Origin of the sequence: Paracoccus acridae (assembly GCF_014642735.1) — a bacterium.
Taxonomy (GTDB): Bacteria; Pseudomonadota; Alphaproteobacteria; order Rhodobacterales; family Rhodobacteraceae; genus Paracoccus; species Paracoccus acridae.
Genome location: NZ_BMIV01000007.1, coordinates 54103 through 109888, shown reverse-complemented (window position 1 = coordinate 109888; position 55786 = coordinate 54103). Strand labels below are relative to the sequence as shown.

The 55786-nt window shown below is 66.4% G+C and carries 53 protein-coding genes, 1 tRNA gene and 1 pseudogene (2 of these 55 running past the window's edge); 26 read left to right on the top strand and 29 right to left on the bottom strand.

The annotated features are described in order from the left end of the window. The 4 genes in view from IEX25_RS11880 to IEX25_RS11865 are tightly spaced (each overlapping or abutting the next) and all read left to right on the top strand, a layout consistent with a single transcriptional unit that may run on beyond the window. A protein-coding gene (locus IEX25_RS11880) for a TonB-dependent receptor plug domain-containing protein (protein ID WP_188715249.1) crosses the window boundary here: on the top strand, nt 1-1495 show its 3' portion. Its footprint begins 365 nt before the window's first position; only the last 1495 of its 1860 coding nucleotides appear in the window; the start codon falls outside the window, past its left edge; it ends in the stop codon at nt 1493-1495. Beyond that, complete coding sequence (locus IEX25_RS11875; RefSeq protein ID WP_229665150.1) at nt 1482-2291, top strand: ABC transporter substrate-binding protein; 810 nt, start codon at nt 1482-1484, stop codon at nt 2289-2291. Before IEX25_RS11880 ends, IEX25_RS11875 begins: the two co-directional genes overlap by 14 nt. Beyond that, nucleotides 2288-3274, top strand: coding sequence for a FecCD family ABC transporter permease (locus IEX25_RS11870; protein ID WP_103172931.1), 987 nt, complete (start codon nt 2288-2290; stop codon nt 3272-3274). The genes IEX25_RS11875 and IEX25_RS11870 overlap by 4 nt, the downstream gene beginning before the upstream one ends. Beyond that, entirely contained in the window at nt 3271-4011 is a 741-nt protein-coding gene (locus IEX25_RS11865) for an ABC transporter ATP-binding protein (RefSeq protein WP_188715310.1), read from the top strand. Before IEX25_RS11870 ends, IEX25_RS11865 begins: the two co-directional genes overlap by 4 nt. On the opposite strand, the gene parA is transcribed toward IEX25_RS11865, so the two are convergent. Together parA and IEX25_RS11855 are read right to left on the bottom strand one after the other, a co-directional pair. Then, nucleotides 4008-4643, bottom strand: a complete 636-nt coding sequence (gene parA, locus IEX25_RS11860) for a ParA family partition ATPase (protein ID WP_103172933.1) — start codon at nt 4641-4643, stop codon at nt 4008-4010. The two genes, IEX25_RS11865 and parA, sit on opposite strands and share 4 nt — an antisense overlap. Before the next feature lie 61 nt (nt 4644-4704). Then, a complete protein-coding gene (locus tag IEX25_RS11855; protein WP_103172934.1) occupies nt 4705-5046 on the bottom strand; it encodes an antibiotic biosynthesis monooxygenase family protein in 342 nt (113 codons plus the stop codon). 122 nt (nt 5047-5168) lie between these two features. Here IEX25_RS11855 and IEX25_RS11850 point away from each other — a divergent pair, with 122 nt between their 5' ends. Further along, nucleotides 5169-6209: a dipeptidase gene (locus IEX25_RS11850; protein ID WP_103172935.1), complete on the top strand. Its 1041-nt coding sequence runs from the start codon at nt 5169-5171 to the stop codon at nt 6207-6209. 76 nt (nt 6210-6285) lie between these two features. Here the strand turns inward: IEX25_RS11850 and IEX25_RS11845 are convergent, their stop codons facing one another. Continuing rightward, the gene (locus IEX25_RS11845; protein ID WP_103172936.1) at nt 6286-7548 is read right to left on the bottom strand and encodes a helix-turn-helix domain-containing protein; all 1263 of its coding nucleotides are present in this window, start codon (nt 7546-7548) and stop codon (nt 6286-6288) included. 113 nt (nt 7549-7661) lie between these two features. Further along, entirely contained in the window at nt 7662-8891 is a 1230-nt protein-coding gene (gene hemA, locus IEX25_RS11840) for a 5-aminolevulinate synthase (protein ID WP_103172937.1), read from the bottom strand. A gap of 167 nt (nt 8892-9058) precedes the next feature. Here hemA and IEX25_RS11835 point away from each other — a divergent pair, with 167 nt between their 5' ends. After that, nucleotides 9059-10444, top strand: a complete 1386-nt coding sequence (locus tag IEX25_RS11835; RefSeq protein ID WP_188715247.1) for a M20/M25/M40 family metallo-hydrolase — start codon at nt 9059-9061, stop codon at nt 10442-10444. Nucleotides 10445-10535: 91 nt separating this feature from the next. On the opposite strand, the gene IEX25_RS11830 is transcribed toward IEX25_RS11835, so the two are convergent. After that, nucleotides 10536-11096: a transglycosylase SLT domain-containing protein gene (locus IEX25_RS11830; protein ID WP_229665149.1), complete on the bottom strand. Its 561-nt coding sequence runs from the start codon at nt 11094-11096 to the stop codon at nt 10536-10538. Here IEX25_RS11830 and IEX25_RS11825 point away from each other — a divergent pair. The 3 genes from IEX25_RS11825 to IEX25_RS11815 all read left to right on the top strand — a co-directional run bounded on the left by IEX25_RS11825 (nt 11095) and on the right by IEX25_RS11815 (nt 13493). Beyond that, a complete protein-coding gene (locus IEX25_RS11825) occupies nt 11095-11412 on the top strand; it encodes a hypothetical protein (RefSeq protein WP_188715316.1) in 318 nt (105 codons plus the stop codon). The genes IEX25_RS11830 and IEX25_RS11825 overlap by 2 nt on opposite strands. A gap of 44 nt (nt 11413-11456) precedes the next feature. After that, nucleotides 11457-12971 (top strand): Asp-tRNA(Asn)/Glu-tRNA(Gln) amidotransferase subunit GatB, encoded by a 1515-nt coding sequence (gene gatB, locus IEX25_RS11820; RefSeq protein ID WP_188715245.1) that lies wholly within the window; start codon nt 11457-11459, stop codon nt 12969-12971. Between the two features lie 84 nt (nt 12972-13055). Further along, nucleotides 13056-13493, top strand: coding sequence for a DUF4177 domain-containing protein (locus IEX25_RS11815; protein WP_103172940.1), 438 nt, complete (start codon nt 13056-13058; stop codon nt 13491-13493). On the opposite strand, the gene IEX25_RS11810 is transcribed toward IEX25_RS11815, so the two are convergent. The 8 genes and pseudogenes from IEX25_RS11810 to IEX25_RS11775 all read right to left on the bottom strand — a co-directional run bounded on the left by IEX25_RS11810 (nt 13494) and on the right by IEX25_RS11775 (nt 23294). Beyond that, nucleotides 13494-14288: a class II glutamine amidotransferase gene (locus tag IEX25_RS11810; RefSeq protein ID WP_103172941.1), complete on the bottom strand. Its 795-nt coding sequence runs from the start codon at nt 14286-14288 to the stop codon at nt 13494-13496. A gap of 64 nt (nt 14289-14352) precedes the next feature. Beyond that, nucleotides 14353-14652 carry a DUF1330 domain-containing protein gene (locus tag IEX25_RS11805; protein ID WP_103172942.1) on the bottom strand — a complete coding sequence of 100 codons (300 nt, stop codon included), beginning with the start codon at nt 14650-14652 and terminating at the stop codon, nt 14353-14355. After that, nucleotides 14649-17306 carry an alanine--tRNA ligase gene (gene alaS / locus IEX25_RS11800; protein WP_103172943.1) on the bottom strand — a complete coding sequence of 886 codons (2658 nt, stop codon included), beginning with the start codon at nt 17304-17306 and terminating at the stop codon, nt 14649-14651. The genes IEX25_RS11805 and alaS overlap by 4 nt, the downstream gene beginning before the upstream one ends. A gap of 176 nt (nt 17307-17482) precedes the next feature. Further along, nucleotides 17483-18492 (bottom strand): annotated as a pseudogene (locus IEX25_RS11795) (recombinase RecA). Nucleotides 18493-18672: 180 nt separating this feature from the next. Beyond that, nucleotides 18673-20757 (bottom strand): hybrid sensor histidine kinase/response regulator, encoded by a 2085-nt coding sequence (locus tag IEX25_RS11790; protein WP_229665148.1) that lies wholly within the window; start codon nt 20755-20757, stop codon nt 18673-18675. An 80-nt stretch (nt 20758-20837) separates the two neighbouring features. Then, nucleotides 20838-21980: an RsmB/NOP family class I SAM-dependent RNA methyltransferase gene (locus IEX25_RS11785; protein WP_188715241.1), complete on the bottom strand. Its 1143-nt coding sequence runs from the start codon at nt 21978-21980 to the stop codon at nt 20838-20840. Continuing rightward, on the bottom strand, nt 21977-23146 hold the full coding sequence (locus tag IEX25_RS11780) for a nucleotide sugar dehydrogenase (protein WP_188715239.1): 1170 nt from the start codon (nt 23144-23146) through the stop codon (nt 21977-21979). Before IEX25_RS11780 ends, IEX25_RS11785 begins: the two co-directional genes overlap by 4 nt. Before the next feature lie 61 nt (nt 23147-23207). Next, nucleotides 23208-23294: transfer RNA gene (locus IEX25_RS11775), tRNA-Leu, on the bottom strand. 102 nt (nt 23295-23396) lie between these two features. Between IEX25_RS11775 and lipB the strand changes: the two genes are divergently transcribed. From lipB to IEX25_RS11750, 5 genes are all read left to right on the top strand, one after another. Next, on the top strand, nt 23397-24068 hold the full coding sequence (gene lipB / locus IEX25_RS11770) for a lipoyl(octanoyl) transferase LipB (RefSeq protein ID WP_103172948.1): 672 nt from the start codon (nt 23397-23399) through the stop codon (nt 24066-24068). Between the two features lie 75 nt (nt 24069-24143). After that, the gene (locus IEX25_RS11765; protein WP_103172949.1) at nt 24144-24572 is read left to right on the top strand and encodes a c-type cytochrome; all 429 of its coding nucleotides are present in this window, start codon (nt 24144-24146) and stop codon (nt 24570-24572) included. Between the two features lie 144 nt (nt 24573-24716). Next, nucleotides 24717-25154 carry a universal stress protein gene (locus tag IEX25_RS11760; RefSeq protein ID WP_103172950.1) on the top strand — a complete coding sequence of 146 codons (438 nt, stop codon included), beginning with the start codon at nt 24717-24719 and terminating at the stop codon, nt 25152-25154. A 141-nt stretch (nt 25155-25295) separates the two neighbouring features. Further along, complete coding sequence (locus tag IEX25_RS11755) at nt 25296-26972, top strand: cytochrome c oxidase subunit I (RefSeq protein WP_103172951.1); 1677 nt, start codon at nt 25296-25298, stop codon at nt 26970-26972. Beyond that, the gene (locus IEX25_RS11750; protein WP_103172952.1) at nt 26972-27466 is read left to right on the top strand and encodes a DUF2244 domain-containing protein; all 495 of its coding nucleotides are present in this window, start codon (nt 26972-26974) and stop codon (nt 27464-27466) included. The genes IEX25_RS11755 and IEX25_RS11750 overlap by 1 nt, the downstream gene beginning before the upstream one ends. 87 nt (nt 27467-27553) lie before the next feature. Here the strand turns inward: IEX25_RS11750 and IEX25_RS11745 are convergent, their stop codons facing one another. Continuing rightward, nucleotides 27554-28015, bottom strand: a complete 462-nt coding sequence (locus IEX25_RS11745; protein ID WP_103172953.1) for a GatB/YqeY domain-containing protein — start codon at nt 28013-28015, stop codon at nt 27554-27556. Between the two features lie 129 nt (nt 28016-28144). On the opposite strand from IEX25_RS11745, the gene carA reads away from it, so the two are divergent. After that, entirely contained in the window at nt 28145-29299 is a 1155-nt protein-coding gene (carA, locus tag IEX25_RS11740) for a glutamine-hydrolyzing carbamoyl-phosphate synthase small subunit (RefSeq protein WP_188715237.1), read from the top strand. A gap of 55 nt (nt 29300-29354) precedes the next feature. Continuing rightward, nucleotides 29355-31406 (top strand): glycosyltransferase, encoded by a 2052-nt coding sequence (locus IEX25_RS11735; RefSeq protein ID WP_188715235.1) that lies wholly within the window; start codon nt 29355-29357, stop codon nt 31404-31406. On the opposite strand, the gene IEX25_RS11730 is transcribed toward IEX25_RS11735, so the two are convergent. After that, on the bottom strand, nt 31403-34207 hold the full coding sequence (locus IEX25_RS11730) for a [protein-PII] uridylyltransferase family protein (RefSeq protein ID WP_188715233.1): 2805 nt from the start codon (nt 34205-34207) through the stop codon (nt 31403-31405). The two genes, IEX25_RS11735 and IEX25_RS11730, sit on opposite strands and share 4 nt — an antisense overlap. Nucleotides 34208-34400: 193 nt before the next feature. Here IEX25_RS11730 and IEX25_RS11725 point away from each other — a divergent pair, with 193 nt between their 5' ends. The 3 genes from IEX25_RS11725 (at nt 34401) to ilvN (ending at nt 37761) form a co-directional block, all read left to right on the top strand. After that, nucleotides 34401-35240: an arginyltransferase gene (locus tag IEX25_RS11725; protein ID WP_103172957.1), complete on the top strand. Its 840-nt coding sequence runs from the start codon at nt 34401-34403 to the stop codon at nt 35238-35240. A 139-nt stretch (nt 35241-35379) separates the two neighbouring features. Beyond that, complete coding sequence (locus tag IEX25_RS11720; RefSeq protein WP_370463861.1) at nt 35380-37134, top strand: acetolactate synthase 3 large subunit; 1755 nt, start codon at nt 35380-35382, stop codon at nt 37132-37134. A 66-nt stretch (nt 37135-37200) separates the two neighbouring features. Beyond that, nucleotides 37201-37761 carry an acetolactate synthase small subunit gene (ilvN, locus tag IEX25_RS11715; RefSeq protein ID WP_103172959.1) on the top strand — a complete coding sequence of 187 codons (561 nt, stop codon included), beginning with the start codon at nt 37201-37203 and terminating at the stop codon, nt 37759-37761. Between the two features lie 7 nt (nt 37762-37768). On the opposite strand, the gene IEX25_RS11710 is transcribed toward ilvN, so the two are convergent. Together IEX25_RS11710 and IEX25_RS11705 are read right to left on the bottom strand one after the other, a co-directional pair. After that, a complete protein-coding gene (locus tag IEX25_RS11710) occupies nt 37769-38119 on the bottom strand; it encodes a hypothetical protein (RefSeq protein WP_188715231.1) in 351 nt (116 codons plus the stop codon). A gap of 294 nt (nt 38120-38413) precedes the next feature. After that, nucleotides 38414-39169 carry a M48 family metallopeptidase gene (locus IEX25_RS11705; RefSeq protein ID WP_188715229.1) on the bottom strand — a complete coding sequence of 252 codons (756 nt, stop codon included), beginning with the start codon at nt 39167-39169 and terminating at the stop codon, nt 38414-38416. 154 nt (nt 39170-39323) lie between these two features. Here IEX25_RS11705 and IEX25_RS11700 point away from each other — a divergent pair, with 154 nt between their 5' ends. From IEX25_RS11700 to IEX25_RS11690, 3 genes are read left to right on the top strand one after another with little or no spacing between them, the layout of a single operon-like run. Then, nucleotides 39324-39563 (top strand): DUF8831 family protein, encoded by a 240-nt coding sequence (locus IEX25_RS11700; protein WP_103172962.1) that lies wholly within the window; start codon nt 39324-39326, stop codon nt 39561-39563. Nucleotides 39564-39613: 50 nt separating this feature from the next. Next, on the top strand, nt 39614-40186 hold the full coding sequence (locus IEX25_RS11695) for a nitroreductase family protein (RefSeq protein WP_188715227.1): 573 nt from the start codon (nt 39614-39616) through the stop codon (nt 40184-40186). Continuing rightward, on the top strand, nt 40183-40899 hold the full coding sequence (locus tag IEX25_RS11690; RefSeq protein WP_188715225.1) for an EI24 domain-containing protein: 717 nt from the start codon (nt 40183-40185) through the stop codon (nt 40897-40899). Before IEX25_RS11695 ends, IEX25_RS11690 begins: the two co-directional genes overlap by 4 nt. On the opposite strand, the gene IEX25_RS11685 is transcribed toward IEX25_RS11690, so the two are convergent. Together IEX25_RS11685 and mce are read right to left on the bottom strand one after the other, a co-directional pair. Beyond that, a complete protein-coding gene (locus IEX25_RS11685) occupies nt 40856-41125 on the bottom strand; it encodes a DUF1467 family protein (RefSeq protein WP_103172965.1) in 270 nt (89 codons plus the stop codon). The two genes, IEX25_RS11690 and IEX25_RS11685, sit on opposite strands and share 44 nt — an antisense overlap. Further along, a complete protein-coding gene (gene mce, locus IEX25_RS11680; RefSeq protein ID WP_188715223.1) occupies nt 41125-41529 on the bottom strand; it encodes a methylmalonyl-CoA epimerase in 405 nt (134 codons plus the stop codon). The genes IEX25_RS11685 and mce overlap by 1 nt, the downstream gene beginning before the upstream one ends. A 126-nt stretch (nt 41530-41655) precedes the next feature. Between mce and IEX25_RS11675 the strand changes: the two genes are divergently transcribed. Next, nucleotides 41656-42390: a response regulator gene (locus IEX25_RS11675; protein ID WP_370463860.1), complete on the top strand. Its 735-nt coding sequence runs from the start codon at nt 41656-41658 to the stop codon at nt 42388-42390. A 105-nt stretch (nt 42391-42495) separates the two neighbouring features. Here the strand turns inward: IEX25_RS11675 and IEX25_RS11670 are convergent, their stop codons facing one another. The 7 genes from IEX25_RS11670 to IEX25_RS11640 all read right to left on the bottom strand — a co-directional run bounded on the left by IEX25_RS11670 (nt 42496) and on the right by IEX25_RS11640 (nt 50219). Continuing rightward, the gene (locus IEX25_RS11670; RefSeq protein ID WP_188715221.1) at nt 42496-43674 is read right to left on the bottom strand and encodes a DUF1501 domain-containing protein; all 1179 of its coding nucleotides are present in this window, start codon (nt 43672-43674) and stop codon (nt 42496-42498) included. A gap of 4 nt (nt 43675-43678) precedes the next feature. Beyond that, the gene (locus IEX25_RS11665) at nt 43679-45028 is read right to left on the bottom strand and encodes a DUF1800 domain-containing protein (RefSeq protein WP_188715219.1); all 1350 of its coding nucleotides are present in this window, start codon (nt 45026-45028) and stop codon (nt 43679-43681) included. A 69-nt stretch (nt 45029-45097) separates the two neighbouring features. Further along, entirely contained in the window at nt 45098-46873 is a 1776-nt protein-coding gene (aspS, locus tag IEX25_RS11660) for an aspartate--tRNA ligase (protein WP_188715217.1), read from the bottom strand. A gap of 59 nt (nt 46874-46932) precedes the next feature. Next, a complete protein-coding gene (locus IEX25_RS11655) occupies nt 46933-47595 on the bottom strand; it encodes a CPBP family intramembrane glutamic endopeptidase (RefSeq protein ID WP_188715215.1) in 663 nt (220 codons plus the stop codon). Then, nucleotides 47568-48359 (bottom strand): glycoside hydrolase family 25 protein, encoded by a 792-nt coding sequence (locus IEX25_RS11650; protein ID WP_103172971.1) that lies wholly within the window; start codon nt 48357-48359, stop codon nt 47568-47570. Before IEX25_RS11650 ends, IEX25_RS11655 begins: the two co-directional genes overlap by 28 nt. Nucleotides 48360-48464: 105 nt before the next feature. Continuing rightward, a complete protein-coding gene (locus IEX25_RS11645) occupies nt 48465-48794 on the bottom strand; it encodes a hypothetical protein (RefSeq protein WP_188715214.1) in 330 nt (109 codons plus the stop codon). Between the two features lie 45 nt (nt 48795-48839). Continuing rightward, nucleotides 48840-50219, bottom strand: a complete 1380-nt coding sequence (locus IEX25_RS11640; RefSeq protein WP_188715212.1) for an FAD-binding oxidoreductase — start codon at nt 50217-50219, stop codon at nt 48840-48842. 147 nt (nt 50220-50366) lie between these two features. On the opposite strand from IEX25_RS11640, the gene IEX25_RS11635 reads away from it, so the two are divergent. Further along, entirely contained in the window at nt 50367-51260 is an 894-nt protein-coding gene (locus IEX25_RS11635) for a glycosyltransferase (protein ID WP_146038639.1), read from the top strand. After that, the gene (locus tag IEX25_RS11630) at nt 51260-52063 is read left to right on the top strand and encodes an NAD-dependent epimerase/dehydratase family protein (RefSeq protein WP_188715210.1); all 804 of its coding nucleotides are present in this window, start codon (nt 51260-51262) and stop codon (nt 52061-52063) included. Before IEX25_RS11635 ends, IEX25_RS11630 begins: the two co-directional genes overlap by 1 nt. A gap of 71 nt (nt 52064-52134) precedes the next feature. Here IEX25_RS11630 and cobT read toward each other — a convergent pair whose 3' ends face one another. Further along, complete coding sequence (gene cobT, locus IEX25_RS11625; protein ID WP_188715208.1) at nt 52135-53991, bottom strand: cobaltochelatase subunit CobT; 1857 nt, start codon at nt 53989-53991, stop codon at nt 52135-52137. 153 nt (nt 53992-54144) lie between these two features. Between cobT and IEX25_RS11620 the strand changes: the two genes are divergently transcribed. Continuing rightward, nucleotides 54145-54726 carry an NADPH-dependent FMN reductase gene (locus IEX25_RS11620; protein ID WP_188715206.1) on the top strand — a complete coding sequence of 194 codons (582 nt, stop codon included), beginning with the start codon at nt 54145-54147 and terminating at the stop codon, nt 54724-54726. Between the two features lie 70 nt (nt 54727-54796). Here IEX25_RS11620 and IEX25_RS11615 read toward each other — a convergent pair whose 3' ends face one another. Next, nucleotides 54797-55678 (bottom strand): hypothetical protein, encoded by an 882-nt coding sequence (locus IEX25_RS11615; RefSeq protein WP_188715204.1) that lies wholly within the window; start codon nt 55676-55678, stop codon nt 54797-54799. Between the two features lie 23 nt (nt 55679-55701). Next, a protein-coding gene (locus tag IEX25_RS11610) for a TolC family outer membrane protein (RefSeq protein ID WP_188715202.1) crosses the window boundary here: on the bottom strand, nt 55702-55786 show its final stretch. It continues 1316 nt past the right edge of the window; only the last 85 of its 1401 coding nucleotides appear in the window; the start codon falls outside the window, past its right edge — the gene reads right to left on this strand; the stop codon is at nt 55702-55704.

Below are 55786 nucleotides of genomic sequence, written 5' to 3'. Positions count from 1 at the left end.
CTACTATAATCTTGGAGGCCTGGTCAGCGCCGGCATCGACCGTGCCGAACTGCTGCGCGGAGCGCAGTCAGCGCTTTACGGGACTCGTGCCGTGGCAGGCGTCCTGTCCCTGCAATCGCTGCGCCCGACCGAGGATGGCCTGCGCCACCATTTCGGGATCGAGGCAGGCACCTATGACACGCTGACCGCAAGCTATGGCGCGACGCTGCGCCAGGACGACTTGGACCTTGCATTTCACGTCAGCCATATCCGCACCGACGGCTTTTCGGCCAAGGACGAAAACGAGGGCAACTTCGAGGAGGACGGGTTCGAGGCGACGCGCCTGTCCTTCTATTCCGAACACCGGCTGCAGAACGGGGTGACAATCGGCTTCAACGGGTTCTGGGAAGACAGCACCGCGGATTTCGACGATTTCCAAGGTGACGTGCCAGGCACGCCGGGCAACGACTATACCGAAAGCGAAAGCTATGGCCTGCGCGGTTTTGCCCGATTCACCACCGGCGCGGTCGATCATGACCTTTCCCTGACCCGTTATCGCATCCAGCGGAAATCATATCAGGATTTCGCCGCTCCTACCTTTCTGCCGGACGTCGTGGAAACCAGCGAGTTCGTCGGCACCCGCACCAAGCTGTCCTGGCAGGGCGCAACCGATATCGGCCAGGGCGTCCGCGCCGTCTTCGGTGCGGATACCGAGAAAGAGGAAGTCGCGGACAAGGGCAATGCCCGCATCAACGGGGTCTTCGTGGAAACGACCGCTGCCTTGGGGGACCGCTTCGACATCACCACCTCGCTGCGCCGCGACGACCATTCGCGCTTTGGCGGGTTCACTTCGGGGCGGGTCGCAGCCGTTTATCGCGCCGACAATAACCTGCTGTTCCGTGCGGCCCTTGGCAACGGCTTCCGCGCGCCGTCGCTTTACGAACTGTTCAGCGAATTTGGCGATGCTTCGCTTGAACGCGAAGAAAGCCGCACCTACGAGGTCGGGGTCGAAAAGCAATGGGGCGACAGCCATCTGCGGGCCACGGCTTTCTGGCTCAAGGCAGAGAACCTGATCGGGTTCGATCCTGCCGCGACGGCCTGCGGCCAACCCTTCGGCTGCTATGCCCAGGTGCCCGGCACCACCCGCCGCCGGGGGGTGGAAATCGATGGCCGTTATGCCTTCGGGACGGGCCATGCGCTGACCGCCAGCTATACCTTCATCGACAACCAGGCGAATGTCGAATGGGCCAGCGTGCCCGAACGCGTCCTGAACCTGGGGGCAGAGACGAGTTTCGCGACCGGCACCATGGCCGCGATCGAATTGCAGCATGTCGCCGGGCGGGCGGACGATCTGGACGACTTCACCACTGTCGATCTCAGCGTCAGTCATCCGGTCCGCGACAATGCCACCGCCTATCTGCGCCTGGAAAACGTCTTCGACGAGGAATACCAATGGGTGCGGGGCTATGGCACCTCGGGGCGGGCGGTTTATGCGGGGCTTCGTGCGTCGTTCTAGGACCATTCTGGCGGCGGTCCTGATCGCCGCCGCGGCCCTGCCCGCCGCCTCTGGATCGGCGGAGGCGGCCCCGCAGCGCGTGGTGTCGATGAACCTGTGCATCGACCAGTTGGCGATGATGCTGGCCGCGCCGGGGCAACTGGTCTCGGTCAGCAGTCTGGCGCAGAACCGGCGCTTGTCCCCCATGGCCGAACAGGCCGTCGCCCATGTGCCGAATACCGGGCGGGCCGAGGAGATCTATCTGCTGCGTCCCGACCTGGTGATCGCAGGGACCTATACGCCCCAGGCCACGATCGCGATGCTGCACCGCCTGGGATTGCGGGTCGAGATCCTGCCCCCGGCCGAGGATTTCGACGCCATCCGCGCCCAGATCACCCGGCTGGGCGCCCTGCTGGAAAGGCAGGCCGCCGCACGCGATCTGCTGGCCCGCTTTGACGCGGATCTGGCGGCGGCGCGTGCCCCGTCCGGGCGCGGCCGGGCGGCGCTGTATTATGCCAACGGCTTCACCTCGGGACCCGGCACCTTGGCGGGCTCAATCCTTGGCGCGGCGGGATACGACAATATCGCAGCGGATCACGGCATCTCGGCCACGACCCACCTGCCGATGGAATTGCTGGTGATGGCCCGGCCAGACCGGCTGATCACGGGCGCGACATGGCCGGGCCAGTCGCAGGGCGAGGCGATCCTCGACCATCCCGCGCTTGCCGGTATCGCCCCCACCGAAAGACAGGTCACCGATCGCGACTGGGTCTGCGGCACGCCCTTCGTCACGCGTGCCATCCGGTCGCTGAGATGAGGAAATGGTCCGTCACCCTGTCGGTGCTTGTGGGGGCATTGTTCCTGGCATCCCTGCTGACAGGACCGGCTGGCCTGCCCGCGATGGATTCGCTGCGGGCGCTGGCCTTCGGAGGCGACGGACCGATCCCCATCGTGATGCGGGAAATCCGCCTGCCCCGCGCGATCCTGGGACTGGCTATCGGCGCGGGCCTGGGCCTGACGGGGGCCGCGCTTCAAGGCTATCTGCGCAATCCCTTGGCCGAACCGGGACTGATCGGCATCTCGGGCATGGCGGCCCTGGGCGCCGTGATCGCGATCCAGACCGGGCTGTCGCTGGCCGCGATGTCGGCGCTGCCCCTTGCGGCCATGGCGGGGGCGACGGCGGGGGTGGCCCTGCTGGTGGCCCTGGCGGGTCCGCGCGGCGGGTCCGTGACGCTGATCCTGGCGGGGGTCGCGATCTCGGCCCTGGCGGGCGCGGGCACCGCCCTTGTGCTGAACCTGTCGCCCAATCCCTATGCCGCGAACGAGATCGTCTTCTGGCTGATGGGATCGCTTGCCGACAAGTCCATGCTGCATGTCTGGCTGGCGCTGCCGCCCATGGCACTGGGCGCCGGGCTGATCCTGTCGGTCCGCCGCGCGCTTGACGCGCTGACGCTTGGCGAGGCTGCCGCGCAGACCCTGGGCATATCGGGAACCGGGCTGCGCTGGCGCCTGATCGCGGGGACGGCCCTGGTCGTCGGACCGGCGACGGCCGTGGCGGGCGCCATCGGCTTCGTGGGGCTGGTGATCCCCCACATCCTGCGGCCCCTGGTAGGCGCGCGGCCATCCGCCCTGCTGCCCGCTTCGGCCCTGGGCGGGGCGGCGCTGCTGCTGGCGGCCGATGTCGCAGTGCGGCTGATCGTGCCGGATCGCGACCTGAAGCTGGGCGTGCTGACCGCCATCGTCGGCGCACCTCTGTTCCTGCACCTGATCTGGAAGACCCGCAGCGGGGGGCGCGTCTGATGGTCCTGCGGCTTTCCGGCCTTTCCGTCACCCGCCGCCGCCGTCCGGTGCTGCACGGCGTCAACCTGGCCCTTGGCAGCGGAGAGTTCGTGGGCCTGATCGGACCCAACGGCGCGGGCAAGTCATCCCTGATGGAGGCCGCGCTTGGCCTGATCCCCTTCACCGGCACCTCTAGCCTGGCCGCGATGCCAGCCGACCGGCGTGCGCGCCATGCCACCTATCTTCCGCAGTCGCGCGAGATCGCCTGGCCCGTCAGCGTCGAGGATCTGGTGGCCCTGGGACGCATCCCCTGGCCCGGCGGCGGGCGCAGCGGCGAAGACCGTGCCGCCATCGACGCCGCCATCGCCCGCATGGGGTTGGAGGCGTTTCGCAAGCGCACCGCCCTGCGGCTGTCGGGGGGCGAACAGAACCGCGCCCTGATCGCCCGTGCCCTGGCGCAGGACACGCCCATGCTGATCGCGGACGAACCCATCGCGGGCCTTGACCCGGCGCAGCAACTGGCCTGCCTGCGCCTGTTCCGCGACCTGGCGGCGGAAGGGCGGACCGTGCTTGCCTCGATCCACGACCTGGGGCTGGCGGCGCGGTTCTGCACGCGGCTGGTGCTGCTGTCGGGCGGGCATGTGCTGGCGGACGGTCCCGCCGATGCCGTGTTGGGCGACGACCTGCTGCGCCGCGCCTTCGGCATCACCGTGCGCCGGGTCGAGACCCCGGACGGTCCGGCGATCCTGCCGGTCTAGGCCATGGCGGCCAGAACCTCATCCGTCAGGGCCGCGATCTCGTCCCGCGCGGGGCCGCTGGTGGCACGTTCCAGGGCGGCTGTGCCCTGGCCCAGCGTCTCGGCGTAAAGCACCCGATTGGCGACCTGGGTTCCTGCCACATCGGCGCCCAGGTCGGCGGCCTTCTGCGCGACCTCGGCCGACAGCCGCGTGTTGGGACGCACCCGGTTCATCACCACCAGCACCGGCGCCTTTTCGCGCCGCGCCAGATCCAGCACGCCTTCGGTCGCCCAAAGATCGACATGGCTGGTGGCGACCGGCACCAGTACCAGATCGGCCACCCGCAGCGCCGGGCGCAGGTCGCTGTCGATCTTGGGCGGTGTGTCGATGATCACGAAATCGAACCGCTTCTTCAGCTTCTCGGATTCGTAGCTGGCCCCCCAGGCGGACGAGGTGGAGAAATCCATCGCCTCATCCTCGCCCCGCGTCTGCATCCGTTCGATGAACCAGCGGCCCAGGCTGCCCTGCGGGTCGGTGTCGATCAGGGCCACGGAATGGCCCCGCCCATGCAGGCTGACGGCCAGGTTGACGGCCAGCGTCGTCTTGCCCGATCCACCCTTCTGCTGCGCGACCGTGATGATCCTGCCTGCCATCGCCCTCTCCTGCCCTCGGGGTTGACGGAAGGTTAGCGGTCGGGCGCTGCCATTGCACGGGTTATTTCGCAGGCGCAGCATCCGTGTTGAAGACGGCCTGGACTTCGTACATCACCGGCTCGAAGCTCTTGCACATGCCGTTGATGTCGCGGTTCCGGCGCCGCATTTCGTCGCTGCGCAGCATGGCCTGGTAATCCTTGCGATCGCGCCATTGCGAATAGGTCGCGATGCGGGTCTGCGCATCGTTCAGGTGGATCGCCCCCGACACGAAGCCCGGCTGGCGGCGGATCACCTGGTCCCAGGCCTCGGTCAGCAGATCCAGCACGTCATGGGCGCTGCCGGGCGTCACCTCGAAGGTGGTGATGACGGTCTGTCCATCGAAATCGGGGCGGATGTCGGGCATGGCTGGCGTCTCCTGTCGCTTGCAGGGCCAGCCTAAGGCCGAATCGCGCTGCCCGCCAAGCGCCAGCCATTGCCGCCCGCGCAGGGATGTGCATGGTCGGGCCAGGATTGAAGGAGAAGCGGATGATCCCGGTATTCGACGGCCACAACGATTTCCTGCAACGCGTGGTGACAGGGGGCACCGGGGTCTGGCTGGACGGCGATGGCACGGGCCATCTGGACCTGCCGCGGGCGCGCGCAGGCGGGATGATCGGCGGGTTCTTCGCGATCTGGATCCCCTCGCCCCAGGGGCCGAACGACTCCGCCGCCGTGGCGCTGATGGAAAACCCGCCCTTCGCCATGCCGCTGCCGGAACAGATCCCCTTTGCCCAGGCCCTGCCCCATGCCTTTGCCCAGGCCGCGGCGCTGAAGGCGCTGGAACGGACCGGCACGCTGGACATCGTCACCACCGCGCGCGGCATCCGCGAAACCGTCGCTGCGGGCCGCATCGCCGCGATCATGCATATGGAGGGGGCAGAGGCGATTTCCGACATGGACGCCCTTCACCTGTGGCACGCGGCGGGCCTGCGGTCCCTGGGGCCGGTCTGGTCCCGGCCGACCGCCTATGGCCACGGCGTGCCTTTCGCCTTTCCCTCCTCGCCCGACACCGGGGACGGGCTGACGGATGCGGGCAAGACCTTGGTCCGCGAATGCAACAGCCTGCGGATCATGCTGGATCTGTCGCACCTGAACGAGGCGGGCTTCAACGATGTCGCCGCCCTGTCCGACGCGCCGCTGGTCGCCAGCCACAGCTGCGTCCACAGCGTCAGCGAAAGCAGCCGCAACCTGACCGACCGGCAGTTGCAGGTGATCGCCGACAGCCGCGGCTTGGTCGGGCTGAACTTCGCCTCCAGCTTCCTGCGGGAAGACGGGCGGCGCCTGCCGCTGGAGGGCTTCGACACGATGTTGCGCCACCTGGACCGGATGCTGGCGATGCTGGGCGAGGATGGGGTAGCCCTGGGGTCCGATTTCGACGGCGCCCTGATGCCGCGCGACCTGCCCGATGCCGCCGCCCTTCCCGCCCTTCTGGCCCAAATGGAAGCGCATGGCTATGGCGAGGCCTTGATCCGCAAGATCGCCAGCGAAAACTGGATCAACCTGCTGGAACGCACCTGGGGGGAATAACCCCCTTCATTCATTCTGGGCGAAATATCCTGCAGGGGGTCCGGGGGACGCAAAGTCCCCCGGCTGTCGCGGGACGCTATTCCGTTGTCGTCTGCGCATCCGTGACGGGCGTTGCCTGCGCCACGGCGATCAGCTGCGCCAGTTCGGGATCGGCATTCAGATCGGCAAGGGCAAAGCTGCCCGTCACCTCCTCGGGCGACAGCTTGATGTTCTTGACCACCTGCGGGCCGGGCGCCGCCGGACCAAAGGTCTGGCCGTTGACTGCGAAATAGACGGCCCCGGAATTCCCCGTGCGCAGCAAGGGCGGCTCCTCCAGGGCGGGCAGCGTGAAGCGTTCGCCCGCATCCATGATCTTTTCCAGCAGAACCGTCCCGTCGGCCGACGTCACGCGCACCCAGGCAGGCCGCGCCGCTAGCAGTTCCAGCGCGGGGGCATCGGGCGCGACGGTGATCGCGGCCGCCGCCTCCTCGGGCATGGCCGGGCCGAATTCGACCGCCCCGGCCTCGGCCAGGGCGCGCTGGATGGCGGTCGCGGTCTCGGGAACGGCCTGCGCCTCGCCCGTCGGGGCAGGGACCGACGTCAGGCCAGGGTCGATGGCCGCGATGGGACCGTCGCGCGCGGTCAGGACCGGCGCTTCCAGGATCTGCGGGCGATAAAGCCTGTCCAGCCCTTCGGGCTGCGGCAAAGCCTGCGCCAGATCGGTGGTGTCGGACAGATCCAGGGCGGGTTCGGCCATGCCGGCACCCTCGACCGGATCAAGCGCGGTCACGACGCCCGGCGCATTCTCGCCCGGGGTCAGGGTCACGCGCTGGACCTCTTGCAGGACGGCCCAGCCGCCATAGCCCAGTCCACAGACAAGCGCGATTAGCACCAGCACTGCGCCGACCGCGCGCGGCTCGATGTCGGACCAGAAGCTTTCCTGCTGGGGAATGAACAGCGCCTTGGGATTGGCCAGGGCCTCGACCGGATCCGAGGGCCGCTTCAGCGGCTTGGGGCCCGCCGCCGCCTGGGCCATGCCATGCGTGGGCTGGAAGCCGGATTCCAGGCAGAACCGCCGAAAGGTCCAGTCGGGATCCATCCCCAGATAACGGGCATAGGACCGGACATAGCCCGACACGAAGCTGGGCGCGTCAAAGGCGGTGATGTCGCAATTCTCGATCGCGGCAACGTAAGAGGCACGGATGCGCAGTTCGCGCTGCACATCCAGAAGCGACTTGCCCAAAGTCGCCCGTTCGCCCCGCATGATATCGCCAAGACGCGTATCATCGTCGAGGAAATGATGCACTTCCTCCACCTGCGAAATCTCCTCTGCCGGGTTCTCAGCCCGCAGCCTGCTCATTTTCTGTCTGCCTCATTGCCCGATTAAGGAACACCGCCACGAATCAAACGGTTCCTCGTTTTTCTTATATCGAGCTTATCACGCAGGCGAGAGCAGTTCACTCGTGGAATGCGTTACGCGCTCATTTCCTGTCGGTTGAGCGCGCAATGAGACCACAACCTGTCCATGGCCTTGACCAGATGGTCGATCTGGCGCGGCGCATGAACCGGCGAGGGGGTGAAACGCAGCCGTTCGGTACCGCGCGGAACGGTGGGGAAGTTGATCGGCTGGACATAGATGCCATAGTCGCGCAGCAGCATGTCCGACAGCATCTTGCAATGGACCGGATGGCCGACATGGACCGGAACGATGTGGCTGCCGTGGTCGATGATGGGCATTCCCAGCGACTTCAGCCGCATCTTCAGGATCCGCGCGTGCAACTGCTGCGCATCGCGCAGGTGCTGGCCCTCGGCGCCCTTCAGGAACCGGATCGAGGCCGCGGCACCCGCCGCCACAGCAGGCGGCAAGGACGTGGTGAAGATGAAGCCCGGCGCATAGGACCGGATCGCGTCCACCATCTTGGCGCTTGCCGCGATATAGCCGCCGAAGACCCCGAAGGCCTTGCCCAGCGTGCCGTTGAAGATGTCGATGCGGTCCATCAGCCCGTCGCGTTCGGCCACGCCGCCGCCGCGGGGGCCATACATGCCGACCGCATGCACCTCGTCCAGATAGGTCAGGGCGTTGAATTCGTCCGCCAGATCGCAGATCGCCGCGATGGGACCAAAGTCGCCGTCCATCGAATAGATGGATTCGAACGCGATCAGCTTGGGCAGGGTCGGATCGTCGGCTTCCAGTAACTGCCGCAGATGCGCAAGGTCGTTGTGGCGGAAGATGCGCTTGGCGCCGTCGAACCGCTTGATCCCCTCGATCATGGACGCGTGGTTCAGTTCGTCCGAATAGATGATCAGGCCGGGGAACAGCTTGCGCAGCGTGGAAAGCGTCGCGTCGTTGGCGATATAGGCGCTGGAAAAGACCAGGGCGGCTTCCTTGCCGTGCAGGTCGGCCAACTCGGCCTCGAGCCGCTTGTGATAGATGGTCGTGCCCGAGATGTTGCGCGTGCCGCCCGAACCGGCGCCGACGGCGTCCAAGGCCTCGTGCATCGCCGCCAGCACCACCGGATGCTGGCCCATGCCCAGGTAATCGTTGCCGCACCAGACGGTGATGTCCTGCTTTTCGCCATCGGGGCGCGTCCAGACGGCTTGGGGAAACTGGCCCTTCACCCGCTCGATGTCGATGAAGGTCCGGTAACGGCCTTCCTCGTGCAGCCGACCGATAGCCTGGTCCAGGGCGGCATCATAATTCATTGCGGGCGTTCCCTTGCATAGCTGGCTGGGGGCAATCATTGTCAGATCGCGCGCGGTCTGACGTTGATACATGTCAAATGACGCGAATGACAGGTTAAAATTGTCGCACGTGGACCAAAGGACCATTGTGAATACTTAGAAAACGACTCGGAAAGACAAAGGACGACATGGCACAGGATACCAGATTGGACGCGGTCTTGCACCGGCTGGATGAAGGATTGGATGCGGCCCTGGACCGGCTGGCGGCCTTTCTGCGCATTCCCTCGATCTCGACCGATCCGGCCCATGCGGGCGATGTGCGGGCCGCCGCCGCGTGGTTGCGGGACGAACTGGCCGGGATCGGGTTCCAGGCCGAAATCCGTGACACGCCGGGGCATCCCATGGTGATCGCCCGGTCGCAGCCGGGCGGCGCGCGGCCATTGCTGTTCTATGGCCATTACGACGTGCAGCCGGTCGATCCCCTGTCGCTGTGGGACCACCCGCCCTTCGACCCGGTGATCGAGGACACGCCTGCGGGCCGCGTGATCCGCGCACGGGGTGCGTCGGACGACAAGGGCCAACTGATGACCTTCGTCGAAGCCTTCCGCGCCTGGCGCGAGGTCCATGGCGAATTGCCCAGCGACCTGATCCTGCTGCTGGAGGGAGAGGAGGAATCCGGCTCGCCATCCCTGCGGCCCTTCCTGCACGAGAATGCCGATGAGCTGCGCGCCTCGCTGGCGCTGATCTGCGATACGGAACTGTTCGGCGGAACGCGCCCGGCCATCGTCACGCAGTTGCGCGGACTGGTGGGCGAGGAAGTCGTGATTCGCGGCGCCGACCGCGACTTGCATTCGGGCCTGTTCGGCGGACTTGCGGCGAACCCCATCATGGTGCTGGCCCAGGCGCTTGCGGCGCTGAAGGACGGGGATGGCCGCGTCACCCTGCCCGGCTTCTACGACGGCGCAGATGACCTGACCCCCGAGTTGCGCCGCGACTGGGAGTCGCTTGGCTTCGACGCGGGCGCGATGCTGGGCCGCGTGGGCCTGTCCCATCCCATCGGCGAGGCGGGCCGGATACCGGTCGAGATGGCCTGGAACCGCCCCACGGCGGAAATCAACGGCATCACCGGCGGCTATACCGGCGAAGGCTTCAAGACCGTGCTTCCGGCCGAGGCGCGGGCCAAGGTCAGCTTCCGCCTGACCGGCCGCCAGGATCCCGCCCGCATCCGCGCGGCCTTCCGCGACCATGTCCGCAGCTTCCTGCCCGCCGATTGCACGGTCGAGTTCCACGAACACGGCGGCAGCCCGGCCAGCGTCATGGATACCTCGGATCCGGCTTTCGCGGCGGCACGGGCGGCCTTGGGCGATGAATGGGGGCAAGAGGCCGCCTTTATCGGCAGCGGCGGATCCATTCCCATCGCGGGGGATTTCAAGACCATCCTGGGCATGGATTCCATGCTGATCGGCTTTGCCCGCGACGACGACCGCATCCATTCCCCGAACGAGAAATACGACATCCGCAGCTTCGCCAAGGGCGCCCGGTCCTGGGCACGCATCCTGGCCGCGCTTCGCTAGACACGGCAAAGGGCGGGGAAATCCCCGCCCTCATCTTCTGTGCCCAAATATCCTGGGGTGAGGCTCGGAACGAGCCGAGGGGCGAAGCCCCTTACGCCTTCGGCCGGCAATAGCTCTGGCTGCTGGTCCAGGCCGCGATGTCGGCGCGCTTGGACGCGTTGCGCAGGGGCGCCCAGTCCCGCGCGATGCCGCGCCAGCCGTTGCCGTCATGGGCGACCGCGTTGTCCCGCGCGACCTGGCGCGACATGATCTTGACCGCGCAGGACATGTTGTCGCCGCCGTTCTTGATGTTGCCGTCGCAGCCATAATTGCGCCAGGTCGCGGGCGCGATCTGCATCAGGCCCAGCCATTTCCCGCCGCCGCCGCTGGCCTGCGGGTTGTAGGTACTTTCATGCTTGGCCACCGCCGACAGCAGGCCCGCCCAGAAAGCTTTGCGACCCGTGGTGTTCAGTTGTTCATAGTTCGGGCAGAAGCTGTCGATGTCGCCCGGCACGCGCGACAGGATCGTGACCCCTTCGCGGTCCAGGGCCGCCAGCGTCGCCTGCGTCCACTGCTCGGACCCGGTTGCCTGACCCCACCGCATCGGCGGCTTGACGGCAAGCTGCATCTGCTGCGCTTCTGCCTCGGCCTTGGATTGGGACTGCGGGGTCATGGTCGACTGGCACGCAGCCAGGAAAGCCAGGGCGGCGAGTGGAAGGAGCGCAGCGCGCATCAGGGCCTCGGGGGTTGTTTCGTTGAACAACCCCATATCCCGGTTGGAAAATCTGGCAAGACGGCAGCAAAATCATCGGCGGCAACACGCCAAGCTGCAGAATTCCGATGATCGGAAATCCGCCGACGGTCTGTTTTCAAAGCCGTTTGTTAACCATTTACGTCATTTTCGCGGCCGGATCGGCAACTTGTCGCTGACGATCACGACAGGATTTTTGGCGTTGCCGCCCCGTGACATCACCCGCGTGCTGACCTAAAAGGCTGCATCTGAAATACGCGCCAGACCTATCCGAGGTTCCCGATGCTTGACCATCTTTCCTTCACCGCACCCCAGCCCAAGACCATCGCGGGGGCAAAGGGCGACTGGGAACTGGTCATCGGGCTCGAGGTTCATGCCCAGGTCGCGTCCAAGGCCAAGCTGTTCTCGGGCGCCTCGACCGCCTTCGGTTCGGAACCCAACAGCAACGTGGCCTTCGTCGATGCGGCAATGCCCGGCATGCTGCCGGTCATCAACGAATTCTGCGTGGCCCAGGCGGTGCGGACCGGCCTTGGCCTGAAGGCCGCGATCAACCTGCGTTCGGCCTTCGACCGCAAGAACTATTTCTACCCGGACCTGCCGCAGGGCTATCAGATCAGCCAGCTTTACCACCCCATCGTGGGCGAGGGAGAGGTGATCGTGGACATGGGCCCCGGCATCGCGCGCCGTGTCCGCATCGAGCGCATCCACCTGGAACAGGACGCGGGCAAGTCGATCCACGACATGGATCCGAACATGTCCTTCGTGGATCTCAACCGCACCGGCGTGGCCCTGATGGAGATCGTCAGCCGTCCCGACATCCGGGGACCCGAGGAAGCGGCCGCCTATGTCGCCAAGCTGCGCCAGATCATGCGTTACCTGGGCACCTGCGACGGCAACATGCAGAACGGCAACCTGCGCGCCGACGTGAACGTCAGCGTCTGCCCGCCCGGCGCCTATGAACGCTATCAGGAAACCCAGGACTTCAGTCACCTGGGCACCCGCTGCGAGATCAAGAACATGAACTCGCTGCGCTTCATCCAGCAGGCCATCGAATACGAGGCCCGCCGCCAGATCGCCATCATCGAGGACGGCGGCACGGTCGTGCAGGAAACCCGCCTTTACGACCCCGACAAGGGCGAAACCCGGTCGATGCGGTCCAAGGAGGAAGCGCATGACTATCGCTATTTCCCCGATCCCGACCTGCTGCCCCTGGACATCGAACAGGCCTGGGTGGACGACATCGCCGCCGCCATGCCCGAACTGCCGGACGAAAAGAAGGCGCGCTTCGTCAAGGAACTGGGCTTGTCGGAATATGACGCGGGCGTGCTGACCGCCGAGGTCGAGAATGCCGACTTCTTCGAGGCGGTCGCCAAGGGCCGCGACGGCAAGCAGGCCGCGAACTGGGTCATCAACGAATTGTTCGGCCGCCTGAACAAGGAAGGGCTGACCATCGACACCTCGCCCGTGTCGGCCGACCAGCTTGGCGGCGTGATCGACCTGATCGCCAGGGGCGACATCTCGGGCAAGATCGCCAAGGACCTGTTCGAGATCCTGTGGACCGAAGGCGGCGACCCGGCCCAGATCGTCGAGGCACGCGGGATGCGCCAGGTGACCGACCTGGGCGCCATCGAAAAGGCCGTGGACGAGATCATCGCGGCGAACCCAGCCCAGGTCGAAAAGGCCCGCGCCAATCCCAAGCTGGCAGGCTGGTTCGTGGGCCAGGTGCTGAAGGCCACCGGCGGCAAGGCCAATCCTGCGGCGGTGAACGATCTGGTCGCGCAGAAGCTGGGGATGTGACCGGCGCGGTTCCGACGATTGGAACCGCAACCCCTGCATCAGGTTATCGCGGGATGCAGGCCGCGCACGATAGGGAGCATCGCCTTGAGCCAGTTCGAATACAGCGTCATTCCGGCCCCCCTGCGCGGAGAAAAGGCCAAGGACGCCAAGACCCCCTCGGACCGATATTCGGTCGCCCTGACGACCGAGTTGAACCGGATGGCGAAGGACGGCTGGGAATATGTCCGCGCCGACGTGCTGCCGTCCGAGGAACGCAGCGGCCTGACCGGGCGCAGCACCGTGTATCACAACCTGCTGGTCTTCCGCCGGGCGGTGGCCAGCATCGCGTCCGGGCCTGCGACACGCCAGCCGCAGCCGGAATATCCGGCCGCCGCCTCGCCCATGCGCGCGCCCGAACCCGTGCCCGCCCTGCCCCAGGCCGCGTCCCCCGCGACCAGCGACCATTCCGCAGGCGCGACGCCCGAACCGGTTGCCGGAGAGGCAACGCCCCCCGCCCCCCGCACGGCCCCTTCGCAAGGCTGATCAGGCGGCCTGGGCCTGCATCTGCGGGACAAAGGGCTGGACCGCCACGCTGTCCTGGTCGAAGACGCAGAAGCTGCCGGGCGGGATCTCGATCCAGTCGCTTTCCTCGGTTTCCAGCGGCTCGGACACGACGGCGCGGCCGCCCCGGGTCTGCGACCAGCGGTGGTAAAGGCTGGGTGCCTGATCGTCGCTGGCATAGCGTAGCGCGTAAAGCCGTCGCCCATCCGAGAATGCGCAGGCCGCGCGGACAAAGGGCGCGCAGCCCCGCCGCATCGACAGATCGGTCAGCCGCGCCATGGCGCGTTCCATCGCACCCTTGGGATCATGGTCCAGACCTTCGCCCAAGGCGATCAGGAACAGCGCCTCGCTGTCGGTGGCGCCCTTTCGGTGCGGATAAAGGTCATCGGGGATCATCACGTCGGCATCGCGGCGGAAGGCGTCATAGCCGCCGAACTGGCCGTTATGCATGAAGGACCACCGGCCCGACACGAAGGGATGGCAGTTGTTGCGGCTGGTCGCCGTTCCGGTGGAGGCGCGGACATGGGCCATGAACAGTCCGGACCGGACCTGCGCCACAAGGCTGTGCAGGTTCGGATCCGACCAGGCGGGCATCACGTCGCGGTAAAGCCCAGGCTCGGGCCGTTCGCCATACCAGGCCAGCCCGAAGCCGTCGGCATTGACAGGCGTCAGGCATCGCCGCGCGCCCTGGCTTTGCCGGATCAGCGAATGATCCGGGCGGCTGACGATGTCTTCAAGAAAGATCGGTTGGCCCACATAGGCGGCCCAACGGCACATGACCCTGCCCCTTCGCGTTTCTGTTCTTGGCACAGAGATACCACGAAAGGATGATATGCCTAGCCTATTTCGCGGGCGGCGGCGTTTCCTCGACGATCACAAGGTCGCGTTCGGACGCGCCCTTCGCATGGGCAAGCGCCGCCTGGTATTCGCTGCTGTTATAGCAAGCAACGGCGGCGTCAAAGCTGGGAAAGCGGGCGACCACGTTGCGCGGACGCTCGTTCCCCTCCATCTGCTGGTAACGCCCGCCGCGGGCCAGGAAAACCCCGCCATGCGCGGCGATGGCCGGACCCGCCGCCTGCGCGTATTTCGCATAGGCGTCGGCATCCGTGACGGTCACATGGGCGATCCAAAGGGCAGTCATGCCGTTTCCTCCAGCAGTTTCTCGACCTGGGCGATGGCATCGTCGGCCGCCGCGAGGCTGGGCGCGCCGCCCTGCGCGCGGTCGGGCCGCCCGCCGCCGCCCTTGCCCCCCAGCGCGGCGGTGGCAGTCTGCACTAGCGTCACGGCGCTGATCCGGTCCACCAGATCCGGCGTCACGCCCGCCGCGACCGTGGCCTTGCCTTCGGCTTCCGCCAGGACCAGCACCGCGCCGCTGCCAAGCTGCGACTTCATCTCATCGACCAGGGCGCCCAGTTCCTTGCCGCCAACGCCCTCGACCCGGCGGCCGATGAACTTGACGCCGCCGATGTCCTTGGCCGCCTGACCCGCGCCGCCGCCCATGGCAAGCTGGCGCTTGAGTTGCGCGACCTCGTTGGCAAGCGCCTTGCGCTCGTCGGCCAGCGACTTGACGCGGTTGACCACGTCGCCCGCTTGCGCCTTGAGGATGCCCGCGATCTCGGACAGTTGCCGGTCGGAATCGCGCAGATGCGACAAGGCGGCCTGCCCGGTCAGCGCCTCGATCCGGCGGACGCCCGCACTGGAGGCGCTGTCGCCCAACAGCGCGAAGGCGCCGATGTCGCCCGTGCGCACCACATGCGTGCCGCCGCAAAGTTCCAGCGAATAGGTCTGGCCATCCGCGCCCTTGCCACTGTCGGCAAGCTGGCCCATCGACACGACGCGCACCTCCTCGCCGTATTTCTCGCCGAACAGGGCCTGCGCGCCCAGGGCGCGGGCATCGTCGGGGGTCATGATGCGGGTTTCGACCGGGCTGTTCTGGCGGATGAACTCGTTCACCTCGGCCTCGATCCGCGACAGTTCGTCGGGGGAAACGGCACTGTTGTGGCTGAAGTCGAACCGCAACCGGTCCGGCGCGTTCAGGCTACCCCGCTGCGCGACATGGTCGCCAAGCGCGCGGCGCAGCGCCTCGTGCAGAAGATGCGTGGCCGAATGGTTGGCCCGGATCGCGCCGCGACGGTCGTGATCGACCGACAGCGTGGCGCCCTGGCCGCGGCTGATGCTGCCCATCGTCACCTCGGCCATGTGCAGGAAGACGCCCGCGACCTTCTTCGTGTCCGTCACGCGGGCCGCGCCCGTTTCCGTCTTGATCAGCCCGGTATCGCCGACCTGGCCGCCGCTTTCGGCATAGAAGGGCGACTGGTTCACGACGATGGACACGGATTGCCCTTCGGTCGCCTCGCCCACGTCCGCGCCATCGGCCACGACCGCAAGGATCTGGCCCTCGGCTTCCTCGGTGTCATAGCCCAGGAATTCGGTCGCGCCGTGCTTTTCGGCCAGTTCGAACCAGATCGCGGCGTCCGTCGCCTCGCCCGATCCCGCCCAGGCGGCCCGCGCCTTGGCCTTCTGTTCGGCCATGGCGGCATCGAAGCCTGCCGTATCGACCGCCCGGCCCTGCTCGCGCAGCGCGTCCTGGGTCAGGTCCAGCGGGAAGCCATAGGTGTCGTAAAGCTTGAAGGCAGCCTCTCCGGGCAGGTTCGCGCCCTCGGGCAGTCGGGCCAGTTCGTCGTCCAGCAGCCGCAGCCCACGATCCAGCGTCTGGCGGAAGCGGGTTTCCTCGGACCGCAGGGTTTCCTCGATCAGGGCCTGCGCGCGGGTCAGTTCGGGATAGGCCGCGCCCATCTGGCGAACCAGGGCCGGCACCAGCTTGTGCATGACCGGATCCTGCGCGCCCAGCATGTGCGCATGGCGCATCGCGCGGCGCATGATCCGGCGCAGCACATAGCCGCGCCCTTCATTGCTGGGCATCACCCCGTCCGCGATCAGGAAGCTGGTGGAGCGCAGATGGTCCGCGATCACCCGGTGATGGACCTTGCCCGGCCCGTCGGGATCGTTGCTGGTGGCATGGGCCGATGCCTCGATCAACGAGCGCATCAGGTCGGTGTCATAGTTGTCGTGCTTGCCCTGCAAAAGCGCGCCGATCCGTTCCAGCCCCATGCCGGTGTCGATCGACTGCATGTCCAGCGCGCGCATCGAGCCGTCCTCGAACTGCTCGTTCTGCATGAAGACCAGGTTCCAGATCTCGATGAAGCGGTCGCCGTCCTCATCCGCCGAGCCCGGAGGGCCGCCCCAGATATGGTCGCCGTGGTCGAAGAAGATCTCGGTGCAGGGACCGCAGGGGCCGGTCGGGCCCATCCGCCAGAAGTTGTCGTCAGTGGGGATGCGAATGATCCGGTCATCCGTCAGGCCCGCGACCTTCTTCCAGATGTTCGCGGCCTCGTCGTCGGTGTGATAGACGGTGACCAGCAGCTTGTCCTTGGGGATGCCGAAATCCTTGGTCAGCAGTTCCCATGCAAAGGGAATGGCCTGTTCCTTGAAATAATCGCCGAAGCTGAAATTGCCCAGCATCTCGAAGAAGGTGTGGTGGCGCGCGGTATAGCCCACATTGTCCAGGTCGTTGTGCTTGCCGCCCGCGCGGACGCATTTCTGCGCCGTGGTCGCGCGCTTGTAGTCGCGCGTCTCGACCCCGGTGAACAGGTTCTTGAACTGCACCATGCCCGAGTTGGTGAACATCAGCGTCGGGTCGTTGCGCGGCACCAGGGGCGAGCTTTCGACGACCCGGTGGCCGTTGCGCTCGAAAAAGCTCAGGAAGGTAGAGCGGATGTCGTTCAGTGTGGGCATGGTGGGCCTTCGCAATCTGATGGCGCGATCGGACACGCCGGGCTGGCGAATGGTCTATAACCGGCCGTCCGTCCTGTCCAGCAATCGCCGCAGAGTCTTACGTCCCGCAAGATCTGCGGACAAAGAAAAACGCGCGGACAAAGCTGCCCGCGCGTCGGATCTCCAGGGCCTGCCGATCACTCCTCGGTCAGGCTGTCGTCCTCTCCGCCCTCGACGGCGAATTCCAGGCCATGGCTGGCGCGGATCTTGTCCTCGATCGCGTTGGCCTTTTCGGGGTTGTCGCGCAGGAACTGCTTGGCGTTCTCGCGGCCCTGGCCGATGCGTTCGTCGCCATAGGAATACCAGGCGCCCGATTTCTCCACCACGCCGGCCTTCACGCCCAGGTCGATCAACTCGCCGACCTTGCTGATGCCCTCGCCATACATGATGTCGAACTCGACCTGCCGGAACGGCGGCGCGACCTTGTTCTTGACGACCTTCACGCGGGTGGTGTTGCCGATCACCTCGTCGCGGTCCTTGACGGCGCCGGTGCGGCGGATGTCGAGGCGGACCGAGGCATAGAACTTGAGCGCGTTGCCGCCGGTGCCATGCAGTTCGAACGCCCGATGCTGGCGGTCAGCTTGCGCATGGCCTGGCTCATCAGGCGGGCCTGGCTGCCCATCTGCATGTCGCCCATGTCGCCCTCGATCTCGGACTTTGGCGTCAGCGCCGCGACCGAGTCGACCACGACAAGGCTGACCGCGCCGGACCGCACCAGCGTGTCCACGATCTCCAGCGCCTGTTCGCCCGTGTCGGGCTGGGAAATCAGCAGCTCGTCCAGGTTCACGCCCAGCTTCTTGGCGTATTGCGGATCCAGCGCGTGTTCCGCGTCCACGAAGGCGCAGACGCCGCCCTTCTTCTGTTCTTCCGCGACCACATGCAGCGTCAGCGTGGTCTTGCCCGAGCTTTCCGGCCCGAAAATCTCGATGATGCGGCCCTTGGGCAGACCGCCGATTCCCAGCGCGATGTCCAGGCCCAGCGACCCGGTCGAGGTCGCCTCGATTTCCGCCACCGGGCTGTCCTTGCCCAGCTTCATGATCGAGCCCTTGCCGAATTGGCGCTCGATCTGCGCCAGGGCGCTGTCGAGCGCCTTCTGCTTGTCCGCGCTGCGCTTGTCGTTCATGTCGAAGATGCTCGCCTGTGCCATATGGTCCTTACCGTTATTTCACAGCCCGGCCGGCGCGGCAATCTGCCGGCCTTGAGGGGGTTCATGTTCACTTCTTGTTCTTGTGGATAAATGCGCGTTCGGCACGCCTTTTTCAAGGACTATCCTGCCTGGATTCGCATTTCCTTAACCAATCTGGACGATGAATGATTAACAAACCGTTCATGCATCCAGGCGGCGCGGCAGGGACTGCAACTGGCTGGCGACGGTCTGGACAAGTTCGTTCAAGGTGAAGGGCTTGGACAGGAAGGCGGCGTTGGGGATCGGGTCATGGCCTTCGCCGAAGATGTCCTCGGTATAGCCCGACATGAAGATCACCTTGGTCCCCGGCCGGTCCTGCAGGGCGGTGCGAACCCAGCTTGGCCCGTCCATGCCCGGCATGACCACATCGGTGACGAAGATATCCACCCGCAGCGCGTCGTCCAGCAGGCCCAAGGCCTCCTCGGCACTGGCGGCCTCGTGGACCTCATAGCCCTTCAGGCGCAAGGCGCGCGCGGCAAAGGCGCGGACCGGGGCCTCGTCCTCGACCAGAAGGACGCTTGCGCGTTGCGCGGGCTGGGGGATCGCTGCCGGCGAAGGCACCGGCCGGGCCACCTGCTCGACCCCTGTCTGCGCCGGGAAGTAAAGCGAGAAGCAGGTGCCCTTGCCCACATCGCTGTCGCAGAAGATATAGCCGCCGGTCTGCTTGACGATGCCATAGGCGGTGGACAGGCCCAGGCCGGTGCCCTCGCCCACGCGCTTGGTGGTGAAGAACGGCTCGAAGATCTTGTCGCGCAGCGCCGGGTCGATCCCGCAGCCCTCGTCCGTGACGCTGATGCGCAGGTAGTCGCCCTTGGGCAGCGAAACCTTGTCGCGCGACAGATCGCCGTCGATGGTCAGCACGTCGGTCCTGATCTGGATGTTGCCGCCCGCAGGCATGGCGTCGCGGGCGTTCACGACAAGGTTCATGATCACCTGTTCCAACTGCCGCTTGTCGGCGCGAATCGCGCGTTGGGCCGAATCATGGGTGATGGTCAGCGTCACCTTTTCGCCGACCAGCCGGTTGAGCAGATGCGTCAGGTCCGCAAGCACGTCGCGCGGGTCCAGCGTTTCCAGCTTGAGCTGCTGGCGGCGCGAAAAGGCCAGAAGCTGCCCGACCAGGGCCGCGGCGCGGTTGGCGTTCTGGCCGATCTGGTCCAGGTCGGCATAATCGGGGTCGCCCTTGTCGTGGCGCAGCATCAGCAGGTCGCAATGGCCCCGGATGGCGGTCAGAAGATTGTTGAAATCATGCGCGACCCCGCCCGCCAGCTGGCCGATGGCCTGCATCTTCTGGCTTTGGACGAACTGCGCCTCAAGGGTCTTCAGGGCGCTTGCATCATGCAGGACCGCGATCAGGCCGGACTGTTCGACCGGATCGAGGGCCAGCGTGACCTGGAAATGCTGCTCCTTGGCGGCGTCCTCCGGGGCGCGCAGGCGCAGCACCTCGGACCGGGCGTCGTTCCGACGGGCGGCATGGGTTTCGGCGATCCATTCTCCCGCCGGGCGGCCGGGTCCGTCCAGAAGGCTGCCGATATGGACCGGCTCGACCCCTTGGGGCAGGCTGCTTCCCAGCAGGCGGCGGGCCGCCGCATTCGCCCGACGGATATAGCCGTTGGGGGCGATGCGCAGCAGGGCCACGGGAATCGCCTCGAAATCGTCGGGGGCCTCGGCGTCCTCCTCGATCGCGGGGGCGGGGGGCTGCGCCCCGCGCTTGTGATAGGACCAGATTTGCAGGGGCGCGTCCTCGGCCCGGCTGAGCGTCAGCGTATCCCCCGAGGCAAGCGCCAGATCGGCGCAGCCGGCATAGCCCGCGCGACGGACCAGGCCCTTCAGATCGTCGTCCGCATCGGCCCGAAGCTGCGCGATCAGCCGCAGGATGTTCTGCCCCGCGATGTCGCCGAAACCCTGGCGCGAGGTGTCGTTCTGCATCATCACCAGCCCGTCGGAATCGCAGATCCAGACGGGATCGGCGGTATCGCCCACCTCGTGCCGGATGGCCGCCAGGGCACGCCGCGCCGCCAGCCGGTCCAGCACATAGCCCAGCGAGATCACGCCCCCCAGGATATACCAGGCCACCGCGATGGTGCCGATGACAAGCGCCAGCAGGCCATAGCCGCTTTGCGGAAGGGCCAGCGCCGCGACGGCGGCGATGACCACCGGCAGCATCAGGAACGGAAGCGCCACCGCGGCATTGCGCGACACGGCGGTCTGCGTGTCCCCCAGGTTCATCCGTCTAGCCCCCTTCCAAGCCTTCCAGACGCTCGATACCGCCAAACCGCTTAACAAGGCGTTAATGGCGCCTCGCTTCCTCATCCACGCACCATCAGCGCCAGGAAAAAGCCGTCGCCGGCATCAAGCGGGGTCCACAGATGCCGCGCCACCTGTCGGAAGTCCGGGTTGCCGCGCAGGAAGCGGTCGATCTGCGCGCCGTTTTCAGGATCAAGCAGCGAACAGGTCATATAGGCCAGATGCCCGCCCGATCCGACCAGCGGCGCGGCCTTGCGCAGGATCCGCGCCTGCAAGGCGGTCAGGTCGTCCAGGCCAGACCGGGTCAGTCGCCATTTCGAATCGGGCGTGCGCCGCCATGTCCCGGATCCCGAACAGGGAACGTCCGCCATCACCAGATCGAAGCTGCCGGTCGGGCGCTCGGCGATTCGCACCCTGGCCCCTGCCCGGTCCGCGCGCTTCGGCAGATCGCGCATCCGGGCGGGGTCGGCATCATGGGCGACCAGCGTCAGATCCGGCGCCCGCCCCGCGACGGCCAGCGTCTTGCCTCCACCACCTGCGCAATAGTCCAGCACCCGCATCCCCGGCGCCACAGGCAGGGATGCGCAGGCCAGTTGCGGGGACAAATCCTGAAGTTCGACAAGACCGTCCCGATAGGCGCGGCTTTGCGACAGGCGACGTTCATTCGCCGTCACCCGCAGCGCGGTGCCAAGCCGAGGATCGGGCTCTGCCGTGATGTCGTCCTGCCCCAGGGCCGCGACCGCCTGAGCCGCATCGGCCCTGATCGGATTGACCCGCAGCCAGATCGGCGCACGCTGCCGCATCAGCCGGGCCACGTCGTCGGCCCGATCCCGCAAAGAGGCATCCCAGAGCGGGCGAAGCCAATCCGGGATATCCAGGGTCTCCTGGTCCTCGACCGGGTTATCCTGTGGCCCCAAGGGGGCGGGCGCATGGCCCTGGCCGGTAAAGTACTCCGCCGGGTCCCTGCCCGTGGCGCGCAGCCCGCCGATCATCAGCCCCCTGCCCGTCAGCCCGCCGCCCAGGGCCGCGTGGCTGTCGCGGCAGCGCAGCGCGTCGAAGACCAGGTCGCGCACCGCCGCCCGGTCGCCCGACCCCGCGAACCGGCTGGCCCGCGACCACCGCAGCAGCGCCTGTTCGGCGGGCTGTCCCGCAAGGATATGGTCCAGAACCTCGATCGCGGCGGAAATGCGGGCGGCTGGGGTCATATGTCGCGCTGCAGCAGGTCGCGCGTGAACAGCTTGTCGGCCACATCGGCCAGGTCGTCGTGGCGGCGGTTGGCGATGATCAGGTCGGATTTCGCCTTGAACGCCTCCAGGTCGCGCTCGACCGGCGAATGGAAGAAGTGATCGGCCTGCAGCACCGGCTCATAGACAATGCAGGCGATACCCTTGGCCTTGATCCGCTTCATGATCCCCTGGACGGCGCTGTCGCGGAAATTGTCGGAGCCTTCCTTCATCACCAGCCGATAGATGCCCACGGTGCGCGGATTGCGGGCGATGATCTGGTCGGCGATGAAGTCCTTGCGGGTGCGGTTGGCCTCGACGATGGCGGTGATCAGGTTCTGCGGCACGGCCGAATAATTCGCTAGCAATTGCTTGGTATCCTTGGGCAGGCAATAGCCGCCGTATCCGAAGGACGGGTTGTTGTAGTAATCGCCCACCCGCGGATCCAGGCCCACGCCCCGGATGATGGCATGGGAATCCAGGCCATTGGTCAGGGCATAGCTGTCCAGTTCGTTGAAATAGGCCACGCGCATCGCCAGGAACGTGTTGGCGAACAGCTTGATCGCCTCGGCCTCGGTCGAGTTGGTGAGCAGGAGCGGCACGTCCCGGTCGATCGCCCCCTGCGCCAGAAGCGCCGCGAAGCGCCGACCGGCCTCGCCCGTGTCGCCCACCACGATCCGGCTGGGATGGAGGTTGTCGTGAAGCGCCAGCCCCTCGCGCAGGAACTCGGGCGAGAAGATGATGCCGTCGAAACCCGTTGCGGCCCGCATCCTTTGCGTGAAGCCCACGGGCACGGTGGATTTGACGATGACCGGGGCGGTGGGGGCGTGCTGTTGGGCCAGGGCGATCACCGCCTCGACCGACGAGGTGTCGAAGCCGTTCGTCCGGGGGTCATAGTTCGTGGGCGTCGCCACGATCACGAAGTCGGCGCCCGGCAGGGCCTGCCGGGGATCGGTGGTGGCCGTCAGGTCAAGCTCGCGCTCGGCCAGGAAGCGGGTGATGTCGGCATCCTCGATGGGGCTTTGGCGGGCGTTGACGGCGGCGACGCGCCCTGCGTCGATGTCCAGGGCCACGACACTGGAATGCTGGGCCAGCAGGACCGCATTCGACAAACCGACATAACCAAGACCCACCACGGCAATCTTCATCGCATCCCTCATCGCAACGGGCTAACGCCCTGTTTTTCTACGGATGGATGTAAGGGAAAGATGGTGCGGTCGAGAAGACTCGAACTTCCACTCCGGTTAAGGAACAGCGACCTCAACGCTGCGCGTCTACCAATTCCGCCACGACCGCATCCGGGCAGTTCGCGGGTCATAGCCGAGGCGATGCGGATTGAAAAGGGGGATTCTTACGCCCGCGCTTGACGCCGTGCGTGGGCCGGGCCAGACCGGGCCTATGGTGGAATGGATCACGGCAGACGGCTTGACGGATTACGACGACGCAGTCGCCTTCATGGAGGCGCGGGTCGCGGCGATCCATGCGGGACAGGCGGACGAACTGGTCTGGCTGGTCGAACATCCGCCGCTTTATACCGCCGGGACCAGCGCGCGGCAGACCGACCTTTTGGAGGCGCGCTTCCCGGTCCATGCGACCGGGCGGGGCGGGCAATACACCTATCACGGGCCGGGGCAGCGCATCGTCTATGTGATGCTGGACCTAAACCGGCGCGGCCGCGACGTGCGGGCCTTCGTGGCCCGGCTTGAAGCCTGGGTGATCGCCGCGCTGGCGGATTTCGGGGTGACGGGCGCGATCCGCGAAGGGCGCGTGGGCGTCTGGGTGGCCCGGCCCGACAAGGCGCCCCTGCCCGATGGCGGCATCCGCGACGACAAGATCGCGGCCATTGGGGTCAAGCTGCGCCGCTGGGTCAGCTTTCACGGCATCGCTATTAATGTCGAACCCGACCTGTCGCATTATTCCGGCATCGTCCCTTGCGGAATCAGCGGACACGGCGTGACCAGCCTGGTCGATCTGGGCCTGCCGGTGGGCATGGCGGATCTGGATCTGGCCTTGCGCCGGACCTTCGATGCGGTCTTCGGCCAGGATATTTCCCCGGATGCGACCTTCTGACGGCTGGCAAATGAACCGATCGGGCTTAAGAAGGTTGGTTGGGACTTCCAATTTCTTTGGAATAGCGAGGAAAGAATGAGATTTGCGATCATCGGCGCCCTGATGGGTGCGACCCTAGCCATGCCCGCACTGGCACAGGATGCCGGCGATGCCACGGTCGGCGAAAAGGAATTCCGCAAGTGCAAGGCCTGCCACATGATCCAGTCCCCCGAGGGCGAGGACATCGTGAAGGGCGGCGCGACCGGACCGAATCTTTATGGCGTCGTGGGCCGTCCCGCCGCGGCCCAGGAAGGCTACAAGTACTCCGAGGCGCTGATCGCGCTGAAGGACGCGGGCGAGGTCTGGACGGTCGAGGATCTGGCCGCCTATATCACCGACCCGAACAAGTTCGTGCAGGAAAAGACCGGCGACAGCTCGGCCCGCACCAAGATGACCTTCAAGCTGAACAAGAACCAGGCCGACATCGCGGCCTATCTGGCAAGCGCGTCGCCTGCGACACAGTGACGCAACCGCCTGAACCGGCCGGGCCGATCCGTCCCTGGGTCGGCCCGTTTGATTCAGATCATTCTTTCAACGCCTTCTCTGTGGCAGCGTCCGATGCGCAACCCGGTCACGCAGTCGCGTGGTCGCCACCACTGGAGGAGCATCGTGTTCAAGCATATCCTGATCCCGACCGACGGATCCGAACTGGCCACGCTGGCTGTCGACAAGGGCATGGCCCTGGCCGCCAGCATCGGCGCTGCGGTAACGGTGGTCACCGTCACCGAACCCTTCCACGTCTTCAGCCCGGCCTCGGCACAGGTCGAAAGCTCGCGCGCCAGCTATGAGGGGGATGCGCGCGCCTATGCGGAGAAGGTTCTTGCGACAGCGCGCGACAAGGCCGCGGCGGCGGGGGTCAGCGTCGAGACCCATCACAAATGGCACGACAGCCCTTATCAGGCGATCATCGAGACCGCCGTGGACAAGGGCTGCGACCTGATCGCCATGGCATCCCACGGGCGGCGCGGCATGGCGGCCGTGGTGATGGGCAGCCAGGCGACAAAGCTGTTGACGCATTCCAAGATCCCGGTTCTGGTCTATCGCTGAACCGGCCCGGCACCTCTGCGACCAAAAGCTGCCGTCCCGGCGTCCTTAGGGCATTGCCGGGTCGGCACGGCTGGGCTAGAACGACCCCAAGAGAATAGCCGGTCTGCCGGACCGGATCACGATATCTGAGGGAGTTCGGGTATGGCAGACGCAGCCGTTCATGGCCACGACGACCATCACGACACACGCGGGTTCTTCACCCGCTGGTTCATGTCCACCAATCACAAGGACATTGGTATTCTTTACCTGTTCACGTCCGGGATCGTGGGGCTGATCGCGGTCAGCTTCACCGTCTACATGCGGATGGAACTGCAAAACCCCGGCGTGCAGTACATGTGCCTTGAAGGCGCGCGCTTCATCGCCGACGCGACCGCCGAATGCACCCCGAACGGGCATCTGTGGAACGTGATGATCACCTATCACGGCGTCCTGATGATGTTCTTCGTGGTGATTCCGGCGCTGTTCGGCGGCTTCGGCAACTATTTCATGCCGCTGCACATCGGCGCGCCGGACATGAGCTTTCCGCGCCTGAACAACCTGTCCTACTGGATGTATGTGGCGGGCGTCTGCCTGGGCATCGCCTCGCTTCTGGCGCCAGGCGGGTCCGACCAGCTTGGCTCGGGCGTCGGCTGGGTGCTTTACCCGCCGCTGTCCACGACCGAGGCCGGGTATTCGATGGACCTGGCGATCTTCGCGGTCCACGTCTCGGGTGCCTCGTCGATCCTGGGCGCGATCAACATCATCACCACCTTCCTGAACATGCGTGCCCCCGGCATGACGCTGTTCAAGGTGCCGCTGTTCGCCTGGTCGGTCTTCATCACCGCCTGGCTGATCCTGCTGGCCTTGCCGGTGCTGGCCGGCGCCATCACCATGCTGCTGATGGACCGCAACTTCGGCACCAACTTCTTCAACCCGGCCGGCGGCGGCGACCCGGTGCTGTACCAGCACATCCTGTGGTTCTTCGGCCACCCGGAAGTGTACATCATCATCCTGCCGGGCTTCGGCATCATCAGCCACGTCATCGCCACCTTCGCCAAGAAGCCGATCTTCGGCTATCTGCCGATGGTGCTGGCCATGGCCGCGATCGGGGTGCTGGGCTTCGTCGTCTGGGCGCACCACATGTACACGGTCGGCATGTCGCTGACCCAGCAGTCCTACTTCATGCTGGCCACCATGACGATCGCCGTGCCCACGGGCATCAAGGTGTTCTCGTGGATCGCGACGATGTGGGGCGGCTCGATCGAGTTCAAGACCCCGATGCTCTGGGCCTTCGGCTTCCTGTTCCTGTTCACCGTGGGCGGCGTGACGGGCGTCGTGCTGTCCCAGGCGCCGCTGGACCGCGTGTATCACGACACCTATTACGTCGTCGCGCACTTCCACTATGTGATGTCGCTGGGCGCGGTCTTTGCGCTGTTCGCGGGCGTCTATTACTGGATCGGCAAGATGTCGGGCCGCCAGTACCCGGAATGGGCGGGCAAGGTTCACTTCTGGGCGATGTTCATCGGCGCGAACCTGACCTTCTTCCCCCAGCACTTCCTGGGCCGTCAGGGGATGCCGCGCCGCTACATCGACTATCCGGTGGAATACGCTTACTGGAACTACATCAGCTCGCTTGGTGCCTATCTGTCCTTCGCCTCGTTCCTGTTCTTCATCGGCGTCGTGTTCTATACCCTGTTCGCAGGCAAGCGCGTGACCGAGAACAACTACTGGAACGTCCATGCGGACACGCTGGAATGGACCCTGCCCTCGCCCCCGCCGGAGCACACCTTCGAGCAGCTTCCCCGGCGCGAGGATTGGGACCACGCCCATAACCACTGATGCCCTATGAATGGCATGATACGGCCCCGGATCACACCGGGGCCGTTTCGTATCGGCTGAGGGCCTGGCCCTATCAGTCGCTGCCGCGCCGTGGCTTCGTCTGGTTCATCGGCCTGACGGCAGGCTTCATGGCGCTGCCGGTCGTGGCGATGCTGGGAACTTCGGTGCTGTGGGGGCTGCTGCCCTTCGGCCTGATGGCGATCGGCGGCGTCTGGTACGCGATCCAGCACAGCTATCGCCGTGGCGAGATGTCCGAGGAACTGGTCCTTGACCGCCAGGTGGCGCAAGTCACCCGGCACGATCCGGGCGGGGTTTTGCGGGAATGGACCACGAACAGCTATTGGCTGCGGGCCACGCTGCGGCGTGGGCCGGTCGAATCCTATCTGACACTGACCGACGGGCAGCGGGAAATCGAACTGGGCGCGTTCCTGACCCCCGATGAACGCCGCAGCCTTTACGACGACCTGGAAAGGCGGCTGGCCAGCCTGCGTTGATCAGCCGTCCGTGCCGCTTTCTGCTGGGCACTCAGCTTGGCGGGCTTGGGGTTTCCTCCTGCCCGCCGGAACGCCCCGGCGGGGCGTTCAGTTCAGCAGCCGCGCCTTGACCATCGGCCCGACGGCGCCGAAATCCATCTGCCCCGCGTGGCGGTCGCGCAGTTCCGCCATGACCCGGCCCATGTCGCGGATGCCGGTGGCGCCAAGCGCCGCAATGGCCGCGTCGATGGCGGCGTCGGTTTCTGCCCCCGACAACTGTCGCGGCAGGAATTCCTGGATGATGCCGATTTCGGCTTCTTCCTTTTCCGCCAGTTCCAGCCGCCCGCCTTCCTCATAGGCCTTGGCCGATTCCTGGCGCTGCTTGACCATCTTGGACAGGATCGCGATCAGGTCCGCCTCGCTCAGCGTGCCGTCGCCGTCGCCCACGCGGGCCGCGATCTCTCGGTCCTTGATGGCGGCGCCGATCAGGCGCAGCGTGGACAGGCGCGCGCTGTCCTTGGCCTTCATGGCGTCCTTGGTGGCGGCTTGCAGGGTGGCTCGCAGGTCCATTTGCGTCTCCGGGGCACGAAAGCCTGCGATCTAGGCCAGCGGACCCGCCAAATCAAGACGGGCGTTGTTCTTGACCTTGCGCGCCATGCCCCCTATTCACCGGCAGATTTCAGACAGAGGGTGCCTGCCATGGCCAACAAGCCGACCGCCTGCCTTGCGCTTGCCGACGGGACCGTCTTCTACGGCCAGGGCTTCGGCGCCCCCGGAGAGGTCGTGGCCGAACTGGTCTTCAACACCGCGATGACCGGCTATCAGGAGATCATGACCGATCCGTCCTATGCCAGCCAGATCGTCACCTTCACCTTTCCCCATATCGGCAACACCGGCATCACGCCGGAAGACGACGAGGCCCCCGACCCCGTCGCCAGCGGCATTGTCGTCCGCTGGGATCCGACCGATCCGTCGAACTGGCGCGCGGCGGGCGACCTGCCCGGCTGGATGGCCCGGCGCGGCCGCATCGGCATCGGCGGCGTCGATACCCGCCGCCTGACCCGCGCGATCCGCCAGCAGGGCGCGCCGCATGTGGTGCTGGCCCATGACCCCGACGGCAAGTTCGACATCGCCGCCATGGTCGCCAAGGCCCGCAACTGGACCGGCCTTGTTGGCCTGGATCTGGCGCGCGACGTGACCTGCCGGCAAAGCTATCGCTGGGACCAGGGTGCTTGGGAATGGGGCAAGGGCTTCGGAACCTCGCCCGAACAGAAGCCCTTCAAGGTCGTGGCGCTGGATTATGGCGCAAAGCGCAACATCCTGCGGTCGCTGGTGGCCTTCGGGGCCGACGTGACCGTCCTGCCCGCCACCGCCACCGCCGAGGAGGTTCTGGCGCATGAGCCCGAGGGCGTGTTCCTGTCGAACGGTCCCGGAGATCCGGCGGCGACCGGCGAATATGCCGTGCCGATGATCCAAAGCCTGCTGGACCGCGACATGCCGATCTTCGGCATCTGCCTGGGTCACCAGATGCTGGCGCTCGCGCTTGGGGCGAAGACGGTAAAGATGGGCCATGGCCATCACGGGGCCAACCACCCCGTGCGCGACACCGAAACCGGCAAGGTCGAGATCACCTCGATGAACCACGGCTTCGCGGTGGACAGCCAGACCCTGCCCGCCGGCGTGATCGAGACCCATGTCAGCCTGTTCGACGGCAGCAATTGCGGCATCCGGGTTCAGGACAAGCCGGTCTTCTCGGTTCAGTATCACCCCGAAGCCGCGCCGGGTCCGCAGGACAGCCTTTACCTGTTCCAGCGGTTCACCGACGCCATGCGCAACCGTCGGACCGGCGCTTAACGCCTTCTTAACCGCTTTCATGCCACCCATGGGCGATCCGAAAAGAGAAGCGCCCATGGTCAGTCCGCAGTCCGTTGCCTTTGCTCCCGCCGATGCGGCTGCGCCGACCATGGCGCCCAGGCATCAGGCGCCCCTGGGCCAACTGCTTCTGGAAGACGGCGCCGTCGATCCCGGCAACCTGCTGAAGGCAAGCGTCATGCGCGGGCGGCAGGACAGCCGCCTGGGCCAGATCCTTCTGTCGCAAGGCTGGGTCACGCCCGAAGCGCTGTTGCGCGCGCTGTGCCGGCAATGGCGCACGACCGCGCTCGACCCCGCCCGGACGCCCGGCGATCCCCGGCTGATCGACGCCTTGGGGACGGAATTCTGTCTGACCAATGCCATCCTGCCCTGGCGTCGCATCGGCGGCGTGACCTGGATCGCCACGGCCCGGCCGGAAGCCTTCGCGGCGCTGATCCCGTCCTTTCCCGAAAGCTTCGGCCAGGTCCGCATGCTTCTGTGCAGCGAGGATCAGATCCAGGCCGCCATCTTGGCCGTCCGCCGCATCGCCATGATCCGCCAGGCCGAGACGCGCGTTCCCGCAGCCGAATCCTGCCGGTCCCGCAACGAGGCGCGCACCGGGCGGATCGCCATGGGGCTGATGGCGGCCCTGGCCCTTGGGCTTTGCCTCGCCCCGGTGTTCGTCCTGTCGGCCCTCACCCTGTGGGCCACCGCATCGCTGGTCGCGCAAAGCGGGTTGAAGCTTGCGGCGCTGATCGCCAGCCGCCGGACCGAGGCCGAGGGCCGCGCCCTGGCCGAAGATGTGGCTCAAGGTCGGCGTGCCAGGACGGAAATGACCGGCCCGCTGCCCGTGATCTCGGTCATGGTGCCGCTGTTTCGCGAAAGCGATGTCGCGGGCAAGCTGGTGGGCCGCCTGTCGCGGCTGGATTATCCGCGCGAACTGACCGACATCCTGCTGGTGATCGAGGCCAGCGACCAGGTGACCCGCAACGCCATCCAGGGCGCCCGTCTGCCCGGCTGGATCCGCGTGGTCGAGGTGCCGAACGGTCCTGTCCAGACCAAGCCCCGCGCGCTGAACTATGCGCTGAACTTCTGCCGGGGCGCGATCATCGGCGTCTGGGACGCCGAGGACCGGCCCGATTCCGACCAGTTGCACAAGGTCGCACGCCGCTTCCATTTCGCGCCCGACGACGTGGCCTGCCTGCAGGGCGCGCTTGATTACTACAACCCGCGCACCAACTGGCTGGCGCGCTGCTTCACCATCGAATACGCGGCCTGGTTCCGGGTAATCCTGCCCGGCGTCGCGTGGCTTGGCCTGGTTGTGCCCCTGGGCGGCACCACGCTGTTCTTCCGCCGCGACGCGCTGGAACAGGTGGGCGCCTGGGATGCCTGGAACGTGACCGAGGATGCCGACCTGGGCGTGCGCCTGGCCCGCCGCGGCTGGCGGACCGAGATCATCGACACCACCACGGATGAGGAGGCCAACTGCCGCGCCCTGCCCTGGATCAAGCAGCGGTCCCGCTGGCTCAAGGGTTATGCGATGACCTGGGGCGTGCACATGCGCGACCCGCGCGCCTTGTGGCGCGAACTGGGGCCCTGGCGGTTCCTGGGCTTCCAGATCCAGTTCCTGGGCAGCCTGTCGCAATACCTTCTGGCCCCCATCCTGTGGAGCTTCTGGCTGCTGAGCCTGGGCCTGCCGCATCCCCTGCGCGAACCCCTGGCCGGGGTCTGGGGCGGCTATGCGATCCCCGCCCTGTTCGGCACCTTCGTGGCGTCGGAATTGCTGTCCATCGGCGTGGGCATGTGGGCCGTGCGCGCCGACAAGCACCGCCACCTGATGGCCTGGGTGCCCAGCCTGCACCTGTATTTCCCGCTGGGCTGCCTGGCAGGCTGGAAGGCGATCTATGAGGTGGTCGTGAAGCCCTTCTATTGGGACAAGACCGCGCATGGCATCTATGACGCAGCCGATGCTGCGGTCGTGGCGGATGGCACGGTATCGGTGCCCCTGCTGGGCCAGATCGGCGAACGCCGGGATGCCGCCTTGCCGGGGGAACCGGCAATCGCAGCCGCGCTGGAGGCCCCCGCCCTGCCAATGCGCAAAAGCGCCTAGGCCAAGGGCGCGCCCGAAGCCACCGGAAGGGCCGCGTCGATCAGGGCGGCCGCCTGGGCGCAGGAATGGCGCAGGCGGTCCGCCAGTTCGGCGACCGATCCCGCGCCGGCTTCCCGCAACAGGAATTCCTGCCCGCCCAGGCCTATGTCCTCCATGTCCAGCGGCTTGGCCGTCAGCAATCGCCCCGAGGCGTGAAGACGCCACAGGAACCGCCAGATCGATCCCAGCCGGTCGGCATCCGCAGCCGCGATCAGTCCGGCCCGCCGTCCCGCCCGCAACTGCGCCAGCGTTCCCCGTGCCGGATCCCCCGTGCGCAACGCCAGGGATTGCGCCAGCAAGTCGATGTCCTGCAGGCGCCCGGGTCCGGTCTTCGCCTCCCACGCGCCATCCATGGGCTTGGCCGCGAAGATCCGTTCACGCATGTCCGCGAGATCAGGCATGACCCGCAAATCGCTGCCCCGCCGCCGCAGCACCGACAGGCGCAAGGCCTCGACATCATGGGCCAGTTCCTCGGCACCCTTGCCAGCCCAGGCGACGACGCGGGCGCGGGTCAGGGCCAGGTGTTCCCAGGTCCAGGCCTCGGTCATCTGATAGCTTTCGAAGCTCTGGATCGCGGTCGCCACCGGCCCCTGCCGCCCCGAGGGGCGCAGCCGCATGTCCACCTCGTAAAGCCGCCCTTCGGCGGTCGGGGCCGAGGCGGCAGTGATCATGGCCTGCGTCAGCCGCGCGTAATAGGGACGCGCCGCCAGGGGACGCGGCCCCTCCGATGCGTCGGCGCCGTCCGCGTCATAGATCACGATCAGATCCAGGTCGGATCCGGCATTCAGCGTCCGCGCACCCAGCGACCCCATACCCAGCACCACCGCCCCCCGGCCCGGCGGCGCGCCATGCTTGCGGGCGAAATCGGCGGCGGTGACGGGAAACAGCGCGGCGATGCAGGCATCGGCAATGTCGGCGTATTGGCCCGCCGCCTCGTCCGCAGCGACCAGGCCGCGCAGGTGATGGACGCCCACGCGGAAATGCCATTCATGCGCCCATCGGCGGGCACTGTCCAAGGCCGCCTCGTACCCGCCGCCGGGACCGTTCAGCGCCGCCTGCAGCACACGGTCCAGATCGGCGCGCAACCCCTGGGCACCCGGCCAGGCCGAAAAGAAGCTGCCGCCCAGCACCGCATCCAGCACCGCCGAATGGCGCGTCAGATAGGCAGCAAGGCCCGGCGCGCTGCCGCAGATATCGACCAGCAGGTCGATCAGCTGGGGATTGGCCTCGAACAGGGCAAAGATCTGCACCCCGGCGGGCAGGGCCGACAGGAACCCGTCGAACCGGGACAGCGCCTCGTCGGGATGGCCGGTCCTGGCCATGCGGGAAAGAAGTTCCGGCTCGACCCGCCGGAAGATCTGCTGTGCGCGGGCCGACCGCAGCGCCGGATAGGTTTGCCAGCGGTCGATGATCGCCTGCGATTCGGCCGAGATGGACGGACGCTGCACAGTCTCGCCCGGCGCGAAGAAGCTTTCCGTAAGGTCATGCACATGTTCCAGCCGCGCACGCAGCCGGGCGGACCAGGCATCGGCATCCGCCTGTCCCATCATGGCGGCGATCAGGGCGATTCCGGCCCCGTCCTTGGGCAGGGAATGGGTCTGGGCGTCGTTCACCATCTGGATGCGGTGTTCGATGTCGCGATGCTGCCGATAATGATCGGTCAGGTCCCGCGCGACATCCGCCGGAATCCAACCCTTGTCCGCAAGGGCCGCCAACCCGCCCACCGTGTCGCGGCACCGCAGGTCGGGATCGCGGCCGCCCGCGATCAACTGGCGGGTCTGGGTGAAGAATTCGATCTCGCGGATGCCGCCCCGGCCCAGCTTCATGTTGTGGCCGGGGATCTCCAGCCGTCCGCCCAGGCCCTTGTGGTCGCGGATGCGCAGGCGCATGTCATGCGCGTCCTGGATGGCGGCGAAATCCAGGTGCTTGCGCCAGACGAAGGGGCGCAGTTCGCGCAGGAAGCGTTCGCCCGCCGCGATGTCGCCTGCCGCCGCCCGCGCCTTGATGAAGGCCGCGCGTTCCCAGGTGCGGCCCTCGGCCTCGTAATAGGCAAGCGCCGCGGCGGCCGACATGCAGACCGGCGTCACCGCCGCATCGGGCCGCAGCCGCAGGTCGGTGCGGAAGACATAGCCATGTTCGGTCACGTCGGACAGCATCGTCGCCATCTTGCGCGTGGCGCGGATCAGCGCCGCCCGCGCCTCCTGATGGTCGCCGTCCGCATAGGCCGCATCGTCGAACAGCACGATTAGGTCGATGTCGGAACTGTAGTTCAGTTCGCGCGCCCCGCCCTTGCCCATCGCCAGGGCAAAGACGCCGCCGGCGGGGGCGTCCGTTTCGGGCAGCTTGCCCCGGCGCCGTTCCTGGGCGACCTGGGCACGCAGGGCCAGATCGACGGCTCGGTCGGCCAGGTCGGACAAGGCGCCCGTCACCTGTTCCAGCGTCCAGACACCGCCCAGATCGGCCAAGGCGGCCAGAAGCGCGACCCGCCGCTTGGCCCGGCGCAAGGCCACCGCCAGATCGTCCGCCGACAGGTCGTCGAAGCCCGCCGTTTCGCGTGCGACCACATCGTCGTGATCCAGGGCGGCGGGCAGCCAGTCGGCCTCTTTCTGCAAAAGCCCCGCCAGATAGGGGCTGCACCCGGCGGCGCCGCCGATCAGCGCGGTCAGGGCGGGGTCCAGCGCGGGAAGCCGGGCAAGGACATGCCGGGCACGGTCGGGATCGGCGACAAGGGGATGGCGGGTGATGCGGGCGGCGAAATCCATGGGCGGCAGACTAGCCAAAGACCCTGCCCCGTCAACGCCGGCCGAGGGATCACTTCAAGGTTTAACCCTTTCCCGGCTTGGCGGGTGATGCAATCGTTGTTAGGCTTTCGCGCAAATCAACTGTTGGGCATACGGATCCTTTTTGGCGCATGATCAGTTCTGCAACGACAATCCGCCATAAGGGCCTGCGCTGATGCGTCATACCCTGCCCCATGCGCCGCAATTCTATGTGACGGCACCGCAGCCTTGCCCCTATCTGCATGGCCGTGCCGAACGCAAGCTGTTCACTGCGCTGCATGGCGACAATGCGTCCGACCTGAACAACGCCCTGTCCCGCCAGGGCTTCCGCCGGTCGCAGAACGTGCTGTATCGGCCCAGCTGCGAAAGCTGCGTGGCCTGCATGTCGGCGCGCATCCGGGTGGCGGATTTCCAGCCGTCGCGCACGCAGCGCCGGCTGATGCGGCGCAATGCCGGGCTGCGCCGGCTGGCGACAAGCGCCTGGGCCACGGAAGAACAGTTCGAGCTGTTCCGCCGTTACCTGGACAGCCGCCACGCCGATGGCGGCATGGCCGACATGGACATCTTCGAATTCGCCGCCATGATCGAGGAAACGCCGGTCAAGACGCGGGTGATCGAATACCGCTGCAGCGGCGACCAGCCGGAACGGCTGGCGCCCGGCGACGACTTCCTGGCGGCCGTCTGCCTGACCGACGTCCTGGATGATGGCCTCAGCCTGGTCTACAGCTTCTATCACCCCGTCCTGCAACCGGCGAGCCTGGGGACATACCTGATCCTGGATCACATCGAGATCGCGCGGGCGGCGAAGCTGCCCTATATCTATCTGGGCTATTGGGTGCCGGGCAGCCGCAAGATGGACTACAAGGCCAAGTTCTCGGCCTTGGAGATCTACAAGGGCGGGGTCTGGCAGAACATCGGCAATCCCGAGGATCATTCGAACGAGGCCCATCCCTTGTCCGTCGATCCCATTGTCGAACAGGTCGCCCGGATCGCGCTGCCGCAATTCGATCGCTGATCCGCGAAAGAAAATTACAAATTTCGTGTGAGCCGCGCCATTTTATCCGCGCCACCCCATTGACCCTGATCGCCGGCCTCCATAGTTTGCGCCGACTCGCGGGCGGGTATGGCCGCGTGTGAACAGGATGGAGGAAGGCATGTCCCGAACGATGACGGGTGCAAGAATGGTTGTCGAGGCGCTGCGCGATCAGGGCGTCGACACGGTATTCGGCTATCCGGGCGGGGCAGTGCTACCCATCTATGACGAACTGTTCCAGCAGAACGACATCACCCATGTCCTGGTCCGCCACGAACAGGGGGCGGTCCACATGGCCGAAGGCTATGCCCGGTCCACGGGCAAGCCGGGGGTCGTGCTGGTCACCTCGGGACCGGGCGCTACGAACGCCGTCACCGGGCTGACCGACGCGCTGCTGGATTCGATCCCGCTGGTTGTGCTGTCGGGCCAGGTTCCCACCTTCATGATCGGCACCGACGGCTTCCAGGAGGCCGATACGGTCGGCATCACGCGGCCCTGCACCAAGCACAACTGGCTGGTCAAGGACACGGAAAAGCTGGCCGAGACGATCCACAAGGCCTTCCAGGTCGCGACCTCGGGCCGCCCCGGTCCGGTTCTGGTCGACATCCCCAAGGACGTGCAATTCGCCAGCGGCACCTATGTCGCGCCGAAGCAGGTCGAGCCGGGCCGTTACCAGCCGGTGCGCAAGGGCGACATCCAGGCAATCACCCGGCTGGTCGAACTGATGGAAGGCGCGGAACGCCCGATCCTTTACACCGGCGGCGGCGTCATCAATTCCGGTCCCGGCGCCAGCCAGTTGCTGCGCGAACTGGCGGATGCGACCGGCTTTCCGGTCACCTCGACCCTGATGGGGCTTGGCGCCTATCCGGCGTCGGGCAAGAACTGGCTGGGAATGCTGGGGATGCACGGGCTGTACGAGGCCAATTTGGCGATGCATGGCTGCGACCTGATGATCAACATCGGCGCGCGTTTCGACGACCGCATCACCGGACGCATCGCCGATTTCAGCCCCCATTCGATCAAGGCGCATATCGACATCGACCCGTCCAGCATCAACAAGGTGGTGCGGGTGGACATCCCCATCGTCGGCGATGTGGGCCATGTCTTGGAAGATCTGCTGAAGGTCTGGAAATCGCGCGGCCGCAAGGTCAACAGCGCGGCCCTGCGCGACTGGTGGCAGACGATCGAGGGCTGGAAGGCCAAGAACTGCCTGTCCTATCGGAACAGCGACACGCTGATCAAGCCGCAATACGCGCTTGAACGGCTGGAGGCGCTGACCAAGGGCCGCGACCGATACATCACGACCGAAGTGGGCCAGCACCAGATGTGGGCCGCGCAATACCTGCATTTCGAGGGGCCGAACCGCTGGATGACCTCGGGCGGGCTGGGGACGATGGGCTATGGCCTTCCCGCCAGCATCGGCGTGCAGATGGCCCACCCGGATGCGCTGGTGATCAACGTCGCGGGCGATGCAAGCTGGCTGATGAACATGCAGGAAATGGGCACCGCCGTTCAGTTCCGCCTGCCGGTCAAGCAGTTCATCCTGAACAATGAACGCCTTGGCATGGTCCGCCAGTGGCAGCAGTTGCTGCATGGCGAACGCTACAGCCAAAGCTGGTCGGACAGCCTGCCGGACTTCGTCAAGCTGGCCGAGGCTTTCGGCTGCAAGGGCGCCGTGGTCAAGGATCCCAAGGACCTTGACGACGCGATCCAGCAGATGCTGGATTACGATGGTCCGTTCATCCTGGATGTGCTGGTCGAAAAGCACGAGAACTGCTTCCCCATGATCCCGTCCGGCAAGCCGCATAACGAGATGCTTCTGGGCGAAGCCGCGACCTTTGGCGTCATCGAATCGGAAGGCGCGGTTCTGGTCTGACCCATGCGTGGGGGCGGTGCCCCCACACCCCCCGGATATTTCTGCACAGAAGATGAAGGCAGAGCCATGAACGCTTTGAACATCCAGAAGGGCGCGTCGAGCCATTCGGCCTATGACCTGCGCGACCCGAATTCCCAGGTCGAGGAAAGCCATACCCTGGCCGTCCTGGTCGAGAACGAGCCCGGCGTGCTGGCCCGCGTGATCGGGCTGTTTTCCGGGCGCGGCTACAACATCGACAGCCTGACGGTGGCCGAGGTGGACCACACCGGACACCGGTCGCGCATTACCCTTGTGACGCGCGGCACGCCTGCGGTGATCGCCCAGGTCAAGGCGCAGCTGGGCCGGATCGTGCCCGTGCACGAGGTTCACGACCTGACGGTCGAGGGCCCGGCGGTGGAACGGGAACTGGGATTGTTCAAGGTGCGCGGCCAGGGCGAGAAGCGGGTCGAGGCGCTGCGCATCGCGGAAATCTTCCGTGCCAATGTCGTCGATTCGACATTGGAAAGCTTTGTCTTCGAACTGGTCGGAACGCCGACCAAGCTAGATGCATTCGCGGACCTGATGCGGCCGCTTGGGCTTGTCGATCTGGCGCGCACGGGCGTCGCCGCCCTGTCGCGCGGGGTCTGAGGTCAGGTCAGCGGGCGGCTGCGACCCGAAGCTCTGGCTCGGGGATCAGCCGCTCTCTCGGCTCGGACGCCGGGGAAATGGATACAATCCGCAGATGCGATTCGGCCGGGGTGGCCGTGGACTGCAGCATTCCGGGAAGATGCGCGAATTCCTGTTCGGAAAGCAGATCGACCTTGCGGGCATTGCGCAGCGCGCCGACGATCTCGCTTTCCAGTTCGACCAGATCGCCGGGTTGCGGCCACCGGGCGGCATGGACAAGGTTTTCGCGGCCCTGCAGATAAGCAAGGGAAGCATGATCCTCGCACCAGATCACTGCCTTCTCGCGTTCTGCGCTACTCCATACGACTACACCGATCATTCCGACACTCCAAACGCGAGTCAGTGGACAGCGCGTCAACCTGAACCAGTGATTGCACCTTATGTGCATGGTAATAACTACAAAAGCAGAAATCCGCCGGGCGCTTACCTTTTTTTGATAAATGCCCGGCAAGTTTCCGCCTTACAGGTTGTTCGCGTGATATTTATGCAATAACGCGCTGATATCAGGGCTTGTTTTTTGTCCGATTTCTTTAGGGCCAGCATGCATATCATGCAAAATTTAAATATCGGCCGTATTTCCGTGACCTTTTTGCCACTGCTCTCACAGTTTACGTCAACGTACCCGGCCACTTTGCACATCTGCAACCGCTTGGCGCACCTGGGCCAGGCGGGCGGCACGCGACGGATGGGTGCCCAGGACATGATCGCCCGGATCCGGAATGCGTTCGAAGAAACGCGAGCCGTTGATGGGATCGAACCCTGCATTCAGGGTCATGATCGCACCCAGATAGTCGGCTTGCAGTTCCCAGTCGCGGGAATAGTAACGCGACCCGACCGAGGCCCCGATTCGCTGCGCCGCCTCGATGGCATCGGGGTTGTTGCCATAGACCGAGGCGATGCTGCCGAGAATCACCGCCCCCGCCGCAGCCGCGCCCGCCTTGCGGTCCAGGTGGTTGAGGACGTGATGGGCGGCTTCATGCCCCACGACGAATGCGATCTCGTCGCCGTTACGGGTCTGGGCGATCAGTGACAGGGTAAAGCCGATGATCGGACGGCCGGTGGCGTCGATGGTTTGGAAGGCATTGGCTTCCTGGCCCGGCCGGTCGTCCACCACGAACTGGAAGTCGCAATTGATGGGCTGCGTGCGCCTTTGCAGGCATTCGCGTTCGACCGCCGGCTCCATCCGGCGCATCACGGACACGAACATGCGGGCCGCGGATTGCGGCGTTCCGTCATTGGTCAGAACCGGCGCAGGCTGGGCCGCGCCATAGGGCCCGGTAGCAGGCGTCGGCACCTGATCCACGGGCACCGGGGCGCAGGCCGCGATTCCCAGAACCCCCGCACACAGAGCCGCCGTGACCTGCTTCATTCTCCGCCCCTTGCCCGATGCCGCGCCTTGCCTTGGCGCGATCGTTACGCTTCGCTGGCCTGATCCTAGCGGGTCGCGAAAACCCGTGCAAACCCTGCCCGCTTGTCCAGGGCCGCACATCACGCGAATGTCGGCTTGAAACAAGGAGACGACGATGTTCACCATCGAGCATGATTTCGACGCCACGGTCATCACCCTGATCGACGAGGTCGATCCCGATACCGGCCCCTTGAACGAGGATGTGGTGATCCTGTCCTTCGACGACCGCGTCGTGCTGGAACAGATCGGCCCGGACGAGGAGGTGGTGCGCATCACCTTGTCGATGCATCAGCTGACCGAATTGCGGCTGGCGCTGAACCTGCCCGAAGGCAACTATCGAATCGAACGAGGCTAGCTTGCGCCATCCGCCGCTTTGCGAAAGAACGGCCGCAAAAGGAGACTGACATGTCCTATCGCAACGATGCCGCGGTGGATTTCCTGGCGACCCGCCGGTCGCACCCACCCAAGATGCTGCGCGCCCCTGGCCCCGACCGGCCCGAGATCCTGCGCCTTCTGACGCTTGCCGCCCGCACGCCCGATCACGGCAAGCTGGAACCATGGCGCTTCGTCGTGCTGGAACGCGCGGCCCTGGACCGGCTGGCGCCGATCCTGCGGGATCGGGTGCTGGCCACGGGCCTGGATCAGGCGGTGGCGGACAAGGCCGCCTCGGCTTTCGATTCGCCGGTCATCGTGGCGGTGGTTTCGACGCCAGTGGCGAGCGAGAAGGTGCCCGGCTGGGAACAGTTCCTGTCGGCGGGCGCGGTCTGCCTGGGGCTTGTCAATGCGGCGCTCGCCTCGGGCTGGGGGGCGGCCTGGCTGACGGGCCCGGCGGTCCTGGACGAAACCTTCGGGCGCAGCCACCTGGGCCTGTCCGAGGATGAGCGCATCGTGGGCCTGGTACATCTGGGCAGCCGGGGCGAGACCCCGCCCGAACGCCCCCGCCCCGATGTCGCGGCCAAGACGACCTGGCTCGAATGACGGTCTTTCGGGCGCTGATCCTGGCCTGGCTGGATCTGCTGCGGCCCCGCATCCTGCGGCTGGCGCTGATGGGGATCGCGCTGACGATCCTGTTGTTCGTGGCGCTGCAGTCGGCTGTCTTCTGGGCGCTTCGCAGCTTCGTGCCGGGCAACCTGACCCTACCCTGGATCGGGTCATGGGATCTCGGGTCCGCCCTGTCCTGGGGGTCGCTGGCGCTGTTCCCCTTGATGGGGTTCTTCCTGATGGCCCCGGTCGCGGCGGGCTTTGCGGGCCTGTTTGCAGAACGCGTGGCCGAGGTGGTCGAGGAGATGCATTATCCCGCCCGCCAGGGGGCGGGACTGGATTTCATGGACGGGCTGCTGGAATCAATCGCGGTCGTGCTGGCCGTGCTGGGGGTGGCGATCCTGTCGCTGTTCCTGACGCCCTTCCTGGGTCCGCTGGCGCCCTTGCTGCTGTTTGGCGCGAATGGCTGGCTGCTGGGACGGGAATTCTTCCAGATGGCCGCGCGCCGTCACATGGACGAACCGCAGGCCACGGCCCTGCGCAAGGCCAATGCAAGCCGCGTGACGCTTGCCGGGGTGCTGGTCGCGGTGGCCCTGGCGATCCCGTTCGTGAACATCGCGGTGCCGCTGCTGGCGGCAGCGGCCTTCACGCATCTGTTCCACCTGATCAGCGGAACATCCGGTCAAGGTTCGCGATATCCCCGCGGGTGATGAAGCCCCCCAGGATGACAAAGGCGATCGCGGCCCAGATCACCGCGGAAATGGCCGTGGTCCAGATCAGCTTGCGCTTCAGGCGCAGGTCGGCCGGGGCGCCCGCGGGGGTGCCCGGCACGACTTCTCCGGCGTCCTGCTGGCTTTGCTGACCGACCAGGATCACGATGAACAGGGTCAGGAACCACAGGACGGCGTAAAGGACGATTCCCCCGGTGAGGTTCATCAGACTTGCTCCAGTTCGATCAGGCAGCCGTTGAAATCCTTGGGATGCAGGAACAGGACCGGCTTGCCATGGGCGCCGATCTTGGGCTCGCCGTTGCCAAGGACACGCGCGCCCTCGGCCTTCAGCCGGTCGCGGGTGGCCAGGATGTCATCCACCTCGAAGCACATGTGATGGATGCCGCCAGAGGGGTTCTTGTCCAAAAACCCCTTGATCGGGCTGTCGTCGCCCAGGGGATACAGCAGTTCCACCTTGGTGTTGGGCAGTTCGATGAACACCACCGTCACCCCGTGGTCGGGTTCGTCCTGGGGCGCGCCGACCTTGGCCCCCAGCGTGTCGGCATACTGGGCCGAGGCCGCGGCCAGGTCGGGCACCGCAATGGCGACGTGGTTCAGGCGTCCGATCATGACTTCCTCCTGTTTTGGGTGGTTCTAGGGGTTTCGCGACCGGGGTGAAAGGAAAACCCTGCGGCCGTTAACCGCTTCTTAGCGAATCGGCGGCTAACTGGGGCAAGCACAACAGGGGAAACCGGCATGCAGAACGACATCGCCCCCGCCTCGGTCGAGGCATTGCCCATGTGGCGTCTTTCGATGCCCAATCGCCCGCTGGCCGGGCTGACCGTTCTTGTGGTCGAGGATTCGCGCTTCGCAAGCGAGGCTGTGCGCCTTTTGTGCCTGCGATCAGGCGCGCGGATCCGGCGGGCCGATTGCCTGCGGTCCGCCGCCCGGCATCTGCAGACCTATCGCCCCGCGGTGGTGATCGTCGATCTGGGCCTTCCCGATGGCGACGGCGCGGACCTGATCCGGCAGGTGGCCAGCACCGAACCCAGGGTGCCGGTGCTTCTGGGTATCTCGGGCGACCCCGATCTGGCCGATGCGGCCCTGGCGGCGGGCGCGGACGGCTTCCTGCCCAAGCCCATCGAAAGCCTGGCCGTCTTTCAGCAGACCATCCTGGCGGCCATGCCCGCTGAAATGCGGGGCCACGGCCTGCGACTTCTGCCGGACGAGGTGATCCAGCCCGACCCCTCTGGCCTGCGGGACGACCTGGCCCATGTGGCCGAGATCCTGGCCACCGCGCAGGATACGGCAGCGGTCGATTACATCGCCCATTTCCTTGCGGGCATCGCACGGTCGGCGCATGACCCGGTGCTCGAGGCTGCGGCCACGGCCCTGGCGCGCGACCATGATGCGGGACATGCACTGGCCAGCGACCTGGCGCGGATCAGCGGACTGGTGCAGGAACGCCTGGCCCAGGTCGCCAGCATGTGACGAAGCGCCGCCGCCTCGGCAGGGGGCCCATGTCGGGTCCAGCCAGCGCCGGTCAGGCCGGATCCTTGCGGCAAGGCTATGGGTTTACAGCCGTTCCTGCCGCGATCATCCCAGGATGCGGGGATTTTCACCCATGTCGAGACCGGGAAAGACGCTGCGTTCCAGCACATCCCGCGGAATGTCGAACAGATCGCGCATCGCCCAGGCGGCATGGGCGCGGATATCGCGCAAGGGCATCAGGTCGCGCCCGGCATAAAGATCGCCCTCCGCCAGCCCCGGCCAGCCGCCGATCGCCCGGCCGCCGCGGATGTTCCCCCCCGCCACCAGCATCGCCCCGCCGGTGCCGTGATCGGTCCCCCCGGTGCCGTTTTCCCGCACGGTGCGGCCAAATTCCGTCATGGCCAGCACGGTCGTCCGTGACCAGTTCGCCCCAAGATCGGCACGCAGGGTCAGGATCGCGGTGCCAAGCCGCTGCAAGGCGCGGTCGATGACCGGTCCCTGTCGCGCATGACTGTCCCAGCCCGAAATCGAAAAGCTGGCGATCCGCGTTTCCCTGTTCAGGCGATCCGCCGTGAACCGCGCCAGCGCCTGGGCATCGCGGGCAGGCCCCTCGGCGGGCTCGATCCGGGCCAGATCATCGTTGATGATCTCGATCGCCTGTTCGCCGGCCGGTCGGAACAAGGGGTCGTCGTGCCAGACATGGGCCAGCAGCCGCTGGCCCTGCGCGCTCAGCTTGAAGCGGGTCTGGGGCGACCAGCTTTTCGCCGGTGCCGCGCCGTCCAGGATCCGCATGTCCTCAAGGCCCACGGAATAGGCGGTTTCCGATTGCACGCCCGGCATGGTCTGCAACAACCGGTTCAGCCAGCCGTCGCGCTGGCTTCTGGTCTCGACATCGGTGCCGGTCCCCGCCTCCAGCATGTCCTGGCCGTCGAAGTGGCTGCGCTTGTCGCGATAGGGCGTGGACACCGCAGGCGCGAAGGCCAGTTCCCCCGCACGCCACAGCGGCATCAAGGGCGCCAGGGACGGATGCAGCGCGAAAAACCCGTCCAGATCCTGCGCCCCCTTGTCGGGCCCCGCCGACAGCGTCTTGCGCAATTGGCGCAGCTCCGGGTCGCCATAAGGCTGGAACACGTCCAGGCCGTCCATGGCCCCGCGCAGGATGATGACGACCAGCCGGTTCTCGCCCGGCGCGTCGGCGAAGGTCATCGACGACAGCATGGGATGCGCCGCGGCCGAACAGCCGATCAGCGCCGTGGATTTCAGAAACAGACGTCGTGACAGCATCGCGTCATCTCCGGTTGAAATCGGGCGAGGCGAGGATCAGGGCCAATCCCTCGGCCGGGCTTTCCGCGCGCGGCACCGCCCAGCGAAGCGCGTCCGACGCGGTATCCCCAAGCGCCGCCTGCAGGAAGTCGCGCGGATCGGGAAGGTCCGGGCGCAGCTTCGGCAACAGGCGCATGGCCCAGTCGATCCGCCCCGCCAGCCCCTGCGCCGTGGCCCAGGCCAAGGCATCCTCGGGCCAGCCGTCCGGCCCGCGCGGTGAGCCCCATCGTTGTCCCATGATGAACATGCCCGACAGCAACCGGTTCTGAAGCGCCTGCTGGTCCAGCGCCATGACATCCTGGTGCCGAAAGCCGCAGCCCCGCAGCGCCGCCACGACAAAGCCGAAGGGCTGGCGAACCTTCTGGCGAAAGCAGTCGCGCAGCTCCGGCGCCTCGGCCAGGGTCAGGTAAAGCGTGGGCAGATCGCCCTTCGTGCTGCGGAACACCTGCGCCAGCCGCCTGACAAGGCTGTCGGGCGGATTGTCGGACACGAAATGGACGGCAAGCTTGCGCGCCACATGGCGGGCGGTGGCGTCGTGCCTTGCCAGATCCTCGATCACCTGCCGGATGGCGCCCTGCCCCTCGCCCCGCAGATAGGTCTTTCCAAGCACCTGAAAGGGGCCGGGTTCTGCCCAGTTTCCGTTGAAGGTGCTGGCATGGTCGATAGTGGGCCTGAAGGTCAGCCCCGTCAGAAGCAGGGCAAGCTGGCGCACGTCGCGTTGGTGATAGCCCGCGCCGGCACCCAGGCTGTGAAGCTCGATTATCTCTCGCGCAAGGTTTTCGTTGACGCCGCGCCCTCGCTTGCCGGCCTGCGAATTGGGCCCGGCCGAGAGGGTCTGGTCCAGATACATGATCATCCGGGGGTGGGTTTCGGCGGCGAACATCATGTCCGCGAAACCGGACATCAGATGCGGCCGGATCGCCTCGTCCACGAAGGCCGCGGCGGCCGGGGCGTCGAACAGGTTGGCATTCGTTACCGTGAAATGATCTGCCCAGAACTGCACCAGCCTTTCGCCAAAACCCCCTGCGTCGCCGACGGCGCGGGCGATCCTGACCTGGGGCGCGCGCAAGCCGAGGATGCGAACCTCGTCACGCAGGGACTTCAGCTGCGCTTCCTTGTCAGGGGCGTCCGATTGGTTCAGCTCCGCCAGGCGGATACGATAGGGCAGATGATCCCGCGCCAGCGAAAAGGCGTCGCGGTCGGGCGCGGCAGAGGCCACCGCCTCGACCAGGGCCGCGGCATCGGCCGGCGGACGGGTCAGCGGCGACAGTCCATAGCCCAGCCGGATCGCGGCAAGTTCGGGATATGCCGGCATTCGCGCCCCCTTGCAGAACGGGGGCGATCCCCCGCCCCGAACCTAGGGGCGGGTGGCGGCATTGTCAGATCACTCTTTCGGCAGGACGCGCAGGCGCAGGTCGCGCAACTGTTCGTTGGTGGGTTCCGAAGGGGCGCCCATCATCAGGTCCTCGGCCCGCTGGTTCATCGGGAACATGATGACCTGGCGGATGTTCACCTCGTCGGCCAGCAGCATCACGATCCGGTCGATGCCGGCCGCGCAGCCCCCGTGCGGCGGCGCGCCATAGCGGAAGGCCTTGACCATGCCGCCGAAGCGCTTTTCGACCTCGGAGGCCGGATAGCCCGCCAGTTCGAAGGCCTTGAACATGATCTCGGGCTTGTGGTTGCGGATCGCGCCGGAAATCAGTTCATAGCCGTTGCAGGCCAGGTCGTATTGATAGCCCTTCACTTGCAACGGATCGCCGTTCAGCGCGTCCAGCCCACCCTGCGGCATCGAGAACGGGTTGTGGCTGAAGTCGATCCTGCCGTCGTCGGTCTTCTCGTACATCGGGAAATCGACGATCCAGGCGAACTTGAACTGGTTTTCCTGGGTCAGGCCAAGCTCTCGGCCGATTTCGTTGCGGGCGCGGCCCGCGACCGCCTCGAACTGCTCGGGCTTGCCGCCCAGGAAGAAGACGGCATCGCCTTCGCCCAGGCCAAGCTGCTGGCGGATCGCCTCGGTCGGCTCGGCGCCAAGCGCCTTGGCGATGGGGCCCGCGGCCTCGGTCGAGCCATCCTCGGCCTTGCGCCAGAAGATATAGCCCATGCCCGGCAACCCCTCGCGCTGCGCGAAGGCGTTCATGCGGTCGGCGAACTTGCGGCTGCCGCCGGTTGGCGCGGGAATGGCGCGGACCTCGGTGCCTTCCTGTTCCAGCAGCTTGGCGAAGATGCCGAAGCCGGAACCGCGGAAGTGGTCGCTGACCACCTGCATCTCGATCGGGTTGCGCAGGTCGGGCTTGTCGCTGCCGTATTTCAGCAGGGCCTCGGCATAAGGAATGCGCGGCCAGTTGGCATCGACGGGGCGGCCGTTGCCGAATTCTTCGAACAGGCCCTGGATCACGGGCTGGATCGCGGCGAAGACATCCTCCTGGTCCACGAAGGACATTTCCAGGTCAAGCTGGTAGAAGTCCGTCGGGCTGCGGTCGGCGCGCGGATCCTCGTCGCGGAAGCAGGGGGCGATCTGGAAATACTTGTCGAAGCCCGCGACCATGATCAGCTGCTTGAACTGCTGGGGGGCCTGCGGCAGGGCATAGAACTTGCCCGGATGCAGGCGCGAGGGCACCAGGAAGTCGCGCGCCCCTTCGGGCGAGGACGCGGTGATGATCGGGGTCTGGAATTCCGTGAAGCCCTGGTCCCACATGCGGTTGCGGATCGACCGGATCACCTGCGACCGCAGCATGATGTTGTTGTGCAGCGACTCGCGGCGCAGGTCCAGGAAGCGGTATGCCAGCCGCGTTTCCTCGGGGTATTCCTGGTCGCCGAAGACCGGCAGCGGCAGTTCGTCCGAAGGGCCCAGGACCTCCAGGTCGGTCGCATAGACTTCGATCTCGCCGGTGGGCAGCTTGGGGTTGATCAGGGACGCGTCGCGCAGCTTCACGCGGCCGTCGATGCGGATCACGGTTTCGGCCCGCAGCTTGTCCATCGCGGCAAAGGCCGGGCTGTCGCTGTCGGCCAGCACCTGGGTCATGCCGTAATGGTCGCGCAGATCGACGAACAGCACGCCCCCGTGGTCGCGGACCCGATGGACCCAGCCCGACAGGCGGACGGTTTCCCCTGCATGGGCGGCGGTCAGATCGCCGCAGGTATGGCTGCGATAGGCGTGCATGGTCGTTCCCCGAATAATCCGCCCTGCATCAAGCGTGGCGGGGGCGGGAAGTCAACCGGTCAGAACGGCCGCACCACGTTGCCGCTGTAGAAATAGACGCCCATGCCGACCGCGAACAGCACGTTGCCCGCGACCGCGTGCAGCAGCCAGGCCGAGGGGAAGCCGTGGCGCAGATAGGCGCGGGCGAAGAACCAGCCGCCCAGAAAGGTCAGGATCGCCACGATCCAGGACCAGTACATCAGGTGCGCGAATGAAAAGACCGCGGCGTTCAGCGCGATTGCCGCCCGCCCCTTGGGCAGGATGGCGGCGTAGCGATGGAAGAACAGCGGGCGGAAGATCAGTTCCTGCGGCAGCGCCGACAGAAACGGATAGAACAGCCAGATCGCCGCCAGACGCTCGGGCCAGGCGCGGGCCATCGCGAACAACGCGCCGGGTCGGGTCTGCCACAGGATCAGCGCGCCCGCGGCCAGCGTGATCAGCGCGATGCCCGCGATCTCGGCCCAGGGAAGGCGGCGCCAGCCACGCACCAGGGACCGCCATCTGAAGCTTCCGGTCAACCACAACAGGCCCATGCCGACCATGCTGAACACCGCAAGCGCGCGGAACAGCAGATGGGGCGGCATGAACAGCGCAATGGCCAGCGGCGCCCCGATATAGAGCGCCGCGAACTCGACCCACAGCCGCGCGCGCGGCCTTACCGCGTCAGGCGCGTCTGCAACCATCGCACCCAATCCGCGCGGCTGCCCGCAAAGGCGTTGAGGTCGGTATTGCCCCGGATGCCCGGCACGATCCCGGTGCCGGTATATTGCCAGAAGGCCCAACGCTGCCCGGGATAAGGAACGCTGGGATGGTTGGCGACGGAACGCAGCCAGAATTCCGCCCGCATGTCGCCCAGCCGGTTGTCGCGATAGAAATCGACCGTCGTATAGATGATCGGGCGCTGCCCGTAGTGGCGGCCGACGATGTCCATGAAGATGGACGCCTGCTGCTTGACCTCGGCCGGCGAGGGCCGATACGGGCAGGTCCGCGAATTGGTCCATTCAAGGTCGATGACCGGCGGAAGCGAGCCGATCTCTCGCGGGACCTGGCGGATGAACCAGGCGGCCTGTTCCGCCCCGCTGCGGCAGAAGTAATAGTAGTGATAGGCACCGCGCGGGATGCGGGCCTGCGCGGCTTCCCTCCAATAGCGGTGGAAGTTCGGGTCGTAGTGATCGCCCCCTTCGGTCGCCTTGATGAAGGCGAAACTGATTCCCGCGTTGCGGACACGGTTCCAGTCGATGTCGCCCTGCCAGCGGGACACGTCAATGCCATGGACCGCGTGGCCATAGGGGCCGCGACCGCCCCAGTCATGCGGGGCTGAATCGCCCAGTTGCGGATTGGCCCCCGGTCCCGGCGCGGGGCGGTATCCGCCGCGTTCCGGCGTGCGCGAACAAGCGACCGCCAGCACCAACATCAGCCCCATCAATATCTTGGTAAAATACCGCATCCTGCCCCTTCGATCTTGCGATGGGCGTTTGGCACGCCCTTGGGGTCGCTTATCGCAAGATCGTGAGGCAAAGTCACCGGGCCGTGACGGTCACGAGTGCGTCAGTCAGTTCGCCTGCTCGGGGGCATCCTGGGTCGCGGGAGCAACGTCTTCCGTCGCCGGGGCAGCTTCGGTGCCGCGAACCTCTCCTTCCTCGGGTTCCGGCAGGCCTTCGGGCGAAACCAGGGGCGGCGCGGTGCCGTCGGTCCCCTCGGCATTGGTGATCGGCGTGTCGGCAGGGGGCGGGGTCGTGGCTATCCCTTCGTTCTGGTCGTCCATGCCCGGCCGGAACACCAGGAAGGCCAGGAAGGCGGCGATCAGGACAATGGCAAGGGCGGTCAGCGCAGGCACATGGCGACGGGCCGAACGCTGCGGGTTGTTGTCATTATGGGACATGGGGTTTTCTCCGATGGCTTGACAAGGAAACTGCCGAAGGTTGGCCTAGTTCCTGTCGGGCACCAGCTTTCCGGGGTTGAGGATGCCCCGGGGATCCAGCGCCGCCTTGATCTGGCCCATCAGCTGCCAGCCCTCGCCATGCTGGGCCTGCATCAGGCCGCGCTTGCCCAGGCCCACGCCATGTTCGCCGCTGATCGTGCCGCCCACGGCAAGGGCGCGTTCGGCCATGCGGGTGGCGATGCGCTTGGCCGCCGCGACTTCGTCGGCATTGGCGGGATCGACCAGCAGAAGCGAATGGAAATTGCCGTCGCCCACATGGCCCAGGATGGGACCGATCAGGCCTTCGGCGGCGATATCCTCGGCTGCCGCATGGACGGCGGCGGGCAGGTGCGACATCGGCACGCAGACATCCGTGATCAACCCCGAGGCGCCGGGCCGCAAGGCCAGACACGCGTGATAGGCCCCGTGCCGCATCCGCCACAACCGGGCGCGATCCTCGGCCGAAGTGGCCCAGTCGAAGCCCTGGGCACCGAACTCGGCCGCGATCTCGCCAAAGCGGGCGGCGTCCTCGCGCACGGCGCCGGGACTGCCGTGGAATTCGATCATCAGATGCGGCTGTTCCGGCAGGCTGCTGCCCGAATGCAGGTTGAAGGCCCGCGCGCTTGCCGCATCGACGAATTCGATCCGCGCCATGGGAATGCCCGACTGGATCGTGGCGCTGACGCATTCCACCGCATGATCCAGGCTATCGAAGGCGCAGACTGCGGCGGCCACCTCCTCGGGCTGGCCGTGCAGGCGCAGGGTCAGTTCGGTGATGACGCCCAGCGTCCCTTCAGATCCGACGAACAGCCCGGTCAGATCGTAACCCGCGCTGGATTTCGCCGCCCGCGTGCCGGTGCGGATGATGCGCCCGTCGGCCAGCACCACCTGCAAGGCCAGCACGTTGTCGCGCATCGTGCCGTATCGCACGGCCGTCGTCCCGCTTGCCCGCGTCGCGGCCATCCCGCCCAGGCTGGCATTGGCGCCGGGATCGACCGGAAAGAACAACCCCGTTGCGCGCAGTTCCGTGTTCAGCGCCTCTCGGGTGACGCCCGGCTGGACGCTGGCCTGCATGTCCTCGGCCCGGACCTCGACCACCTTGTCCATGCGCGACAGGTCCAGGCTGATGCCCCCGCCCACCGGCAAGGCATGCCCTTCCAGCGAGGTGCCGGTCCCCCAGGCCACCACCGGGACGCCCGCCTCGTTGCAGGCGGACAGGATCGCCGACACTTCCTCGGCGCTGTCGGGCCAGGCCACGGCATCGGGTGGCGGCGAACGGTGAAAGCTTTCGGATTGCGCGTGATGGTCACGGTCTGCCGCCGTCTCGGACAGACGTGTTCCCAAGATGCCACGCAGACGGTCGGAAAGGGGGTTGGGCAGGCTCATGGTCATTTCCCTGGTTGATGCGGGCAGGTTAGCCTTGCGGTTGAACCATGGCAAAGGCCGCCGCGTTCAGTCATCAACGGTTTACAAAACTGCAATAACGTCGCACCAACCCGCTGTCAGACTTGTTTGCACCGCCCAGGATAGCCGATGGACACCACCCGGATCTCGCCGCTGTATCGGACAGCCTTGCGCGACAGCGATCACAGCCTGCCCGAAGGCCTGCGGCCCGAAACGGCGGCCCGGACCGACCATGCCTATGTCACGCTGGTCACCAATCCCGACTATCTGCCGGGGGCCGAGGCGCTGCTGCGGTCGCTGAAACTGACGGGAACGCGCGCGGATCTGGTGGTGATGCATCGCGGCCTTGGCCCCGCCCATCTGGCCCGGCTGCGCGCCCATGGCGCCCGGCTGATCGCCGCCGACCTTCTGCCCACGTCCGAGGCTTTCGACCGCGCCCATGCACGCGATGCCCTGCACGCCCGCGCGGCCTTCACCCAGGGCGGCAAGCCCGATTTCCACACGCCGCTGGACAACTTCGTCAAGCTGCGGCTGTGGCAGCTTGACTACGACCGCTGCGTCTTCATCGACGCCGACGCCGTGGTGCTGCGCCCGGTGGAAAAGCTGTTCGATTTGCCCGAATTCTGCGCGGCGCCCAATGTCTATGACGGCCTGGACGGGTTCCACCGGATGAACTCGGGCGTCTTCACGGCGCGCCCCGACATCCGCACCTTCAACGCGATGATGGCGCATCTGGACCGGCCCGGCGTCTTCTGGCGCCGCACCGACCAGACCTTCCTGCAGGATTACTTCCCCGACTGGCACGGACTGTCGATCCACCACAACATGCTGCAATATGTCTGGATGAACATGCCGGAATTGTGGAGCTGGGAAGACATCCGCATCCTGCATTTCCAATATGAAAAACCCTGGCAGGACCATGACAAGGCCCATCTGCTGCGCCCCCTGATCGACCTGTGGCGCGCCATCGCGGAAGGTCAGCCCGTTCCCGATCTGGCCGCCCAGGTCCGCCCGGCCGCCTGATGCGCATCGCGCTGACCGGCGCATCGGGCATCGTCGGCGGCTTCGTGCTGCAGGCGGCGCAGGCGGCGGGCCACCAGGTCACGCGGCTGGACCGCAGCACCGGCTTCCAGTTGGGCGATGCCCCCGACCTGTCGGGGCAGGACGCCCTGGTCCATTGCGCCTTCGCCCATGCCCCAGGCCGCTATCGCGGGGGCGAGGGGAACGACCCCGACAGCTTCCTGCGCCTGAACGGCGACGGCACCCGCCACCTGTTCGACGCGGCGGTCCGCGACAGGGTGGGCCGCATCGTCTTTCTGTCCTCGCGCGCGGTCCATGACGGCCATCCCCCGGGCGCCTCGCTGCCCGACGACCTGCCCGCCCGGCCAGTTAACCTTTACGGCCAGGTCAAGGCGGAGGCCGAGGCTTACCTGACCACCCTTCCCGTGCCAGCAACCGCGATCCGGGCCACCGGCGTTTATGGACATCCTGGCAAATGGCGCGACCTGTTCGGCGATTTCCTGAACGGCCGCCCCATCCCGCCCCGCATCGCGACCGAGGTTCACGGAGAAGACCTGGCGCAGGCGATCCTGCTTCTGCTGGACAGGGACGACCCGCCCGAACAGGTCAATTGCAGCGACTTGATCCTGGACCGACATGATCTGCTGGCCGAGGTGCAGGCGCTGACCGGCTGCCCGCACCCCCTGCCCGACCGGGCGGATCCGGCGCCCTTGCGGGTCCAGACCTGCGACCGCCTTCATGCGCTTGGCTGGAAGCCAGGTGGCCTTGCAAGACTGCGCGCCACCCTGCCCCATCTTCTGTGCTGAAATATCCTCGGGGGTAGGACGCCGCAGGCGTCCGCAGGGGGTTGAAGACCCCCTGCCACCGCGGGACGCAATCAGGCGCGCCGTGCCAAGGCCCGCGCCCGCTTGCGCGGATCGGCATCGAACAGCGCGGCAAGCTGTTCGGTGATCGCCCCGGCCAACTGGTCGGCATCGGTGATCGTCACCGCGCGTTCATAATACCGCGTCACGTCATGGCCGATGCCGATCGCCAGCAGTTCGACCATCCGCTTCTTTTCCACCATGGCGATCACGTCGCGCAGGTGCTTTTCCAGGTAATTCGCCGGATTGACCGACAGAGTCGAATCATCGACCGGGGCACCGTCGGAAATCACCATCAGGATCTTGCGCGCCTCGGTCCGCCGGACCAGCCGCTTATGCGCCCATTCCAGCGCCTCGCCGTCGATGTTTTCCTTCAGCAACCCTTCCTTCATCATCAGCCCAAGGTTCGGCCGCACCCGCCGCCAGGGCGCATCGGCGGGCTTGTAGATGATGTGGCGCAGGTCGTTCAGCCGCCCCGGCTGCGCAGGGCGGCCCGCCTGCAGCCAGGCCTCGCGCGATTGGCCGCCCTTCCAGGCGCGGGTCGTGAAGCCCAGGATCTCCACCTTGACGCTGCAGCGTTCCAAGGTGCGGGCCAGCACGTCGGCGCAGATCGCCGCAATGCTGATCGGACGGCCCCGCATCGACCCCGAATTGTCGATCAGCAGCGTCACCACCGTGTCGCGGAACTCGGTGTCCTTTTCCACCTTGAAGGACAGGGGCGTCGTCGGATTCGCCACCACGCGCGCCAGGCGGCCGGCGTCCAGCACGCCTTCCTCCTTGTCGAATTCCCAGCTGCGGTTCTGCTGGGCCTGCAACCGGCGCTGCAACTTGTTGGCCAGCCGCGACACCGCGCCGCGCAGGGGTTCAAGCTGCTTGTCCAGATAGGCGCGCAGGCGTTCCAGTTCGGCCGGATCGGCCAGATCCTCGGCCCGGATTTCCTCGTCCCATTGCTGGGCGAACACCTTGTAATCCGCGCTGGCTTCGCTGACCGGCGGCGGCAGGTCAGGCGGCGTTTCCGATTCCGGCATCTCGGCCTCGTCGGTCAGCTGCTCGTCGGACTGATCGTCCATGCTGACCTGGGCCTGCCGTTCGTCCTGCTGCTGTTCCTGCGAACGCTCGGGCGAAGCCTCGGCATCCTCGCTGTCGTCCTGGTCGCGCGACTGGTTGTCGCCGGCTTCCTCGTCCTGTTCGGCGTTTTCGTCGGCGTCGTCCTCGTCCGGCTGGTCGGGATCGTCGCCAAGCTGGTCGCCATAGCCCAGGTCGCTGATCACCTGCCGCGACAGACGCGAGAACGCCGCCTGGTCGGCCAGAACCTCGTTCACATGGGACAGTGACCCGCCCGCCTGCTGTTCCACGAAGGGGCGCCACAGATCCGCCACATGCTGGGCCCCGGACGGCAGCGCCCGGCCGGTCGCCGCCTGTCGGACGATGTATCCGGCAGCCACCGCCAAGGGCGCATCGGCAGGCGCCTTGATCTGGCCATAGCCCTTCTTGTCGGCATCCGCGCCGATGCGGGCGTCGATGTTGGACAAGGCACCCGGCATGTCGCGCGCCCCAAGCGCCTCGCAACGCGCGGTTTCCATGGCCTCGTAAAGCTCTCGGGCCATGGGACCGGCGGGGGCGAAGCGGGCATGGGTCGCCGCGTCGTGATGGCGCAGGCGCATCGCCAGGGCATCGGCCGTGCCGCGCGCCTGCAGGACCTCGTCCCGGCCCATGCGGCGGCTGACCTGCGGCAGGCGCATGGTGTCGCCCGCCACGCCAGATGGATCGGCGCTGAAGGTCACGTTCAACTCTCGGTCGCTGGCCAGGGCGCGAGTCGCTTCGGTCAGGGCCTTCTTGAAGGGATCGGCGGGGTTGTCGGACTTTTTCATGGCAATTTATAGACCACCGCCACGCGCCCCAGGCAAGGGCGCATGTGCAGGAATGCGGCACGGCCTGTGCGCCGCCGCCTGCGAAAAAGCTGAACCGCGCCTGCAAACAGGCGTTAGGCTGTCCGGGCCATTCCACATGAAAGGACATCTTCCATGAGCAAACCCCGCATCGGCGTCATCATCAGTTCCACCCGCGACAGCCGTTTCGCCGACAAGCCTGCGCAGTGGCTGATGGACAAGGTCAAGGATCATCCCGACCTGGAATTCGACCTGATCGACCTGCGGGACCAGAACCTGCCCTTCTTCAACGAAGCCGCGTCGAACCTGTGGATGCCCTCCAGCGACCCGAATGCAGTCGCCTGGCAGGAAAAGCTGGCAGGGTTCGACGGCTTTGTCTTTGTCGTGGCGGAATACAACCGGTCCATCACCGGGGCGCTGAAGAACGCCCTGGATCAGGCCTACAAGGAATGGAACCGCAAGCCCTTCAGTGCCCTGGCCTATGGCAGCATGGGTGGCGCGCGCGCCCTGGAACATCTGCGCCTGATCGGGATCGAGCTTCAGATGGTGCCCCTGCGCAACGCCGTCCATATCGGCGCAGGCGACTTCTTCAAGGTGTCGCCCCTGGGATCGGACGCCCCGATGAGCGAGATCGAGGGCAATCTGGAAGGCTCGCTGAACGCGATGCTGGACGAATTGTCCTGGTGGGCCAAGACCCTGCAAACGGCGCGGGGCTGAAACATCGCGGGCAGCATCCGCGGGGATGCTGCCCGTATATGGTTGGAAGTATCCGGTCAGAGCGACGGGGTCAGAACCGGTCCAGATGGGCGTCGATGGCGGCGGCGATCTCGCGGCGGATCACGGCGCGCAGATTGGCCGAGAATCGCTGCCCAAGCTCTCCGTTCAGTTCCTCTTGCACCATCTCGCGCAGCAGTTCGCGGATGCTCTGTTCCTCGTCGTTCAGATCGGCCTCGGCCCTCATTTCGGCATCGAAAGCCTCGGCCTCGGCTGCCAGTTGGGCGACAGGATCGACGGCCACAGCCTGCAGGGGCAAAGCCCAGCCGGACAGACGTTGTTCGACGGGCTTCGCTTCGGTCATCTTGACCGGGGCAGGCTCATCAAGCTCGGGGCGCATCCGCGCCTTCCAGTCGAAGGCCTCGGCGAAGTGGTCGCCATCGTCTGTCAGATCCTCGACCGCCTGCTGGAAGCTGGTCGGCATGGCCGGACGCGCCGGAACGGGTTCGGGTTCCACCTGCAGCGCGGCATCGCGCGTGTCGGGGCGCAACCAGGACCGCCAGCCAGAGGCCTTGGGCGCCTCGGGTTCCTCGACCCGCCGCTCGGCCTCCAGCCGCAGGGGCGACGTGTTCGCCACCGGCGCGGCGTCGGGCCTGGCCCTCAGGATGAATTGGGGGATGGCGGGGGCTTCGGCATGTTCCGGTTCGACAGGGGCCGGGGCGGGACGGGCGACCGATTCGACCATCTGCCGCGCCAGTGCCGCATTGCCGCCATAGCGGCGGGCCAGGAATTCACCCGCATCGTCGCGAACCACGTCGCCCCGCCCGGACCGGATATTGTCGCGCGCCGAACTGAGCGCGTCGTCATCGGCGATCATGCGCCGGATGGCTGTCAGGACATCGCCGATGTCTTCCGACAGGCGGGCGGCGTTCTGGGAAAAGCGGGGGTCAGCCATGGTACCCCCCGCCGTTCAGATCATCAGTCGCGCCCGATTGCGCGCAGCACGCGGTCGAGGCTTTCGCCCTGCTTGCTGGTATAAGGCGCGTCGCGCACGGCGTTGTAA

Bases quoted from the DNA above. Each gene is read 5' to 3' on its own strand.
- IEX25_RS11635 (WP_146038639.1), top strand. From the start codon at position 50,367: ATGGACACCACCCGGATCTCGCCGCTGTATCGGACAGCCTTGCGCGAC.
- IEX25_RS11685 (WP_103172965.1), bottom strand. From the start codon at position 41,125: ATGAACCTCACCGGGGGAATCGTCCTTTACGCCGTCCTGTGGTTCCTG.
- IEX25_RS11755 (WP_103172951.1), top strand. From the start codon at position 25,296: ATGGCAGACGCAGCCGTTCATGGCCACGACGACCATCACGACACACGC.
- parA (WP_103172933.1), bottom strand. From the start codon at position 4,643: ATGGCAGGCAGGATCATCACGGTCGCGCAGCAGAAGGGTGGATCGGGC.
- IEX25_RS11855 (WP_103172934.1), bottom strand. From the start codon at position 5,046: ATGCCCGACATCCGCCCCGATTTCGATGGACAGACCGTCATCACCACC.
- ilvN (WP_103172959.1), top strand. From the start codon at position 37,201: ATGAACGCTTTGAACATCCAGAAGGGCGCGTCGAGCCATTCGGCCTAT.
- lipB (WP_103172948.1), top strand. From the start codon at position 23,397: ATGGTGGAATGGATCACGGCAGACGGCTTGACGGATTACGACGACGCA.
- IEX25_RS11710 (WP_188715231.1), bottom strand. From the start codon at position 38,119: ATGATCGGTGTAGTCGTATGGAGTAGCGCAGAACGCGAGAAGGCAGTG.
- IEX25_RS11690 (WP_188715225.1), top strand. From the start codon at position 40,183: ATGACGGTCTTTCGGGCGCTGATCCTGGCCTGGCTGGATCTGCTGCGG.
- IEX25_RS11640 (WP_188715212.1), bottom strand. From the start codon at position 50,219: ATGAGCCTGCCCAACCCCCTTTCCGACCGTCTGCGTGGCATCTTGGGA.
- IEX25_RS11790 (WP_229665148.1), bottom strand. From the start codon at position 20,757: ATGAACCTGGGGGACACGCAGACCGCCGTGTCGCGCAATGCCGCGGTG.
- IEX25_RS11700 (WP_103172962.1), top strand. From the start codon at position 39,324: ATGTTCACCATCGAGCATGATTTCGACGCCACGGTCATCACCCTGATC.
- IEX25_RS11780 (WP_188715239.1), bottom strand. From the start codon at position 23,146: ATGAAGATTGCCGTGGTGGGTCTTGGTTATGTCGGTTTGTCGAATGCG.
- IEX25_RS11720 (WP_370463861.1), top strand. From the start codon at position 35,380: ATGTCCCGAACGATGACGGGTGCAAGAATGGTTGTCGAGGCGCTGCGC.
- IEX25_RS11705 (WP_188715229.1), bottom strand. From the start codon at position 39,169: ATGAAGCAGGTCACGGCGGCTCTGTGTGCGGGGGTTCTGGGAATCGCG.
- aspS (WP_188715217.1), bottom strand. From the start codon at position 46,873: ATGCACGCCTATCGCAGCCATACCTGCGGCGATCTGACCGCCGCCCAT.
- IEX25_RS11670 (WP_188715221.1), bottom strand. From the start codon at position 43,674: ATGCTGTCACGACGTCTGTTTCTGAAATCCACGGCGCTGATCGGCTGT.
- IEX25_RS11785 (WP_188715241.1), bottom strand. From the start codon at position 21,980: ATGACCCCAGCCGCCCGCATTTCCGCCGCGATCGAGGTTCTGGACCAT.
- IEX25_RS11665 (WP_188715219.1), bottom strand. From the start codon at position 45,028: ATGCCGGCATATCCCGAACTTGCCGCGATCCGGCTGGGCTATGGACTG.
- IEX25_RS11645 (WP_188715214.1), bottom strand. From the start codon at position 48,794: ATGTCCCATAATGACAACAACCCGCAGCGTTCGGCCCGTCGCCATGTG.
- IEX25_RS11655 (WP_188715215.1), bottom strand. From the start codon at position 47,595: ATGGTTGCAGACGCGCCTGACGCGGTAAGGCCGCGCGCGCGGCTGTGG.
- IEX25_RS11620 (WP_188715206.1), top strand. From the start codon at position 54,145: ATGAGCAAACCCCGCATCGGCGTCATCATCAGTTCCACCCGCGACAGC.
- IEX25_RS11870 (WP_103172931.1), top strand. From the start codon at position 2,288: ATGAGGAAATGGTCCGTCACCCTGTCGGTGCTTGTGGGGGCATTGTTC.
- IEX25_RS11615 (WP_188715204.1), bottom strand. From the start codon at position 55,678: ATGGCTGACCCCCGCTTTTCCCAGAACGCCGCCCGCCTGTCGGAAGAC.
- mce (WP_188715223.1), bottom strand. From the start codon at position 41,529: ATGATCGGACGCCTGAACCACGTCGCCATTGCGGTGCCCGACCTGGCC.
- IEX25_RS11830 (WP_229665149.1), bottom strand. From the start codon at position 11,096: ATGACCCCGCAGTCCCAATCCAAGGCCGAGGCAGAAGCGCAGCAGATG.
- IEX25_RS11750 (WP_103172952.1), top strand. From the start codon at position 26,972: ATGCCCTATGAATGGCATGATACGGCCCCGGATCACACCGGGGCCGTT.
- IEX25_RS11845 (WP_103172936.1), bottom strand. From the start codon at position 7,548: ATGAGCAGGCTGCGGGCTGAGAACCCGGCAGAGGAGATTTCGCAGGTG.
- carA (WP_188715237.1), top strand. From the start codon at position 28,145: ATGGCCAACAAGCCGACCGCCTGCCTTGCGCTTGCCGACGGGACCGTC.
- IEX25_RS11805 (WP_103172942.1), bottom strand. From the start codon at position 14,652: ATGACTGCCCTTTGGATCGCCCATGTGACCGTCACGGATGCCGACGCC.
- IEX25_RS11735 (WP_188715235.1), top strand. From the start codon at position 29,355: ATGGTCAGTCCGCAGTCCGTTGCCTTTGCTCCCGCCGATGCGGCTGCG.
- IEX25_RS11765 (WP_103172949.1), top strand. From the start codon at position 24,144: ATGAGATTTGCGATCATCGGCGCCCTGATGGGTGCGACCCTAGCCATG.
- IEX25_RS11745 (WP_103172953.1), bottom strand. From the start codon at position 28,015: ATGGACCTGCGAGCCACCCTGCAAGCCGCCACCAAGGACGCCATGAAG.
- IEX25_RS11835 (WP_188715247.1), top strand. From the start codon at position 9,059: ATGGCACAGGATACCAGATTGGACGCGGTCTTGCACCGGCTGGATGAA.
- IEX25_RS11825 (WP_188715316.1), top strand. From the start codon at position 11,095: ATGGTCGACTGGCACGCAGCCAGGAAAGCCAGGGCGGCGAGTGGAAGG.
- IEX25_RS11810 (WP_103172941.1), bottom strand. From the start codon at position 14,288: ATGTGCCGTTGGGCCGCCTATGTGGGCCAACCGATCTTTCTTGAAGAC.
- IEX25_RS11730 (WP_188715233.1), bottom strand. From the start codon at position 34,207: ATGGATTTCGCCGCCCGCATCACCCGCCATCCCCTTGTCGCCGATCCC.
- hemA (WP_103172937.1), bottom strand. From the start codon at position 8,891: ATGAATTATGATGCCGCCCTGGACCAGGCTATCGGTCGGCTGCACGAG.
- alaS (WP_103172943.1), bottom strand. From the start codon at position 17,306: ATGCCCACACTGAACGACATCCGCTCTACCTTCCTGAGCTTTTTCGAG.
- gatB (WP_188715245.1), top strand. From the start codon at position 11,457: ATGCTTGACCATCTTTCCTTCACCGCACCCCAGCCCAAGACCATCGCG.
- IEX25_RS11650 (WP_103172971.1), bottom strand. From the start codon at position 48,359: ATGCGGTATTTTACCAAGATATTGATGGGGCTGATGTTGGTGCTGGCG.
- IEX25_RS11675 (WP_370463860.1), top strand. From the start codon at position 41,656: ATGCAGAACGACATCGCCCCCGCCTCGGTCGAGGCATTGCCCATGTGG.
- IEX25_RS11850 (WP_103172935.1), top strand. From the start codon at position 5,169: ATGATCCCGGTATTCGACGGCCACAACGATTTCCTGCAACGCGTGGTG.
- cobT (WP_188715208.1), bottom strand. From the start codon at position 53,991: ATGAAAAAGTCCGACAACCCCGCCGATCCCTTCAAGAAGGCCCTGACC.
- IEX25_RS11695 (WP_188715227.1), top strand. From the start codon at position 39,614: ATGTCCTATCGCAACGATGCCGCGGTGGATTTCCTGGCGACCCGCCGG.
- IEX25_RS11630 (WP_188715210.1), top strand. From the start codon at position 51,260: ATGCGCATCGCGCTGACCGGCGCATCGGGCATCGTCGGCGGCTTCGTG.
- IEX25_RS11725 (WP_103172957.1), top strand. From the start codon at position 34,401: ATGCGTCATACCCTGCCCCATGCGCCGCAATTCTATGTGACGGCACCG.